Annotated in this window: 45 protein-coding genes and 1 pseudogene (2 of these 46 cut by a window edge); 19 read left to right on the forward strand and 27 right to left on the reverse strand. The window is 67.0% G+C overall.

Going from position 1 to position 57671, the window contains the following annotated elements:
- Positions 1–612: the 3' portion of a NapC/NirT family cytochrome c gene (locus tag CAER_RS0114725; RefSeq protein WP_027236082.1), read on the forward strand. 57 nt of this gene lie to the left of the window's left edge; 612 of the gene's 669 nt are visible here — the last part of the coding sequence; its start codon lies off the left edge, out of view; it ends in the stop codon at positions 610–612.
- Between the two features lie 220 nt (positions 613–832).
- On the opposite strand, the gene trhO is transcribed toward CAER_RS0114725, so the two are convergent.
- Positions 833–1744 (reverse strand): oxygen-dependent tRNA uridine(34) hydroxylase TrhO, encoded by a 912-nt coding sequence (gene trhO / locus CAER_RS0114730; protein ID WP_027236083.1) that lies wholly within the window; start codon positions 1742–1744, stop codon positions 833–835.
- A gap of 179 nt (positions 1745–1923) precedes the next feature.
- On the opposite strand from trhO, the gene pncA reads away from it, so the two are divergent.
- The 3 genes from pncA (at position 1924) to pncB (ending at position 6205) form a co-directional block, all read left to right on the forward strand.
- Positions 1924–2520, forward strand: coding sequence for a bifunctional nicotinamidase/pyrazinamidase (gene pncA, locus CAER_RS0114735; protein WP_027236084.1), 597 nt, complete (start codon positions 1924–1926; stop codon positions 2518–2520).
- Between the two features lie 69 nt (positions 2521–2589).
- Positions 2590–4851 carry a PAS domain-containing hybrid sensor histidine kinase/response regulator gene (locus tag CAER_RS0114740; RefSeq protein ID WP_027236085.1) on the forward strand — a complete coding sequence of 754 codons (2262 nt, stop codon included), beginning with the start codon at positions 2590–2592 and terminating at the stop codon, positions 4849–4851.
- Positions 4852–4915: 64 nt separating this feature from the next.
- Positions 4916–6205, forward strand: a complete 1290-nt coding sequence (pncB, locus tag CAER_RS0114745) for a nicotinate phosphoribosyltransferase (RefSeq protein WP_027236086.1) — start codon at positions 4916–4918, stop codon at positions 6203–6205.
- 82 nt (positions 6206–6287) lie between these two features.
- Here pncB and CAER_RS0114750 read toward each other — a convergent pair whose 3' ends face one another.
- From CAER_RS0114750 to CAER_RS0114770, 5 genes are read right to left on the reverse strand one after another with little or no spacing between them, the layout of a single operon-like run.
- Complete coding sequence (locus CAER_RS0114750; RefSeq protein WP_027236087.1) at positions 6288–7745, reverse strand: aldehyde dehydrogenase family protein; 1458 nt, start codon at positions 7743–7745, stop codon at positions 6288–6290.
- The gene (locus CAER_RS0114755; RefSeq protein WP_027236088.1) at positions 7738–8211 is read right to left on the reverse strand and encodes a GNAT family N-acetyltransferase; all 474 of its coding nucleotides are present in this window, start codon (positions 8209–8211) and stop codon (positions 7738–7740) included. The genes CAER_RS0114750 and CAER_RS0114755 overlap by 8 nt, the downstream gene beginning before the upstream one ends.
- Positions 8208–9800: an ABC transporter ATP-binding protein gene (locus CAER_RS0114760; RefSeq protein ID WP_027236089.1), complete on the reverse strand. Its 1593-nt coding sequence runs from the start codon at positions 9798–9800 to the stop codon at positions 8208–8210. The genes CAER_RS0114755 and CAER_RS0114760 overlap by 4 nt, the downstream gene beginning before the upstream one ends.
- The gene (locus CAER_RS0114765) at positions 9797–10612 is read right to left on the reverse strand and encodes an ABC transporter permease (RefSeq protein WP_027236090.1); all 816 of its coding nucleotides are present in this window, start codon (positions 10610–10612) and stop codon (positions 9797–9799) included. Before CAER_RS0114765 ends, CAER_RS0114760 begins: the two co-directional genes overlap by 4 nt.
- Positions 10609–11556, reverse strand: coding sequence for an ABC transporter permease (locus tag CAER_RS0114770; RefSeq protein ID WP_027236091.1), 948 nt, complete (start codon positions 11554–11556; stop codon positions 10609–10611). The genes CAER_RS0114765 and CAER_RS0114770 overlap by 4 nt, the downstream gene beginning before the upstream one ends.
- Positions 11557–11730: 174 nt before the next feature.
- On the opposite strand from CAER_RS0114770, the pseudogene CAER_RS28025 reads away from it, so the two are divergent.
- Positions 11731–12854, forward strand: a pseudogene (locus tag CAER_RS28025) (acetoin utilization protein AcuC).
- 109 nt (positions 12855–12963) lie between these two features.
- On the opposite strand, the gene CAER_RS0114780 reads toward CAER_RS28025, so the two are convergent.
- Entirely contained in the window at positions 12964–14442 is a 1479-nt protein-coding gene (locus CAER_RS0114780) for an ABC transporter substrate-binding protein (RefSeq protein WP_027236092.1), read from the reverse strand.
- Positions 14443–14606: 164 nt separating this feature from the next.
- Here CAER_RS0114780 and panB point away from each other — a divergent pair, with 164 nt between their 5' ends.
- The 3 genes from panB to glpK all read left to right on the forward strand — a co-directional run bounded on the left by panB (position 14607) and on the right by glpK (position 17864).
- Positions 14607–15437 (forward strand): 3-methyl-2-oxobutanoate hydroxymethyltransferase, encoded by an 831-nt coding sequence (gene panB, locus CAER_RS0114785; RefSeq protein WP_027236093.1) that lies wholly within the window; start codon positions 14607–14609, stop codon positions 15435–15437.
- Positions 15438–15445: 8 nt separating this feature from the next.
- Positions 15446–16306, forward strand: coding sequence for a pantoate--beta-alanine ligase (panC, locus tag CAER_RS0114790; protein ID WP_027236094.1), 861 nt, complete (start codon positions 15446–15448; stop codon positions 16304–16306).
- A gap of 67 nt (positions 16307–16373) precedes the next feature.
- Positions 16374–17864 carry a glycerol kinase GlpK gene (gene glpK / locus CAER_RS0114795; RefSeq protein ID WP_027236095.1) on the forward strand — a complete coding sequence of 497 codons (1491 nt, stop codon included), beginning with the start codon at positions 16374–16376 and terminating at the stop codon, positions 17862–17864.
- Positions 17865–18103: 239 nt separating this feature from the next.
- Here glpK and CAER_RS0114800 read toward each other — a convergent pair whose 3' ends face one another.
- The 11 genes from CAER_RS0114800 to CAER_RS0114850 all read right to left on the reverse strand — a co-directional run bounded on the left by CAER_RS0114800 (position 18104) and on the right by CAER_RS0114850 (position 27859).
- Positions 18104–19360 (reverse strand): flavin-dependent oxidoreductase, encoded by a 1257-nt coding sequence (locus CAER_RS0114800; protein WP_027236096.1) that lies wholly within the window; start codon positions 19358–19360, stop codon positions 18104–18106.
- A gap of 79 nt (positions 19361–19439) precedes the next feature.
- Positions 19440–19982, reverse strand: a complete 543-nt coding sequence (gene idi, locus CAER_RS0114805) for an isopentenyl-diphosphate Delta-isomerase (RefSeq protein ID WP_027236097.1) — start codon at positions 19980–19982, stop codon at positions 19440–19442.
- A gap of 153 nt (positions 19983–20135) precedes the next feature.
- Positions 20136–20597 carry a c-type cytochrome gene (locus CAER_RS0114810; protein WP_027236098.1) on the reverse strand — a complete coding sequence of 154 codons (462 nt, stop codon included), beginning with the start codon at positions 20595–20597 and terminating at the stop codon, positions 20136–20138.
- A 109-nt stretch (positions 20598–20706) separates the two neighbouring features.
- Positions 20707–21729, reverse strand: a complete 1023-nt coding sequence (locus tag CAER_RS0114815; protein WP_027236099.1) for a P1 family peptidase — start codon at positions 21727–21729, stop codon at positions 20707–20709.
- A gap of 84 nt (positions 21730–21813) precedes the next feature.
- Positions 21814–22560: an SDR family oxidoreductase gene (locus tag CAER_RS0114820; RefSeq protein ID WP_027236100.1), complete on the reverse strand. Its 747-nt coding sequence runs from the start codon at positions 22558–22560 to the stop codon at positions 21814–21816.
- A 63-nt stretch (positions 22561–22623) separates the two neighbouring features.
- Entirely contained in the window at positions 22624–23043 is a 420-nt protein-coding gene (arfB, locus tag CAER_RS0114825; RefSeq protein WP_027236101.1) for an alternative ribosome rescue aminoacyl-tRNA hydrolase ArfB, read from the reverse strand.
- A gap of 258 nt (positions 23044–23301) precedes the next feature.
- Entirely contained in the window at positions 23302–23937 is a 636-nt protein-coding gene (locus CAER_RS0114830) for a queuosine precursor transporter (RefSeq protein ID WP_027236102.1), read from the reverse strand.
- Between the two features lie 205 nt (positions 23938–24142).
- Positions 24143–25057 (reverse strand): esterase-like activity of phytase family protein, encoded by a 915-nt coding sequence (locus CAER_RS0114835; protein ID WP_027236103.1) that lies wholly within the window; start codon positions 25055–25057, stop codon positions 24143–24145.
- The gene (gene mepA / locus CAER_RS0114840) at positions 25030–25899 is read right to left on the reverse strand and encodes a penicillin-insensitive murein endopeptidase (protein WP_027236104.1); all 870 of its coding nucleotides are present in this window, start codon (positions 25897–25899) and stop codon (positions 25030–25032) included. The genes CAER_RS0114835 and mepA overlap by 28 nt, the downstream gene beginning before the upstream one ends.
- Positions 25896–27293, reverse strand: coding sequence for an MFS transporter (locus CAER_RS0114845; protein WP_409359727.1), 1398 nt, complete (start codon positions 27291–27293; stop codon positions 25896–25898). The genes mepA and CAER_RS0114845 overlap by 4 nt, the downstream gene beginning before the upstream one ends.
- Positions 27294–27310: 17 nt before the next feature.
- Positions 27311–27859, reverse strand: a complete 549-nt coding sequence (locus CAER_RS0114850; RefSeq protein WP_027236106.1) for an acyl-CoA thioesterase — start codon at positions 27857–27859, stop codon at positions 27311–27313.
- Between the two features lie 135 nt (positions 27860–27994).
- On the opposite strand from CAER_RS0114850, the gene CAER_RS0114855 reads away from it, so the two are divergent.
- The 3 genes from CAER_RS0114855 (at position 27995) to yaaA (ending at position 31340) form a co-directional block, all read left to right on the forward strand.
- Entirely contained in the window at positions 27995–28282 is a 288-nt protein-coding gene (locus CAER_RS0114855) for a YggT family protein (protein ID WP_027236107.1), read from the forward strand.
- A 193-nt stretch (positions 28283–28475) separates the two neighbouring features.
- Positions 28476–30533 (forward strand): DNA helicase RecQ, encoded by a 2058-nt coding sequence (gene recQ / locus CAER_RS0114860; protein ID WP_027236108.1) that lies wholly within the window; start codon positions 28476–28478, stop codon positions 30531–30533.
- Between the two features lie 42 nt (positions 30534–30575).
- The gene (gene yaaA / locus CAER_RS0114865) at positions 30576–31340 is read left to right on the forward strand and encodes a peroxide stress protein YaaA (protein WP_027236109.1); all 765 of its coding nucleotides are present in this window, start codon (positions 30576–30578) and stop codon (positions 31338–31340) included.
- Positions 31341–31659: 319 nt separating this feature from the next.
- On the opposite strand, the gene CAER_RS0114870 is transcribed toward yaaA, so the two are convergent.
- On the reverse strand, positions 31660–33930 hold the full coding sequence (locus CAER_RS0114870; RefSeq protein WP_027236110.1) for a response regulator: 2271 nt from the start codon (positions 33928–33930) through the stop codon (positions 31660–31662).
- Positions 33931–34078: 148 nt separating this feature from the next.
- Here CAER_RS0114870 and CAER_RS0114875 point away from each other — a divergent pair, with 148 nt between their 5' ends.
- Complete coding sequence (locus tag CAER_RS0114875) at positions 34079–39526, forward strand: alpha-2-macroglobulin family protein (RefSeq protein ID WP_027236111.1); 5448 nt, start codon at positions 34079–34081, stop codon at positions 39524–39526.
- 62 nt (positions 39527–39588) lie between these two features.
- Positions 39589–41670 carry a penicillin-binding protein 1C gene (pbpC, locus tag CAER_RS0114880; protein ID WP_409359725.1) on the forward strand — a complete coding sequence of 694 codons (2082 nt, stop codon included), beginning with the start codon at positions 39589–39591 and terminating at the stop codon, positions 41668–41670.
- Positions 41671–41784: 114 nt separating this feature from the next.
- On the opposite strand, the gene CAER_RS0114885 is transcribed toward pbpC, so the two are convergent.
- From CAER_RS0114885 to CAER_RS0114900, 4 genes are read right to left on the reverse strand one after another with little or no spacing between them, the layout of a single operon-like run.
- Positions 41785–43827, reverse strand: coding sequence for a membrane protein (locus tag CAER_RS0114885; protein WP_027236113.1), 2043 nt, complete (start codon positions 43825–43827; stop codon positions 41785–41787).
- A 10-nt stretch (positions 43828–43837) separates the two neighbouring features.
- Positions 43838–46633: a DUF4159 domain-containing protein gene (locus CAER_RS0114890; RefSeq protein WP_027236114.1), complete on the reverse strand. Its 2796-nt coding sequence runs from the start codon at positions 46631–46633 to the stop codon at positions 43838–43840.
- Positions 46630–47523 (reverse strand): DUF58 domain-containing protein, encoded by an 894-nt coding sequence (locus CAER_RS0114895; protein ID WP_027236115.1) that lies wholly within the window; start codon positions 47521–47523, stop codon positions 46630–46632. The genes CAER_RS0114890 and CAER_RS0114895 overlap by 4 nt, the downstream gene beginning before the upstream one ends.
- Positions 47520–48527, reverse strand: coding sequence for an AAA family ATPase (locus CAER_RS0114900; RefSeq protein ID WP_027236116.1), 1008 nt, complete (start codon positions 48525–48527; stop codon positions 47520–47522). Before CAER_RS0114900 ends, CAER_RS0114895 begins: the two co-directional genes overlap by 4 nt.
- 64 nt (positions 48528–48591) lie before the next feature.
- On the opposite strand from CAER_RS0114900, the gene CAER_RS0114905 reads away from it, so the two are divergent.
- The 3 genes from CAER_RS0114905 to CAER_RS0114915 all read left to right on the forward strand — a co-directional run bounded on the left by CAER_RS0114905 (position 48592) and on the right by CAER_RS0114915 (position 50466).
- The gene (locus tag CAER_RS0114905; protein WP_027236117.1) at positions 48592–49176 is read left to right on the forward strand and encodes a DUF1285 domain-containing protein; all 585 of its coding nucleotides are present in this window, start codon (positions 48592–48594) and stop codon (positions 49174–49176) included.
- A 211-nt stretch (positions 49177–49387) separates the two neighbouring features.
- A complete protein-coding gene (locus CAER_RS0114910) occupies positions 49388–50140 on the forward strand; it encodes a hydroxypyruvate isomerase family protein (protein WP_027236118.1) in 753 nt (250 codons plus the stop codon).
- An 89-nt stretch (positions 50141–50229) separates the two neighbouring features.
- Complete coding sequence (locus tag CAER_RS0114915; RefSeq protein ID WP_027236119.1) at positions 50230–50466, forward strand: DUF2798 domain-containing protein; 237 nt, start codon at positions 50230–50232, stop codon at positions 50464–50466.
- Between the two features lie 327 nt (positions 50467–50793).
- On the opposite strand, the gene polA is transcribed toward CAER_RS0114915, so the two are convergent.
- On the reverse strand, positions 50794–53604 hold the full coding sequence (gene polA / locus CAER_RS0114920) for a DNA polymerase I (protein ID WP_027236120.1): 2811 nt from the start codon (positions 53602–53604) through the stop codon (positions 50794–50796).
- A gap of 206 nt (positions 53605–53810) precedes the next feature.
- Between polA and CAER_RS0114925 the strand changes: the two genes are divergently transcribed.
- Entirely contained in the window at positions 53811–54518 is a 708-nt protein-coding gene (locus CAER_RS0114925; protein ID WP_027236121.1) for an SDR family NAD(P)-dependent oxidoreductase, read from the forward strand.
- A gap of 28 nt (positions 54519–54546) precedes the next feature.
- On the opposite strand, the gene CAER_RS0114930 is transcribed toward CAER_RS0114925, so the two are convergent.
- Positions 54547–55032, reverse strand: coding sequence for a flavodoxin family protein (locus CAER_RS0114930; RefSeq protein ID WP_027236122.1), 486 nt, complete (start codon positions 55030–55032; stop codon positions 54547–54549).
- Positions 55033–55163: 131 nt separating this feature from the next.
- A complete protein-coding gene (locus CAER_RS0114935; protein ID WP_008553918.1) occupies positions 55164–55346 on the reverse strand; it encodes a zinc-finger domain-containing protein in 183 nt (60 codons plus the stop codon).
- A 71-nt stretch (positions 55347–55417) separates the two neighbouring features.
- Between CAER_RS0114935 and CAER_RS0114940 the strand changes: the two genes are divergently transcribed.
- Positions 55418–56347, forward strand: coding sequence for an ABC transporter ATP-binding protein (locus CAER_RS0114940; RefSeq protein WP_027236123.1), 930 nt, complete (start codon positions 55418–55420; stop codon positions 56345–56347).
- 169 nt (positions 56348–56516) lie between these two features.
- Here CAER_RS0114940 and CAER_RS0114945 read toward each other — a convergent pair whose 3' ends face one another.
- Positions 56517–56981 carry a DUF1203 domain-containing protein gene (locus tag CAER_RS0114945; protein WP_027236124.1) on the reverse strand — a complete coding sequence of 155 codons (465 nt, stop codon included), beginning with the start codon at positions 56979–56981 and terminating at the stop codon, positions 56517–56519.
- A 231-nt stretch (positions 56982–57212) separates the two neighbouring features.
- On the opposite strand from CAER_RS0114945, the gene CAER_RS0114950 reads away from it, so the two are divergent.
- A protein-coding gene (locus CAER_RS0114950; protein ID WP_027236125.1) for an error-prone DNA polymerase crosses the window boundary here: on the forward strand, positions 57213–57671 show its 5' portion. It continues 2469 nt past the right edge of the window; 459 of the gene's 2928 nt are visible here — the first part of the coding sequence; it begins with the start codon at positions 57213–57215; the stop codon falls past the right edge of the window.

Genomic DNA, 57671 nt, shown 5'->3' on the forward strand with positions numbered 1-57671 from the left:
TCGCTCGGTTTCCTGACCATGGGCGGCTTTGTGATGGGCATCATCTTCTGGGGCGGCTTCAACACCGCACTTGAGGTCACCAACACTGAGGCCTTCTGCACCAGCTGCCACGAAATGCGCGACAACGTGTTCGAGGAGCTGAAGCCAACGATCCACTATTCCAACCGCTCCGGTGTGCGGGCCTCCTGCCCGGACTGCCACGTGCCGCACAACTGGACCAACAAGATCGCCCGCAAGATGCAGGCCTCCAAGGAGGTCTGGGGCAAGATCTTCGGCACCATCAACACGCGGGAGAAGTTCCTGGAGCACCGCCTGGAACTGGCGCAGCACGAATGGGCGCGGCTTGAGGCCAACGACTCGCTGGAATGCCGCAACTGCCACTCCGACGAGTCGATGGACATCACCCGCCAGTCCAAGCGGGCGGCGGACGCGCATGAGCGCTTCCTGTTCACCGGCGAAAAGACCTGCATCAGCTGCCACAAGGGCATCGCCCACCAGCTGCCCGATATGGCCGCAGCCGAAGGCGAAGACCACGCGGGCCTGCTGGCCCCGGCCCACGGAGCGGGCCTCCTGGCCAGCACCCGCAGTTATCTGGGCCTGAGCAGCGACTGACGCTGCAGTACCGGAAGACAAAAAGGCCGCTGTCCCGACGGGCAGCGGCCTTTTTCATGCCTTGCAATTGTAGTCACTGGCCCGTCGCGCCAGCGGCGGGCACGCGCCTGCCCGCCCCACGGCGGGCGCGTTCCGCCCCCGCCCGGGCAGACGCTCACCGCAATACGGTAAGGTGGCCGAACAGGTGCAGCACCCTTGCCTGTCTGTTTCCGCGCACGGCTTACAGCGGGATGCTGCCCAGGTGATCCTCGCCGCGCTCGCGCGCCAGCTTCATCTGCTTCTGCCGCTCGCGGAACCGCGCCTTGTCCTCTTCCGAGGTTTCATCAATGCACAGGTGGCAGCTGACGCCCTGCTCAAACTCGGGACGCGCCTTGTCCTCCGGCAGGATCGGGCGGCGGCAGCCGTGGCACAGCTCATGCGGGCCTTCCACCAGCCCGTGGCCGACCGACACCCGGTTGTCGAACACAAAGCATTCGCCTTCCCAGGTGCTGTTCTCGGCGGGCATTTCCTCCAGATACCGCAGGATGCCGCCCTTCAGGTGATAGACGTCCTCCACCCCCTGGCCCAGCAGGTAGTTGGTCGATTTCTCGCAGCGGATGCCGCCGGTGCAGAACATCGCAACCCGCTTGTTGTGAAAGCGGTCCTTGTTCTCCTCCCACCAGGCGGGGAAGTCGCGGAAACTTTCGGTCTTGGGGTCAATCGCGCCCTCAAAGGTGCCGATTGCTACTTCGTAATCGTTGCGGGTGTCGATCAGCACCACATCGTCCTGCCGGATCAGATCGTTCCATTCCTCCGGCTCGACGTAATGCCCGACAGACGCCAGCGGATCCACGTCCGGCTGGCCCATGGTGACGATCTCTTTCTTCAGCCGCACCTTCATCTTGCCAAAGGGCGGCTCGGCCGCGGTGGCTTCCTTCCAGTCCAGCCCCGCACAGCCCGGCAGGGATTTGATGTGGGCCAGCACCGCATCAATGCCTGCGCGCGGGCCGGCGATGGTGCCATTGATCCCCTCCTGCGCCAGCAGCAGCGAGCCTTTGACGCCTTGCGCCTGGCACAGCTCCAGCAGCGCCGGGCGGATGGCGGCGGGATCGGGGAAACGGGTGAAGTGATAGAGGGCAGCAATCGTGTACATGCCCCGGCCTTAGAACCATGGCGCGCGGTTTTCAAGACCAAGAACCGCCAGCGCGCGGCCAATAAAACAAGGGCTTTGCATGTATGTTTTCACCTGCGCCGCCCCGCCGCCCGCCAGCGGGAGTTCCCAAGCGGCACTTGTCCCGCTACAAATTGTGCAAGCCAGCAAAGGAGTTGCCGATGACCCAGGCCCTGATCGTTGTGGATGTGCAGAATGACTTCTGCCCGGGCGGCGCACTGGCCGTGCCTGGCGGGGATGAGGTGGTGGCCCCCATCAACGCGATGATGGACCGGTTTGACGCCGTGATCCTGACCCAGGACTGGCACCCGGCGGGGCATTCCTCTTTCGCCTCTGCGCATCCGGGCAAGGCCCCGTACGAGACCGTGGAGATGCCCTATGGGACCCAGGTATTATGGCCCGATCACTGCGTGCGGGGCACCGAGGGGGCGGCCTTCCACAAGGATCTGCGCACCGATGGCGACCTGATCATCCGCAAGGGCTTCCGCCCCGCAATCGACAGCTATTCCGGCTTCTATGAAAACGACAAGGCCACGCCCACCGGGCTGGAGGGCTACCTGCGCAGCCGGGGCATAACCCGGCTGACTCTGGCCGGACTGGCCACCGATTTTTGCGTTGCCTTCACGGCGCTGGACGCCGCCCGGCTTGGGTTTGAGGTGACGGTTGACCTGGCCGCCTGCCGGGCGATTGATCTGGACGGCTCGCTGCAGGCGGCCCTGGACCAGATGAAAGAGGCAGGCATTGCGCTTCAATCCTGAGTTGACTTGCCGGAAAATTAACAAAAGCCGGCCTATGCTGTGCGGACTCACCGACGGCAAGGCGTTTTGATGGATATTACGGACGGGGCCGCCACCGGCCCGCTGGCCAGCTACTACAAGCGGTACGGCTCGCTCGAGCTGCTGCTGCGCTACGCCCGCGGCCGCGTGCGGATGTTCTGGGGCCGCCAGCTCTACGTGGGAATGGCGTTTCTAGTTCTGGGGCTGATCGTCCCGTTTCATTATGCGCTGCTGGCCTATGCCGTGACCTGTGCCGGGGATGCGGCGGATTGCTTGCTGCTGCGCCGGGCCGGACACCTGGCCAGCCGCGGGATGAGCGAGGGCGTCTTGCGGCTGCTGACAGCGCTGACCGCCCTCCTGCACGGGCTGGCGCTCAGCGCGGCTGCGTCGCTTCCGTTCTGGGTTGAGTTACAGTCCCTTCAGCCGGAGGCCCATGCAGAGCCGCTGTTCACGGTCGGCCTGCTTCTGGGCTCGGCAATCAATGCCGGGCTGGTGCTGCCCTACCATCCGCAGGCCGTCATCGCCAAACTGGTCACCTACGCGGCCCTGCCGGTTGCCTTCCTCATGTTCCCGATCCTTGAGGCCCCGGAAATGGCGGCATCTTACCAGCTGCATCTGGCCGGTCTGCTGGTGTTTTACACGTCCTATTTATGGTTCCTCGGCTTTGTCAGGCGCAACTTCAGCCGGACGCGCGCCAACATGCTGGCGCAGGCCCAGCAGCAGCAGGAACTGGAAGCCGCCTATGCCGAACTCTCCGCTCAGCAGATGCAGGCCAAACGCCTGGCGCTGGTCGCGGAAAACGCCAATGACAGCGTGATGCTGATGGACCGGGAGGGGCGGATCACCTGGGTCAACGAGAGCTTCACCCGCATCACCGGCTACTCCTTTGACGAGGCGCTGGGCCGGCTGCCCGGCGACCTGCTGAACAGCGGCAAGACCGATTCTGCCACCATCAGGCTGCTGCAGGACAGCGTCCGCAAGGCCCGTCCGGTGCGGGTGGAAATCTGCAACCGGCGCAAGGACGGGCAGCACGTCTGGATCGAGACCAGCCAGGTGGCAATGCGAAACAGCGACGGGGAACTGGAAACCCTGATCGCGGTGGAACGTGATATATCTGCCGCCAAGGAAAACGCCCGGCAGCTGGAAGAGGCGCGGATCGCGGCTGAGGAAGGCGCCCGCGCCAAGGCGGAGTTCCTGGCGACGATGAGCCATGAGATCCGCACCCCGATGAACGGGGTGATCGGCATGGCGCAACTGTTGCGCGACAGCGGCCTGAACGAAGAACAGGACCTTTATGCCGGCGCCATTCTCAGCTCGGCGGATACCCTGCTGATGCTGATCAACGATGTCCTGGATTTCTCCAAAATGGATGCCGAGGGGGTCGCCCTCAGCCGCACTGATTTTGACCCGCGCGCCTGTTTCGAGCAAACCATGCGCCTGCTGAAGGCAGGGGCGGAAGCCAAGGGGCTGGATCTTCTGCTGGACATCAAGGAGCGCGTGCCGGCACAGCTGCACGGCGATGACCGGCGGATCCGCCAGATCCTGCTGAACCTTGCCGGAAACGCGATCAAGTTCACCGAACACGGCCGCGTGCTGGTGACGCTGGATGCCGAACCGGCAGAGCAGGGCTTCGATCTGGTGTTTTCCGTTGCTGACACCGGGATCGGTATCCCCAAGGATATGCTCTCCAAGGTGTTCGAACGCTTCTCCCAGGCGGATGCCGCCATCAGCCGCCGCTTTGGCGGCACTGGTCTCGGGCTCGCCATTTCACGCCGTCTGGCAGAGGCGATGGGCGGCAGCATCACGGTGAATTCCGAAGTGGGGCTGGGGTCCTGTTTTACCGTGCGGCTTCAATTGGATACGCCCCGGGCAGAGCTGGCAGCAGTCCCCGCCGCAGCGCCGCAAGCGGGCGGCATGGCCGCGCTGGAAGGGCTGCGGGTACTGGTGGCGGAAGATAACGCAGTGAACCGGGTGCTGATGGAGAAATTTCTGCAGCCCACCCCGGCGGAGGTGGTCTTCGCCGAAAACGGGCGCGAAGCGGTTACGCAGTTCGAGGCGTTTGCCCCGGATATCATCCTGATGGACATGTCGATGCCGGAGATGGACGGGCTGGAAGCCACCCGCGCGATCCGCGCCTTGGCGCGGCCGCAGCCCGCAATTGTGGCGCTGACAGCAAACGCCTTCGACTCCGACCGCGAGGCCTGCCTGGCTGCCGGCATGGACGAATTCATGAGCAAACCCGTCAACCGCGGCAAGCTTCTGGACCTGCTGGTGCAATTGGCGCCGCAGGCGCAGTCCCGCCGCGCGGGCTGATTTCCTTTGCCCCCGCAGGCGCGCTATCCTATCAAACAATGACTCCCTAAGCACGAGGCCGCCGGTGGATATTGCAACCCGCGTCTATAATCACAAATGGAAGATCGACCCGATCATCCGGTCGCTGATCGACACTGATTTCTACAAGCTGCTGATGTGCCAGTCGGTGTTCCGCAACAAGCCGGACACCACGGTGACGTTCTCGCTGATCAACCGCTCCACCCATGTGCCGCTTGCCCGGCTGATCGACGAGGGCGAGCTGCGCGAACAGCTGGACCACATCCGCTCGCTGTCGCTCAGCCGCGGCGAAAGCACCTGGCTGCGCGGCAATACCTTCTATGGCAAACGCCAGATGTTCCGCCCGGACTTCATGGAGTGGTTCGAGGGCCTGCGCCTGCCGCCCTACCACCTGGAGCGCAAGGGCGATCAGTATGAGCTGACGTTCGAGGGCAAATGGCACGAGGTCATGCTGTGGGAAATCCCGGCGCTTGCGGTGCTGATGGAGCTGCGCTCGCGCGCGGTTCTGGACAAGATGGGCCGGTTTGAGCTGCAGGTGCTCTATGCCCGCGCCATGACCCGCGTCTGGGAAAAGATTGAGCGCCTGCGCGAGATTGACGGCTTGACGATTGCCGATTTCGGCACCCGCCGCCGCCACTCCTTTTTGTGGCAGGACTGGTGCGTGCAGGCCATGATCGAGGGGCTGGGAGAGAAGTTCACCGGCACCTCCAACTGCCTCATCGCCATGCGCCGCGAGGTGGAGGCGATCGGCACCAATGCCCATGAGCTGCCGATGGTTTATTCGGCGCTGGCGGACAGCGACGCGGACCTGGCGCAGGCCCCCTATGACGTGCTGTCCGACTGGCATGATGAGCACGAGGGCAACCTGCGCATCATCCTGCCCGATACCTATGGCACCCAAGGCTTCCTGGACCGCGCTCCGGACTGGCTGGCGGGCTGGACCGGCATCCGCATCGACAGCGGCGACCCGGCCAAGGGCGCCGAGGTGGCGATCAACTGGTGGAAGGAGCGCGGCGAGGATCCGGCGGAAAAGCGGGTGATCTTCTCCGACGGCCTCGACGTGCCGCAGATCCAGGACCTGCACGCGCAGTTTTCGGGCCGCACCAAGGTCTCTTTCGGCTGGGGCACGTTGCTGACGAACGACTTCCGCGGCCTGGTTCCGGACGATGCGCTGGCGCCTTTCTCGCTGGTCTGCAAGGCGGTTGCCGCCAATGGCCGGCCGACGGTGAAACTGTCCGACAACCCGGAAAAGGCGATGGGCCCGCCGGAGGAAATCGCGCGCTACAAGCGCGTGTTCGGTGTCGGAGAGCAGGAGCGGCAGGACGTTATCGTCTGAGGGCACAGGAGGGGGCGCTGCCCCCTCGGCCTGGCGGCCTCACCCCCGGAGTACTTGGGAAAGATGAAAGAGGCGCGTGTCCTCAGCCGTGATGCGCCGCCACGGTCTTGAGCTGCGAAAACCCGTAGAGCGCCTCAAAGCCTTTCTCGCGCCCGTGTCCGGACTTCCCGACCCCGCCAAAGGGCAGCTCCACCCCGCCGCCGGCCCCGTAGTTGTTGAGGAAGACCTGGCCCGCCCGCAATTTCTTCGCCAGCCGCATCTGCCGCGCCCCGTCGCGGGTCCAGACGCTGGCGACCAGCCCGTAGTCAGTGGCATTGGCAACCCGCAGCGCGTCCTCTTCTGTGTCGAACGGGATCAGCACCTGCACCGGGCCAAAGATCTCCTCCCGCGCCAGCGCATGATCCTCCGGCACGTCCGCAAACAGGGTAGGGCGCACATAGGCGCCGCTTTCCGGCGCCTGGCTCACAATTTGCCCCTGTGCCGCCACGGGCAGGTCTGCCCCCTGTTTCAGATACCCTTCGACAATCTGCTTCTGCCGGGCAGAGATCAGCGGCCCGACCCGCAGATCCTCTGCCGCCGGACCCACGGTCAGCGCGCCATAGGCCTCCGCCATGCGCGTCTTCACCTCCTCATACACCCCGCGCTGGACCAGAATGCGCGAGGAGGCCGAACAGGTCTGGCCCGCGTTCTGGATGCCTGCATTGACCAGGAACGGCAGCGCAGCGTCCAGATCGGCGTCGTCAAACACGAGCTGCGGGGATTTACCGCCCAGCTCCAGCGTGACCGGCACCACATTGGCCCCCGCCGCCTGCTGCACCAGCGCCCCTGTGCGCACCGACCCGGTGAATGAGATGTGATGCACGCCGGGATGCCCGGCCAGCGCCGCCCCGGCCTCAGCCCCCAATCCCGGCACCACGTTCAGAGCACCCGCGGGCAGCCCGGCCTCCATGGCGATATGGGCGAATGCCAAGGCGGTCAGGCAGGCTTCCTCTGCCGGTTTCAGCACGCAGGCATTGCCCATCGCCAGGGCCGCGCCGACGGACCGGCCGATGATCTGCATCGGATAGTTCCAGGGCACGATATGGCCTGTGACCCCATGCGGCTCGCGCAGGGTATAGACGGTGTAGCCGTCCAGATAGGGGATGGTCTCCCCCATCACCTTGTCCGCCGCGCCGCCGTAGAACTCGCAGTAGCGCGCCAGCGCCACCGCATCGGCGCGGGCCTGGGTCAGCGGCTTGCCCACATCCATTGCCTCCAGCGCAGCCAGCAGCTCCACCCGCTCCAGCACGAACTGGCCGATCCGGTTCAGGATGCGGCCCCGCTCCAGCGCGGTCATGCGGCCCCATCCGCCGTCCAGCGCCGCCTGTGCCTCCTGCACCGCGGCCTCGATATCCGCCGCGCCGCCGCGGGCGATGTGGCAGATTTCGCTGCCGTCCGAAGGGTTCACCAGCGGCAGGGTGCCGCCGCTGGCCGCGGGCATCCACTTGCCGCCAATCAGGCAGAGTGCGGGGTCGAACCATAGCGGGGAAGTGTCAGTCATCATGCGCTCCTGCGATGTCGAAGCTGTAGCTTTTAATCTGATGTTCGGTGAAGGGTGCGCCTTCGCGCAAGTCCCGGATGCCGGGCATGGCGCTGAGGCTGGTGCCCCAGAAGGCCACCGCCTCACGCGAGTGTTTCGAAAGCCCCATGCGCCAGCGGCCCGGAAACTCGCGCAGGATGATCCGGGCAGCCTGCTGGCCCCAGCCCAGGCGGCGGTGCTGCGGCAGGATGCAGAATTCCGACAGCTCGCGCCGGTCGTCGGGCAGGTTCAGCACGATGGCAAAGCCGATGCGCTGGGTGTCCTTGCGGATCCAGAAGGCGGTCACGTCCTTGCGGTTCAGCATCTGGCCTGCGCGGACCGTCGGGTCGATGGCGGCATCGGGCGCCACCTCTGCAAAATAGGGCGCCAGCGCCGCTGCCAGCAGCGCCTGCTCCCGCGGCACGATCAGCGACAACGCCAGGCTCATGCGGCCCCCTGATCCAGATCCGGCAGCACCGGCGCGGCGGCGATCAATTGGCGCGTGTAGGGGTGCTGGGGATTGGAAAACACCTCTTCAGTCCCGCCCTGTTCGACGATTTCGCCCTTTTGCATCACCAGGCAGCGGTCTGTGATCGTGCGCACCACGCTCAGGTCGTGGCTGATGAACAGATAGGTGAGGCTGTAGGCCGCGCACAGCTCTGCCAGCAGGTCGAGGATGCGGGCGCGCACCGAGACGTCCAGTGCCGAGACCGCCTCGTCAAAGATGATCAGCTCCGGCCTTGTGATCAGGGCGCGGGCAATGGCGATGCGCTGGCGCTGCCCGCCGGAGAACTGATGGATGTATTTGCCGGCATCCTCCGGTTTCATCCCGACGGCAGTCAGGGTTTCGGCGATCAGATCCCTGCGCGCGGCGCCAGAGGGCGGATCGGGCAGCATATGGAAGGGTTCGGTGATCAGCCGGTCCACCCGGTGGCGCGGGTTGAAGCTGCCGTAAGGATCCTGAAACACCACCTGCATCTTGCGCCGGATCGCGGGATCCAGCTGAGTCGTCACAGGTGCGCCATCCAGCCGGATCTCCCCGTCCTGCAGCGGCTCCAGACCCAGAATTGCCCGTGTTAGTGTCGACTTGCCGCAGCCGGACTCACCCACCAGTCCCAGCCGTTCACCGCGGTTCAGGGTAAAGGAGACATCATTCACCGCCCGGAACGTGCCGGGTTTGGCAAACAGCGACGGGCGCGGGGTTTTGTAGTCGCGGACAGCCCCTTTGACCTCCAGCAGCGGGGCCGGGGCGGGCGGATCGGGCAAGGCCACCTTGTGGTTCGAGGCCGCGAACAGCATCCGCGTGTAGGGGTGGCGCATATTGCGCAGCAGCCAGCCGGTGTGGCCGGTCTCCACCACCTCGCCATGGCGCATGACGACGATCCGGTCGGCCAGATCCGCGACCACCGCCAGATCGTGGGTGATAATCAACAGCCCCATGCCATAGTCCTGCACCAGATCCTTCAACAGGCCGAGGATCTGCGCCTGTGTGGTCACGTCCAGCGCCGTCGTCGGCTCATCCGCGATCAGCAGCTTGGGGCGCAGGGCGATAGCCATGGCGATCACCACCCGCTGGCGCTGGCCGCCCGACAGCTCATGCGGATAACGGCTGAGCGGGAAGCGGTCCTCCGGCAGCCCGACCCGCTCCAGCACTTCGCGGGCGCGGGCCTCGGCTTGCTCGCGCGGCATCGCCTTGTGGATCAGGATGGTTTCCATCACCTGCGCACCGATGGTCTTGACCGGATTGAGCGCCGTCATCGGCTCCTGAAACACCATGCCGATGGACTGGCCGCGCAGGACGCACATCTGCGTCTCGGACTGGTCCAGCAACTGCGTGCCGTTCAGCGTGACATAGCCCTTGGCCCGGGCCCGCTCAGGCAGCAGTTGCATCACCGCCAGCGCGGTCATCGACTTGCCAGAGCCGCTTTCGCCGGTGACAGCGACGATTTCGCCCGGCTCGATGTGGAATGAGACATCCTTCAGCACCGGATAGCAGCCGATGTCGAGTGACAGATGGGTTACATCCAGCAGGGTCATGTCCGCGCCACCCGCAGTTTCGGGTCCAAATGGTCGCGCAGCCCGTCGCCCAGCAGGTTCAGCCCCATCACCGTCAAGATGATCGCGGTGCCCGGCACCAGCGCCAGATGCGGCGCAAAGCTGACCATGGTCTGCGCATCGGCCAGCATCCGCCCCCAGCTGGGGGTTGGCGGCTGCGCGCCCAAGCCGACATAGGACAGGCCCGCCTCGGCCAGAATGCCAAGCGAGAACTGAATTGTGCCCTGCACGATCAGCAGATTAGTGACGTTGGGCAGGATATGCTCCGCTGAGATCCGCGCCGCGCTTTTCCCGGCAACGCGGGCGGCCAGGATGAATTCCCGCTCCCAAAGGCTTAGTGCCGCGCCGCGGGTGATGCGGGCAAAGACGGGGATGTTGAAGATCCCGATGGCGATAATTGCGTTGATGGCGCCAGCCCCCAAAACAGCAGTGATCAGGATCGCAATCACCAGCGAGGGGAAGGCAAAGACCAAGTCATTGCCGCGCATGATCATCTCATCCAGCCAGGAGCCTTTGCGCGCCGCCGCTGTCAGCCCCAGCGGCACGCCAGCGCCCATGCCGATGCCAACCGCGACCAGGGCGACGGCGATGGAGGTGCGCGCGCCCACCATGATCATCGACATCAGGTCCCGCCCGAAATGATCGGTGCCCAGCCAGTGCTGCGCGTTTGGGGTTTGCAGCTTGGCCGGGATGTTCATCGCAGTGTGGTCAAACGGCGTCCAGACAAACGACACCAGCGCCGCCAGCAGCACCAGCGAGGAGAGAACAGCGCCAAGGATCAGGTTGCGGGTCATGCCCGGCTCCTCAGCCGCGGGTCCACCAGCGCATAGGCGAGATCGACCAGGAAGTTCACCGTGATGACGGCAAAAACCAGCAGCATCACAACCGATTCCACCACGATCAGATCGCGCGCGGAAATCGCCTGGAACACCAGCCGTCCAAGGCCGGGCAGAAAGAACACCTGCTCGATGATGATGGCGCCCGCCAGCAGGAAGGAGAATTGCAGGCCGATGATCGTCAGCACCGGGATCAGGGCGTTGCGCACCCCGTGCCGCCACAGCGCTTGGCGCCGGGTCAGACCCTTGGCGCGGGCGGTGCGCATGAAATCCTCACCCAGGATATCCAGCAGCGCCGAGCGCATGACGCGGGTGAGAATCGCCGCCTGCGGCAGGGCCAGCGCAATGGCGGGCAGGGTAAGGGCATGCAGCCCGGCCCAAATCCCCGCCTCCCAGCCCGGAAACCCGCCGGCCCCGAACCAGCGCAGGTTGATGGCAAAGATCAGCACCAGCATCATCGCAAACCAGAAGTTCGGGACTGCCACCCCCAGCTGGGTCGCGCCCATCACCGCCATGTCGCCCGGCTTGCCGCGGCGGGCGGCGGCGTAAATGCCCGCGGGAAAGGCGATCAGCGTCGACAGCGTCAGCGCAAAAAGCGCCAGCGGCAGCGACACCCACAGCCGGTCGGCGATCATCCCCGCAACCGGCGTCCGGTAGGTGTAAGAGGTGCCGAAATCGCCGCCCAGCATCCCTGCCACCCAACTGAGGTAACGGGCGGCTTTGCTTTGATCCAGACCCAGCTCCGCCCTCAGGGCCGCCACCGTGTCCGCCTGCGCATTGACGCCCAGCATGAACGATGCGGGGTCGCCGGGCGCCACCTCCACCACAAGGAAAATCACCAGCGAGGCAACAGCCAGGCTGAGGATCAGCGATAACAGGCGTTTCAGGGCGTAACGCAGCATAGCCGCCACGTTAGGAGCGCGCGGCGGTGCGGTCTAGAGGGGCGCGGCGGCAAAACAGCCGCGGAGTGTAATAAAGGCGCAGCGTCAAAGGGTTGGGGCGGAACTGCCGGTGCGGGGCGGTATGGCGGCAAGCAGGGCTTCCGCATGCAGGCAGGAGCAGGCTATCACTGTGCCATGCTGTCCCGCCCCCTGTTCATCGGTTCGGAAATCTACCGCACCTCGTCCTATGGCCGTACCCATCCCTTGCGGGTGCCTCGGGTGTCTACCGTGATGGACCTCTCGCGTGCGCTGGGCTGGCTGCCGGATGCGGTCTATGTGAACTCACCCCGCGCCAAGCCCGCGGCGCTGACGGTCTGGCATACGCCGGACTACGTCGCAGCACTGCAGGCAGCAGAAGCGGCGCAGGCGGTGAGCGAAGCGGTGCGCGCGCGGCATCATCTTGGCACCATCTCCAACCCGGTGTTCCCGGAAATCTTCCGCCGCCCGGCCACGGCTGCGGGCGGGTCGATCCTGGCGGGGGAGCTGCTGGCGCAGGGCGGCATCGTCTATAACCCCGCGGGCGGCACCCATCATGGGATGCCGGACCGGGCCAACGGCTTTTGCTATCTGAACGACCCGGTTCTGGCGATGCTGTCGCTGCGCCATCACGGCGCGCAGCGGATCGCCTATGTGGACATCGACGCGCACCATTCCGACGGGGTGGAGCACGGCTTTGCCGGCGACGCGGATGTGCTGATGATCTCGGTGCATGAGGAAAACCTCTGGCCGAAGACCGGCACGCTGGAGGAGGACGCGGGCGGTTCCGCCCTGAACCTGCCAGTGCCGCGCGGTTTCAATGACGACGAGATGGCCCATATCCGCGATGCACTGATCCTGCCGGCGGTAGAGGCGTTCCGGCCGGATGCCATCGTGCTGCAATGCGGGGCGGATGCCGTTACCGAAGATCCGCTGCCGCATCTGGACCTCTCGAACAACGCCCATTGGGCGGTGGTGCGGGCGCTGATGGGCTGGCGCCGCGCTATCTGGTGCTGGGCGGCGGCGGCTATAACCCGTGGTCGGTCGGGCGGCTCTGGGCCGGGGTCTGGGCCGCGCTGAACGGCTTCGAGGTGCCCAAAAGGCTGCCGGCGGCGGGCGAGGCGATCCTGCGCGGGCTGGAGTTCAACGGCAACCGCCTGGGCCGCAACCCGCCGGAGCATTGGTTTACTACATTGCGCGATCAGCCGCGGGGTGGAGAGGTGCGGCAGGAAATCCGGGAACGCGTGCAGTTCTTGCGAACAAGACGCAGGCTTCAAAGTTAGCACCGCCTGGCCGCAGGCCGGGCAGCGCCCGTCCCGCCCCCCACGGGGCGGGCGCTTCGCTTCCCACCCCGCCGGGACGGGCGCTGCCCTTCGTGAACAGGGGCGATCGCTACTCCGCCCAGCTGATCGCCGTCAGGTCAATGGCCGCTGTCGGCGCGTTCTCCCACAGCCCCTGCAGTCCGGCTTTGGCCACGCCCAGTTTCGCCAGCTGGAACAGGTAGCCGTTCACATAATCCGCCGCGATCATCTCCTGCGCCTCCTGCAGCAGCGCGGTGCGGCTGTCCGGGTCGGTGGTCGCGTTCAGCTTGGCCATCAGTTCCTGAACCGCCTTGCTGTCATACTGAAAGTAATACTCGGGCCGGGCATAGATCCCGATGTCCATCGGCTCGGTATGGCTAACGATGGTGAGGCCAAAGGTCTTGCCGCGGAACACGGTCTCCAGCCATTGCGCCCATTCGACGTTGATGATCTCGGCCTTGATCCCCACCGCAGCCAGCTGTGCTGCGATGATCTCTCCGCCGCGCCGCGCATAGGAGGGCGGCGGCAGGTGCAGGGTGGTCTCGAACCCCTCCGTGAAACCGGCCTCCGCCAGCAGCGCCTTGGCCTGCTCCGGGTCATAGGCGGACATGCCGGTCAAATCCTTGTAGGCCGGATGGTGCGGCGCAAAATGGGTGCCGATCGGGGTGCCGTAACCAAACATGGCGCCGTCGATGATCGCCTGCCGGTCGATGGCATGGGCCAGCGCCTGGCGCACCCGGATGTCGTCAAACGGCGGCTGCTTGTTGTTGGTCGACAGGATCGTCTCACCCTCGGTCGAGCCGACCAGCACCTGGAACCGCGGATCGGCCTCGAACTGCGGCAGATTCTCCGGCGCCGGGAAGTTGTCGAAGGCGTCGATATCCTCCGCCATCATTGCGGCGAACGCAGCGGTCGGGTCCGAGATGAACTTGAACTTGGCCGAGGCCAGCGCGGGCTGCTCCCCCCAATAGTCCGGGTTGCGCGCCAGCGTGATACGGTCGCCCTGCACCCATTCCTGGAACGTAAAGGCGCCGGTGCCGACCGGATTGGTCTTGATGTCCTCAACGCTTTCGGGTGCCACGATCACCGCGTCGCCCCAGGCAAGGTTGAAGAGCAGGCTGCCGTTCGGCGCCTCCAGCGTGATCCGCACCGTCTGCGGGTCTACCGCCTCGACCGCTGTAATCCCCTCAAACAGCGCCTTCTGCGCATTGGTGCTGTCCTCGGCCCGGGCGCGGTCGAGCGAGAATTTCACGTCTTCCGCATCCATCGCGCTGCCGTCGTGGAAGGTCACCCCCTCCCGCAAGCGGAACGTATAGACGGTGCCGTCCCCGGAAATTTCCCAGCTTTCCGCCAGCCCCGGCACCACGGAGCCATCGCCCATGAACCGGGTCAGCCCCTCGAAAATGTTGCTGTAGACAACCGAGTCGATGGCCTGCGCGGCAGCACTGGTCGGGTCCAGATGCGGCGGCTCCAGCTGCATGGCGATGGTGACGCTGTCCTTGGCCCAGGCGCCGCCCGCCGCCAGGGCCAATGCGGAACCGGCCGCAAAAACAAGTGATTTCAATGCCATTGGAAAACTCCCCGTGTACAATCTGCGGGCCGTGTTCGGCGCCTATTGGAAACGAGTTTCCCTGTTTCCCAAGCGTAATCAAGGGTGGGGGACATTTCGCCCACTGGAAGCACGCGGCGTAAATTGATAATCCGTGCCCACTCTTGAACCGCGGACAGGAAGCCATGAGCGCAACAGCCAAGAAACAGGCGCCCAACGCCGAAGACATCCGGGCCCGCAAGGGCGGAACCCCTTTGGTGAGCCTGACGGCCTACACCACGCCGATGGCGCGGCTGATGGACAAGCACTGCGACTTCGTGCTGGTCGGCGACAGCGTCGGCATGGTGCTGCATGGGCTCACCTCCACTCTGGGCGTGACGATGGAGATGATGATCCTGCACGGCCAGGCGGTCGCGCGGGGGCTCAGCCAGGCGATGCTGGTGATCGACATGCCCTTCGGCAGTTACGAGGAAGGCCCGCAGCAGGCGTTCCGCAACGCTGCCCGGCTGATGGCGGAAACCGGCTGCGCCGCGGTCAAGCTGGAAGGCGGCGTGGAGATGGCCGAAACCATCCGCTTCCTGGTCAAACGCGGCATCCCGGTGATGGCCCACATCGGCCTGACGCCGCAGTCGATCAACACCCTGGGCGGCTACAAGGTGCAGGGCCGTGACGCGCAGGCAGAGGCAGTGCTGGCCGATGCCCGCGCGGTCGCCGACGCCGGGGCCTTCTCAGTTGTGCTGGAAAAGGTGCCGCAGAAACTGGCCGACAAGATCACCGCAGAGGTCGCGATCCCCACCATTGGTATCGGCGCCAGCGCCGGCTGCGACGGGCAGATCCTGGTGGTTGATGACATGCTGGGCTTCTTCACCGCCTTCAAGCCGAAGTTCGTGAAACGCTACGCCGACCTTGGCCCGCTGGCAGAGGCCGGCATCTCCGAATACGCCGCCGAAGTGCGGGCGCGGACCTTCCCCGCGGCAGAGCACGTCTTTGCCGATCAGGCGCCCTCCAAAGGATGACTGCTGACATGACTGCCCCGATCCTGCGCCGCCTGGCTGATCTGCGCGCCAAGACGGCGGACTGGCGCCGCGCTGGTGAAACCATCGGCCTGGTGCCGACGATGGGGGCGCTGCACGCAGGCCACCTGTCGCTGGTGGAGGCCGCCAAACAGGCCTGCGACCGGGTGATCGTGACCATCTTTGTGAACCCCAAGCAGTTCAACAACGCCGAGGATCTGGCGAATTACCCGCGCACCGAAAACGAAGATGCGGAAAAGCTCGCGCCCTATGGCGTTGATCTGATCTATGTGCCGGACCCGGATCAGATCTACCCCGATGGCTATGCCACCAATGTCTCCGTCGGCGGCAGCATCACCGCGGTGATGGAGGGCCCCTTCCGCCCCGGCCATTTCGACGGGGTTGCGACGGTAGTGGCCAAGCTGTTCCTGCAGACCAGCGCGGACAAGGCGTTTTTCGGCCAGAAGGACTATCAGCAGCTGATGGTGGTGACCCGCATGGCCCGCGATCTGGATATCCCGATCGAGGTGATCGGCTGCGAGACCGTGCGCGAGCCGTCGGGCCTTGCCATGTCCTCGCGCAACCTGCTGCTGCCGGAAGAGGCGCTGGCCAAGGCCGCGGCCCTGAACGCGGCCATGCGCGAGGCGGCCGCCAAGGCCACCGCCGGCGAACCCTGGGAACCGCTGGAAGCCGCCGCGCGCCAAGCGCTGGCTGAGGCAGGGTTCGGCGACGTGGAATACTTCGACCTGCGCTGCGCCGAAACGCTGGAGGCACTGGAGACCCCCTCCCGTCCTGCCCGTCTTCTGGCCGCCGCCTGGCTGGATGGCATCCGTCTCATCGACAATATCGCGGTTCCTCAACTAAATTCTTAGTAGGGGCTGGCAGCGGTAACACTTTTACGTTTATGCTCTCCGGTCAGAGGAGACTGGAGGGCAGCCGATGACCTATATTCTGGCAATTGATCAGGGCACCACGTCGACCCGGGCAATCCTGTTTGATGCGGGAATGCAGGTCGCGGGCACCGCACAGCAGGAATTCACCCAGCATTACCCGCAGGCGGGCTGGGTGGAGCATGACCCGGAGGAGATCTGGGAGACCACCGTCGCGGTCTGCCGCAAGGTGATGGCGGACCTGGATGTTTCGGCCAAGGAGATTGCCGGCATCGGCATCACCAACCAGCGCGAAACCACCGTGGTCTGGGACAAATCCAGCGGCAAGGCCATCCACAACGCCATCGTCTGGCAGGACCGCCGCACCGCCGCCATCTGCGAGGAACTGCGCGCAGCGGGCCATGCTGACATGGTGGCTGACCGCACCGGTCTGCTGCTGGACCCTTATTTCTCCGGCACCAAGGTGAAATGGATCCTCGACACGGTTCCGGGCGCGCGGGACCGGGCCTCGGCGGGGGATCTGCTGTTCGGCACCGTCGACAGCTTTCTGATCTGGCGCCTGACCGGCGGCGCCTCCCACGTGACAGACGCCACCAATGCCGCGCGCACGCTGATGTATGACATCCGCAAGGGTCGCTGGAGCCGCACCATCAGCGATCTTCTGGACGTGCCGCAGCAGATGCTGCCGGAGGTGAAGGACAGCGCCGCGGACTTCGGCACCACCGACCCGGAAATCCTGGGCGGCGCTGTGCCGATCCTTGGCGTGGCGGGCGACCAGCAGGCGGCCACCATCGGCCAGGCCTGTTTCCAGCCGGGAATGATGAAATCCACCTATGGCACGGGCTGCTTTGCCCTGTTGAATACCGGCGATCAGCCGGTTGTGTCCAAGAACCGGATGCTGACCACCATCGCCTATCAGCTGGACGGCAAGCCCACCTATGCGCTGGAAGGCTCGATCTTCATCGCCGGCGCTGCGGTGCAATGGCTGCGCGACGGGCTGGGCATCATCGAACAGGCTGCTGAGTCCGGCGAACTGGCCCTGCGCGCCGACCCGGGCCAGGACGTGATCCTGGTGCCCGCCTTCACCGGCCTCGGCGCACCCTATTGGGAGCCGGAATGCCGCGGCGGCATGTTCGGCCTCACCCGCAACTCCGGCCCCGCGGAATTCGCCCGCGCCGCGCTGCAAAGCGTTGCCTACCAGACCCGCGATCTGTACGAGGCGATGCGCTCCGACTGGGAGGACGACAGCCACCACACCGTGACCCTGCGCGTCGACGGCGGCATGAGCGCCAGCGACTGGACGATGCAAAGCCTGTCGGACCTGCTGGGCGCAGCCGTCGACCGCCCGGTGATGCAGGAAACCACCGCGCTGGGCGCCGCCTGGCTGGCGGGGATGCGGGCCGGGATCTATCCGGATCAAACCGGCTTTGCCGACACCTGGAAGCTCGACCGCCAGTTCGCGCCGCTGATGCAGCCCGCTGCGCGCGAGGCAGCATATGCCCGCTGGCAGCGCGCGGTGCAGGCGGTGATCGGGGTATAAAGCAGCAGGCGGGGCGCTCCCGCCTGTTCTGCCGCATTCAAAGAATGCGCCTCACAGTTGGGCGTGGCGCCGCGCTTTGCGCGGCGCTTTTTTGTCTGCCGAGACGCGGTTCAAGGGCAGGGCTGCCCTTAAACGCGCCTTGCCGGGGGTCTGTGCCTCCATCCGTGCCTCAAGGGTGAACTGTGCCTGCAGCAAGGCGGCGGTGCCGCCCTTGACCCGCGGCTGGCCGCAGGCAGGCCTCAGCTGACGCGCGCGCCTGCCGGGAGGGTCGGGGGGCGGGCGTTCAGCTCTTCGATGGAGAAGCCCGCAATGGATTTGTACTTGGCGGCATGGGAGGCCAGGTCCGCCTGCGGGATCACCTCGCTGATGTCCCCGAAGTCGCCGCCGCAGAGGTCCTCAACCCGCTGCAGCACCCCGTCCGGCCCGCCGCCTGCGCGGTTGGCGAGGCCCACGGCCGTGGTCACCGGGCGCACGTCTGCCTCATAGGCCTGCAGCGCCGCGGCGCTGATGCCGTGCTGCAGCAGCTTGGCGCCGATCACCCGCGCGTCGACGATGGCCTGGCTGGCCCCGTTCGACCCCACCGGATAGGTCGGATGCGCCGCATCTCCCATCAGCGTGACGTTGCCGTCCGTCCAGCGCGCCAGCGGGTCGCGGTCCACCATCGGGTATTCATAAACCACCTCTGCCTCACGGATCAGGCCGGGCACGTCGATCCAATCAAATTGCCAGCCCTCGAAGTCCGGCAGGAATTCAGTGATATCCGCGGGCCGGTTCCAGTCCTCCCGGCGCCAGGGCGCTGAGGGGTCAGAGCTCTTTTCCGCAATCCAGTTCATCGTGACGCGGCCGTCTGCGTCCGGCTGGGAGATCGGATAGGCCACCAGCCGCAAATGGTCGTGGCCGATCATCGCCATCGCTGCGCCGCCCTTGAATCCGGGCGCCCGCGTAGTGGCCCGCCACAGGATGCGGCCGTTCCAGATGGGCGCGCCTTCCTCCGGCACCATCTGCGCGCGCAGGGCGGAGTGGATGCCGTCGGCGGCGACCACCAGCGCGCCGTCGATCCGCCGCCCGCCTTCCAGCAGCAGCGCGGCGCCATCCGCGGTGTTTTCAAACCCTGCCGCCCGGGCGCCGGTCTTGAAACAGTCCGCCCCGGCACGCTCTACCAGCGCGCGGTAGAGCATCATCTGCAACTCGCCCCGGTGCACCGAATACTGCGGCCAGGCATAGCCCGCGCCGGTGCCGCGCGGCTCCTCCCAGATCGTCTTGCCCAGCTTGCTGTAAAACCCCAGCTGCCGGGTCCGGACGCCAATCGCGTCCAGCTCCGCCTCCAGCCCCAGGTCGAACAGCTCCCGCACCGCGTTGGGCTGCAGGTTGATGCCAACCCCCATCGGCTTCAGCGCCAGCGCCGCCTCAAAGATCCGGAACGGCACCCCTATCTGGTGCAGGGTCAGCCCCAGGGTGAGCCCGGCAATGCCGCCGCCGGCGATGAGGATGGACATGATAAGTATGCTCCCTAATTCTGCGGGCAGATAACCACGGCGCAGGCAGCAGGGCAAGCGGACAGAGGGGGGAAAGTGTTCAGCGCCGTCCGGCGATGATCAGGTCGGGGCCGAAAATCACATCGGCATAGTTGTGCAGGTAGATCTTCAGCCAGGGGGTGAAGCGTTCGGGATGGCGGCTCACCTCCGCCAGCAGGTCGTGGTAGTCGACCCACCGGGTCTCCATTACCTCATCCGGGTTCGGGGTGACCTTCAGCGGGCGGTGGGCATGAGCCAGGAACACATCGACCGCTTCATGCTCGACCAGCCCGTTGCCGACATCGGCGCGGTATTCCAGGTGGTGGCGGAATTCGGGGTACAGCCCGGTGATCCCCAGCTCCTCCTGCATCCGCCGCACCGCGCAGGCCGAGGCCTGCTCCTCCCACATCGGATGGGTGCAGCAGGTGTTCGCCCACAGGCCCGGCGTGTGGTATTTGCCCATCGCCCGGCGCTGCATCAGGATTTCGACGCCTTTCACCACAAAGACGGAAACCGCCTTGTGTTTCAGCCCGCGCTCATGCGCGGCAAGCTTGTCAACAGGTGTCAAATCGCCGTTCACCCAGGCGGGGATCATGTGGCTCATGCTGTGTCCGTGACGTGTTTCCCTGGCCGGCCTGCCGCAATTGCGATGGCCTGGCTCCTACCGCTAACGCCTGCCGGCGCCGAAAGCAATTACGCGAAAAGCCGCGGCGAAAATGCCGCGGCTTTGATGCAGTGCTTGCCGGAAATCCGGGCGTTATTCGGTGGCCGCTTCCTGGCCTTCCTCAGCTTCGGCACCCTCTGCCGGGGCCGGGCCGTGGCTGGCCAGGAAGGCATAGATGTCTTCGCCGCCCTTTTTCAGGCGGAATGACATTTTCGACTTGGCCTTTTCATTGCCGGTTTCGGCCCGCAGGAATTTCTTGGGGTCGGTGGTGAAGGCAACAAATTTCTCTTCATCCCAGACCAGGCCGGCCTCGCCTGCGGCGGTCAAGTCATCGCTGTATTTAAAGCCTTCCACGGCGCCTGCAGTGCGGCCGGCAACACCCCACAGGTTGGGGCCGGTCTTGCCGCCCTTGACGATCACGTCGCCGTCATCCGACACGACCATGTGGCAGGATTTGCATTTGTTGAACCCCTTTTCGCCCTTGGCCGGGTCGCCTTCGGCGAAGGCGGGGGCGGCAAGGAGGCCGAAAATGGCGGCTGTTACGAGAGGTTTCATATTGCTTGCTCCGGTTATGAGTTGGCACGTGTGACTCATGATCCAATAGCCCGCAGTGTCAACCGGCAGTTTGACGCGCATCAAAGTTCCGGCAGGAAACTGCGGCAATTCAGGGGGCTGACCAGCAGGGCAGCAGATCGCCGGGTTCCGGGCGGGCGTGAAAGACCGCGCGGGCGATGGCCCGGCTGAGGCACAGCGCAGCGGCATGGCACAGCGTTTCAAGCTCCGCGTCCGCAGCCTCCAGCGCCCGCGTGCCGGTGCTGGCGGCAAACACCAGATCACCGTCGCCGGGGGTGTGCGCGGGCACGATGGCGCGGCCGATGCCGTCATGCGCCGCCGTGGCCAGCCGCTGGCACTGCGCCTTGCTGAGCGCCGCATCGGTGGCGACGATGGCAATGGTGGTATTGGCGCGCTCCGGCGGCAGCGGGGCACCGCCCGGTTTCTGGATCGCCTCGATCTTGCGGCTGCGCAGATTGCGGCCCAGTCCGGCGGCCGTGTCCGGGCCAAGCCCGCCAAACTCATCCCCGATTTCAAACGGCGCGGCCCAGAAATGCCGCTCGCCCGGGGTGGTGACGGCGCCCAGCGGATTGGCCGCCACCAGCGCGCCCACGGTGACGCCGCTGTCCAGCACCAGGGAGGCGGACCCCAGCCCGCCCTTCAGCATCGCTGTCAGCGCGCCGGCTCCGGCCCCGGCAGTACCAAGGCTGAAGTCCTCCGCCGCCGCCTCGAACGCCGCCCGCCCCAGGGCGCGGTAGGGATTCTGATCCCACGCCTTGTCCCCGCCGTTCAGCAGATCAAAAAGGATCGCGCCGGGCACCAGCGGCACCCGCGCGGGGCCAACCGGAAATCCGCGGCCCGCCTCGTGCAGCGCGTCCATCACGCCGGAACAGGCGTCGAGCCCGAAGGCAGAGCCGCCCGACAGCACCAGCGCGTCGATCCTGGCGACCGATTTATCGGGGGCCAGGAGGTCCGTCTCCCGCGTGCCCGGCGCGCCGCCCATCACATGGACCGAGGCGGTAAAGGGGGCATCCGCGGTCAGCACCGTGGTGCCGGATTTCAGCGCGGCATCCTGAGCGTTGCCGACAAGAATGCCGGGGACGTCCGTTATCAGGTTCCTGGGGCCGGGGAGCATGGCAGGCGGTCCTTTTTCTGAATGAAGCGCGCTGGCGCGCGCTGCCTCCTGCGGGAGTATGTGCCGCAAAGAAGAATACGGAGGCTAGATGCAGCGCCCGCCGTCCACCTCCATCGCGACACCGGTCACCATGCTGGCCTCGTCCGAGCACAGGAAGCAGGCGGCGTTGCCCATGTCCTCAGGCGTTGAAAACCGGCCGATCGGGATGGTCGACAGGAACTTGGCGCGCACTTCCGGGGTGTCCTCGCCCATGAAGGATTTGAGCAGCGGCGTTTCCCCCGCCACCGGGTTGATCGCGTTCACCCGCACCCCATGCGGCGCCAGTTCCACTGCCATCGTCTTGGTGGCGGTGATCATCCAGCCCTTGGAGGCGTTGTACCAGTTGAGGTTGGGGCGCGGCGACACGCCGGCGGTGGAGGCCACATTCAGGATCGCCCCCGCCTTGTTCGCCTTCATATGCGGCACCAGCGCACGGGCGGTCAGGTAGACGGACTTCATGTTCACACCCATGACCCGGTCAAAGTCGTCCTCGCTGATCTCCTCCAGCGGGGCGGGCAGATGGGTGACGCCGGCATTGTTGACCAGAATGTCCACCCGGCCAAAGGCCGCCAGCGCCGCCTCTGCCATCTCAGCGACCGAAGCTCCGTCCGAGACATCCACGGCCTGCGCAATCGCATTGCCGCCCAGTTCCGCCGCCATGCCCTCTGCCGCGGCACCGTTGATGTCGGCAATCATTACCCGGGCGCCTTCGCTCAGAAACTTGCGCACAATGCCTGCGCCAAAACCCGAGGCGCCGCCGGTCACGATGGCGGTTTTTCCTGCCAGCCGCATGATTTCCCTCCCAAACTGTTTCGCGACAGAATGCGGGGAGCGGGCGGCGGACGCAATCCCATGTCAATCCGGGTCGATCTTACCGCGCGTCTCTTTCAGCGCCCCGCGCTGCTTCTTGGCGTCCAGCCGCCGCTTGATGGAGCCGCGGGTGGGTTTGGTGGCAATCCGCCGCTTCGGCGCCACCAGCGCCTTGCGCACAAGCTCTGCCAGCCGCTCCCGCACGATCTCGCGGTTCCTTTGCTGCGAGCGGGTCTCGTCGCATTGCAGGATGATGGCGCCGTCCTTGGTCCAGCGGCGGCCTGCCAGCCGCTTCAGCCGGGATTTGACCGCGGGCGCCAGCGCCGGTGAGCGCGCGGCCTCGAACCGAAGTTCAACGGCGGTCGCCACCTTGTTCACATTCTGCCCGCCCGGGCCCGAGGCGCGCACAAAGCTCTCGGTCATTTCCCAATCCTGCAGGGAGATTTCATCGTTGATGCGGATCATGGCTCTTTATGAAACGGCGGCCCGAAAATCGAAAGGGCTGTTCCCACACGCGGGAACAGCCCTTCGAGATGATAGGAGGTGCACCGGTTAGGTCGGCACCAATTCAGGGGTCTATACGTACCAAGGGCTGCCTCGGCCGCACACCTTCTGAACTGTTCCGGCACTGCTCTCCATAGCTTCTCTAGACAATGGGCACCTCCTTTCTGATGTTTCGTGTGATCTCAGCCTGCCACAGATTCGGTTAATGTCAAAACAAAATCATGTGGTCTTTGCGGTAAGCTTACGCACGATGATGCGGAAGGGCACAAGCGCCAGCAGCGCCAGCGACAATTTCACCAGCCAATCGGCCACAGCCAGCGAGACCCACAAGGGAGTTTCAGGGCCGGTGCCCAGCAGCGGCAGGACCTCGCCAGCCCAGGACACGTCATTGACCGGTTCCAGCCAGCTGAGCGCGGCCGAAAACGCCACGGTAAAGAAAATCGCGGTGTCCACGGAGGAGCCGATCAGGGTGGAAGCCAGCGGCGCCCGCCACCACTTTCCTTCGCGCAGGGCAGAGAACACGGCCACATCCAGCATCTGCGCGGTGAGGAAGGCAAGGCCGGAGCCAAGCGCGATGCGCAGCGTGACTGCCGGGTAGGTGAAGCCATCGCCCTGCAGCATGATCCGGGTGCCGATGAGCGAGCAGATCACCCCGGCAACAAAGCCGGCAGCCACCACTTTGCGCGCGGCGGCGGCGCCGTAGACGCGGTTCATCACGTCGGTGACAAGAAAGGCGATCGGGTAGGTGAAGGCGCCCCATGTCAGCCACTGGCCGAACAGGAATTGCACCAGGATGTTGGAGGCCACCACCACGGCGGCCATGGCAAGAATGCCGGGGATATGCGAGCGGGTCATGGATCGGATCCGTTTGTTTCGGGGCGCGCGGGACGCGGTGCGCGGCAGCAAAAGACCGGCCCCTTTAAAATGCTCCGGCCCTTGGTGCAAGCCTGTGGTGCAAGCCTTCCGGCTGCAAGGGGGGCTTCCGCCCGTGCGCGGTGCATTCGGGGAATGCCCCCCTCCCGGTTGGGCCGGGCGCCGCTGGCGCGGCGCGGGGCGCTGATCAGCGGGGCAGGGCGTATTCCACCAGTTCCGTCCGCTGCAGCGGCAGGAAGTTGTCGTCGGATACCATGGTGGCGCGCAGCCGCCCGGTGTCATCGGTCCAGACCGACAGCCCCTCAAGATTGTCGTGGGTGCCGGGGCCGGTCTGCAGCAGGACTGTCTCGTTCACCGGGCCGGCGGCTGTCATGTCCCAGCGGCGCAGGCGGCTGCGGAAGCCCAGAAAGGTCAGGTCCCGCTCCAGCAGGTAAAAGCGCCCGTCAGGCCCGAAATCGGCATCCACCGGCAGGAAGCTGCCCGAGGGCGGCAGGCTGAAGGGGCGCGACCAGCGCCGCCCGTTCCAGCGCCAGACCGGGATCTGCCCGTTCTGGTCATAGGCCTGTTCCGGCAGCGTGTAGAGATGGCCGCGGGAATCGATGGCCAGGGTTTCCAGCGACTTGTTGGGCGGCAGCTTGCGGAAGGCCTTGGGGCGCGGCAGCACCTTGGCGCGGCCCTCGGGGCGGCGGTAGCGGACCACCCGCGCGGGCCCCTCAAAGGAGATGTAGCGGCTGCCGTCCGGCGACACCGCCAGGCCTTCGCTGTCTCCAGCAAAACCGCGCAGCACCTTGCCGGTGGAGGCCCGCAGCCCGTGGGCGCGCTGCGCGGTCACCCCGGAAATGGCGCCGTGGCTGCGCTGGATGCGGGTCGTCACCAGGGTGGCGCGGTCGCTCAGCACCGTCATCACCGTGCCGCCCTCGCTGAGCTTGAGCGCGGAAAAACCGCCGAACCACGGCTGCTTCAGCTTCCAGGTGTAGCTGCCCAGATACTGCGCCTTGGGCGCCACGGCAGCGGCGGGCCGGCTGACGGCAAAGGCCGCCGCCGTCAGACCGGCAGCGGCGGCCAGGGCCAGGGTCAGTTTGAGTGCAGAACGGCGGCGCATTGCTGGGGCAGGTCCGATAGGGTGTAGTCCCGCCGAGGTTTAGGCTTTGGCGCGTTGGGGTCAACCGGTTTCGGCGGCGGCGGGTTCAGGATGTTGTTCACCCACTGCTGCGCATCGGCGCAGCCGTCGCCCTTGGGCGGGGCCGCCTGGTCCACACAGCCGCGGGCGCCGCGGGGACAGGCCAGCCGCACGTGGAAGTGGTAGTGGTGCCCCCACCAGGGCCGGATCTTGCGCAGCCAGCGGCGGTCGCCCTTCTCGTCGTTGCACATCTGCACCTTGGCGCCGGGGAACACGAAAATCCGCGCCACCCGCCTGTCCTTGGCAGCGGCCTTGAGGATCTCGTGATGCGCCCGGGTCCAGCTGGAGTTCACATAGGCGCCCTTGGCCCGGCGCATGGAGATCGAGGAGATGTTCTCGCGCGCGCTGCGGCTGAGGTTCAGCCGGTCCGGCGGGCGCATCCAGATGTCGATGTCCAGGCCGATCTGATGGCTGCGGTGGCCCGACAGCATCGGCCCCCCGCGCGGCTGGCTGATGTCGCCGATATACAGCCCCTTCCAGCCGCGCTGTTTCGCCGCCACGCGGCTCAGGTCCTTGACGAAGTCAATCGCCGCCGGGTGCCCCCAGTTGCGGTTGCGGCTCAGCCGCATCGCCTGCCAGGTGGGGCCGGTTTCCGGCAGCTGCTCGGCGCCGGCAACACAGCCCTTGGCGTATGAGCCGAAGGGGGCCGGACGATGCGGGGAGGCGACCGGTTTGGCCCCGAACAGGGCCTTGGCGGGGGTCTGTGCGCTTGCCGGACTTAGTAAACCAGCAACCGCTAAACATGTGGCAAATAACAGTCTCAACCCTGATCTCCTTCTCCTTGAACCCAGAATAACAGTATCAATCCGATCAGAAACAGCCCGATGACGGGCGTGATCCCCAGCCGGGCGCTGCCGGTCAGCGTGGTCGCCAGGCCGATCAGCGCCGGCGCCAGAAACGCGGTGGCGCGGCCCGACAGGCCGTAAAGGCCAAAGCTTTCGGTCGCGTCCCTGGGGCTGGTGTGGCGCACCATCAGGCTGCGGCTGGCCGCCTGCAGGATGCCGCCGAAGCCGCCGATCAGCACGCCGCAGCCAAAGAACACCATATCCGGCAGCGTTGAGCCTTCGGCCAGTGCGAAGCCGAAGACCTGGGTGCGTGACATGCTGACGATGATCAGGCAGACGAATGACAGCACCAGGATCGCGGCGATGATCACCGGCTTGGGGCCGAACCGCCGGTCCGCCTTGCCGCCCAGCCAGCTGAACAGGGTGGCGGCAAAGGCTGCGACAATGCCGAAGATACCGATCTGGGTGATCTCCCAGCCCAGCACCAGCTTGGCGTAGACGCCGCCAAAGCCGTAAAGCCCGTTCAGCGCATCGCGGTACAGCATTGAGGACCCCAGGTAGCTCGCCAGGCTCAACCGGCGGCGCAGGCCGGCGACCAGCTTGACCACCATCTGCCAGGCCTTGCCCAACGTCGCCTTGCGGCCGGTCGCGCCTTGGTCCTTCACCCACAGGAAATAGGGGATCATGAAGATGGCAAACCAGATCGCGGTAAAGGGGCCTACGGCGCGGGTGCCTTCCTTGGCCTCCGCGTTCAGGCCCAGGGCCGGGGTAAGGCCGATCAGGGTTTTGCCGCTGCTTTGCTCGACAAACAACAGCAGCATGATGAACAGCGCAACCACCCCGCCCAGATAGCCAAAAGCAAAGCCCGAGCCGGAAATGGCGCCCACATCCTCGCGGCTGGCCAGCGTCGGCAGCTGCGCGTTGACAAAGATCAGGGCAAATTCGGCACCGATAAAGCCAAAGCCGAAGCTGACCAGCATCCACCACAGGTTGCTGCCCGCCGGGTCCATGTACCACAGGCCCCAGGCGCCGATCAGATACATCAGCGAAAACACCATGATCCAGGGCAGGCGCCGCCCGGTGATATCCGCCAGCGCGCCCAGAAACGGCGCCCCGAAGCCAATGATCAGCCCGGTCACGGTCAGGCACATCGACCAGACGGTCTGCGCCTGCGCCTTGGCGGCTTCGCCCTCCATCCCCAGGCCCATGAAATGCTCGGCGGCGACGGCGGCAAAGAACGGGCTGAAGACAAAGGTGACCAGCAGGGTCTGATACGGCTGGCTGGCCCAATCGAAAAACCACCATCCCCAGATCCGCTTGCGCGTGGACACCTGCTGCATACCCGGCCTCTTATTATTGTTGCCTTCAGGTATGGCAGGCGGGCAGGGGCCTAGGCAAGCCCGTCCTGCATCGGCGGCCAGGGGCGGCCCGCATCCGCCTGGCACCAGTCCTTGATCCAATCCGGCAGCTCGGGCGAGGCTTCCGCACCCTGTCCCAGCGCCTCCAGCACCTTGGCGGGCGGCACGATGCCGTTCTTGTCCGTCACCGCGGTGCGCAGCATCACATGGCTGGCGCAGTCGCCGTTTTTCTTCCACATGGATTGCTCGACATAGATGAATTTCTCATCCCAGCCAGCCGCGCGGCTGCGCATTTCAAAGCGCTCGAACCCCCGGATACGGCGGCGGTAACGCACCGAGGACCCCGCCACTGTCAGACCCCAGCGGTTCCTCTTCAATGCGCCGATCAGCCCGGCCCGCTGTGCCAGCATGGTGCGGCCCAAATCGTAAAGGGTCATGGTGCGGCCGTTGTTCAGCTCCATCCACATATCCAGATCCCAGGGCCAGCAGATGTGGCTGGAGACATGCAGGCCGGTGATCGGCAGCCGCTCCATCCGGCTGGCCAGAACGGTATCCTTGATCAGGCGGAAAATCGGGTACATCGCACGGCGCTCCTGTTTCGCATGTGCCCGTGATGCCACCCGTTTACAGCGCGTCAACCGCAACCTCGCGGAAGCCTTGCGTATTTCCTGCCGGCTGCTTACCTGTGTGGCTGTTCGAAAGAGGAAAGATAACAGATGGTCTCGCTGTTCCAAATCCTGATGCTGATTCTGGACATTGTCTGGTTCTTCATCATTGCCCATGTGATCATGAGCTGGCTGATCAACTTCCAGGTGCTGAACCTGCACCAGCAGCTGGTGGCCCAGATCTGGTACGGGCTGAACCGGATCCTGGAACCGCTTTACGCTCCGGTGCGCCGCGTGATCCCGAACATGGGCGGGATCGACCTGGCGCCGCTGGTGGTGCTGGTCGCGGTCTATGCGCTGCGCATCATCCTGGTGAACAACATGGCGGCGTTCTACTGATGGATCTTCCGCCCGGCCGATAGGCCGGGCAGCGCCCGACCCTCCACACGGGAGGGCGCTTCACGCCCACCCAGGGTCAGGCGCTGCCCTTGTGGCAGGAACGCAGCCTCATCGCCCCTTGCCGCCCCATGCCTCCTGTGGGATTGTGCCTGCCAAGTAAGAGCAGACCACCATTTTGAGGCCCTTCGCCCCCATGACAGCCCCGGCAGCCCTGACAGGCGCGTCCCCGATCCTGCGCGAGATCTTCGGCTTTGACGCCTTCCGCCCCGGCCAGGAAGAAATCGTCGACGCCGTGACCGCCGGGGAGAACGTGCTGGCGATCATGCCCACCGGCGGCGGCAAGTCGCTGTGCTACCAGTTGCCCGCGCTGCTGCGCGACGGCATCACCGTGGTGATCTCCCCCCTCATCGCCCTGATGCGCGACCAGGTCCGCGCCCTGCAGGAGGCCGGCGTCACCGCAGGCGCGCTCACCTCCGGCAACACCGACGAAGAGACCGAGGCCGTTTGGGAGGCGATTGAGGCCGGGCGGCTGAAGCTTCTGTACATGGCCCCCGAACGCCTCGCCTCCGGCGCCGCCATGGGGATGCTGCGCCGCATCGGCGTCAGCCTGATCGCGGTGGACGAGGCGCATTGCGTCAGCCAATGGGGCCATGACTTCCGCCCTGACTACCTGCGCATCGGCGAGCTGCGCCGCGCCCTGGACGTGCCGCTGGCCGCCTTCACCGCGACAGCCGACCAGGAAACCCGGGAAGAGATCGTCCAGAAACTGTTCGACGGCGAGCCCCCCCGCAGCTTCCTGCGCGGCTTCGACCGGCCCAACATCCACCTGGCCTTCGGCGCCAAGGACAGCCCGCGCCGCCAGATCCTGGAATTCGCCGCCGCCCGCAAGGGCCAGTCCGGCATCGTCTACTGCGGCACCCGCGCCAAGACAGAGGCGCTGTCGGCCGCCCTGCGCGAAGCGGGCCACAGCGCCTGTTTCTACCATGGCGGGATGGAGGCCGAGGACCGCCGCATCGTCGAGACCCGCTTTGCCCGCGAGGACGGTCTGATCGTGGTCGCCACCGTCGCCTTTGGCATGGGCATCGACAAACCCGACATCCGCTGGGTCGCCCACGCCGACCTGCCGAAGTCCATCGAGGCTTATTACCAGGAAATCGGCCGGGCGGGGCGCGATGGCGCGCCAGCCGAAACCCTGACGCTTTTCGGCCCCGATGACATCCGCCTGCGCCGCAGCCAGATCGACGAGGGCCTCGCCCCGCCCGAACGCCGCGCCGCCGACCACGCCCGCCTGAACGCGCTCTTGGGCCTGGCCGAGGCACTGCACTGCCGCCGCCAGAAACTGCTGGGGTATTTTGGCGAGGAAGCAGAGCCTTGCGGTAATTGCGACCTTTGCGACAGCCCGGCTGATGTGTTCGACGGCACCACCGTGGTGCGAAAGGCGCTGTCAGCGGTGCTGCGGACAGAGGAATGGTTCGGCTCCGGCCATCTGATCGACATCCTTTTGGGCGCCGATAACGAGCGGATCCGCGCCAAGCGACATGACGAACTGTCGGTCTACGGCTGCGGCAAGGAGTTCGGCAAGCGCCAGTGGCAGGCGGTGTTCCGGCAGATGATGGGCCACGACCTCTTGCGCCCCGACCCGGACCGCCACGGCGCTCTGCGCTTTACCGAGGCAGCGCTGCCGATCCTGCGCGGCGAACAATCCATCGAGCTGCGCCGCGACACCATCAAATCCGCGGACCGCCGCCCGGCAGTCAAGGCGCTGGTCTCCGAGGAGGACGCGCCGCTGCTGTCCGCGCTCAAGGCCAAGCGCCGGGCGCTGGCCGAGGCGCAGAAAGTGCCGGCCTATGTGATTTTTCCGGACCGCACCCTGATTGAGATGACAGAGATGCGCCCGGAAACGCTGGACCAGATGGCGCGCGTCAGCGGTGTCGGCGCCAAGAAGCTTGAACGCTACGGCGATGACTTCCTGAGCGTGATTACCGGCGCCACGGAGCAGCTGCACCCGGCGCGGCGCAAGCTGGCAGGGCGCAACTCCGGATCCGTCTATGACGGGCTGCTGGAAGTGCAGGCGCAGCTGGCGCGCGGCGAATGCGGCACGCTGAAACCGCTCACCTGCTCGGCATCGCTGCTCGCCAAGGTGGCGCAGATGCGCAGCGATGACGAGGCCGGCATCACAAGGCTGTTAGGGGAGCGCCGCGCCGAACGTTTCGCTGCGGCGTTTCTGGACGTCCTGCGCGGCGCGGGCTAGGGTCGCGCCAAGAATCCGGGCTAGGAAAATTTGGGGGCAGATATGCTGGTAGTGACCTCTCCGGCCAAGAAGCTGGACTGGGCGGAACGGGATCAGGACATGACCTGGCCCGCGCTGCACGACGACGCGGTGGACCTGGCCGGGGTGGCCCGCGAACAGTCGGTGGCGGATCTGATGAAGCTGATGCACATCAGCGAAGATCTGGCCAAGCTGAACTACGACCGTTTCCAGGACTTCGCCGCCGATCCGAAAACCGAGGCCACCCGTCCGGCGGCGCTGGCCTTTGCCGGCGACACCTACCAGGGGTTGGAAGCGTCCTCTCTGGACGCGGAGGAAATGGCCTGGGCGCAGGAGCATTTCCGCATCCTGTCCGGCCTTTACGGCGTGCTGCGGCCCTTGGATGCGATGCAGCCCTACCGGCTGGAAATGGGATCGCGCCTGAAAAATCCGCGCGGCAAAAACCTCTATGAGTTCTGGGGCAGCCGGATTTCCGAGGCCCTGAATGCGCAGGCCGAAGCCGTGGGGGCAGAGGTGCTGGTCAACTGCGCCAGCCAGGAATACTTCGGCGCGGTGGATCTGGCGGCGCTGAAGCTGCGGGTGGTGACGCCGGTCTTCATGGAAGACAAAAACGGCACTCCCAAGGTGGTGAGCTTCTACGCCAAACGCGCCCGCGGCGCGATGACACGGTTCATCATCCAGCACCGGCTGGCAGAGGCGAATGCCTTGAAGGACTTCGATGCCGGCGGCTATGCCTACCAGCCGCAAATGTCAGAGCCGGACAAGCCGGTCTTCCTGCGCAAAGCTTGACCTGAAGGGGGGCGGCTCCCGCCCGCTCCGGCACAGTCAAAGACTGCACCGTCCAGGTTGGGCCCGGCAGCGCGCGTGCCGCGCGCTGCCGGGCCCAAGGCCGCACAAAGGGCGTTCCGGCGCAGCCGGTGCGTCCGCGGGCGCGGGAGAGCCTGGCTGCGGAACTTCTCCCGGGCGCAGAAAAAAGCCAGGACAGAGCGGCTTGCGGCTGACCGGCTGGTCCGCACGGCAAGGCCAGGGCAGGATACAGGCGCCGCTTCCGCGGTGGCGTGTTTTCTCTGCTGAGCGCAGCCCGGGCCACCCGCATTCCAGCCGCGCGTTACCCTCCGGCTGCCTGGGCCGCAGGGGGGCTGCCGGGGTCCAGCGGCCTGGTGCCGGGAGGGGCAGAATCGCGGATCTTTTCGTGGATCAGGGCCTTGCGCAGCGGCTTGGTCAGGTAATGATCCAGACCGGCTGCCAGTATGCCCTCGGAATCGCCCGCCATAGCGTGCGCGGTCAGCGCCACCACCGGCACGTGACGGCCGGTTCCGGCCTCGATCTTGCGGATCTCCGCGGTGGCTACCTTGCCGTCCATCTTGGGCATCGAGATGTCCATGAAAATCAGATCCGGCGCAAAGCTCCGGTAGGCGTCGACCGCCTCCAGGCCGTTGCTGGCGAACTTCAGCTCGATGTCCAGCTCCTTGACCATCTTGCGGAACACCAGCTGGTTGGTCTTGTTGTCCTCTGCCGCCAGCACCCGCATCCGCCGGGCTTCGGGGGCCGCCGGCGGCGCGGGCTGTTCCGGCGGCGCGGTCAGGGGGATGGCTGCGGCGGCAGGCGCCGTGTCCGGGCCGGGGGCCGTCGGGGCAGCGGCGGGCTTGCCGGCGCCGGCCAGTTTGGAGAGCTGACTGAACAGCTCATCGCGCGGCACCGGGTTCTGCAGCACACCGTTCACCAGCCTGCGGATTTCCGGATCGTTGGCAGCCTGCGGGCTGGAGTTCAGCAGCAGCACCGGCACGTCGCTCCAGCGCCCGGACTTAAGATCCCTGGCCAGTTGCACGCCATCCAGCACCGGCAGGTTGTGGCCGCTGATGACCAGGTCGATGCTTTCCTGCATTGCCCCCAGCGCGGCAGCGGCAGTGCCGGCGGCGGTGACCTGGATCCCCAGCATCAGCAGATGCTTTTGCAGGATCTCGCGGTTCAGCGGCAGGTCGTCCACCAGCAGCACATGGCGCAGGGTGCTGGGCAGCGCCGGAACCGCCGCCTCCGGGCCGGCCTCGACCGGCAGCGGCAGGCGGAAGCCAAAGCAGGAGCCCTTGCCCTCCTCGCTGTCGACCCAGATCTCGCCGCCCATCATCTCAATCAGCCGTTTGGAGATCGCCAGCCCCAGGCCGGTGCCCTCGAACTGGCGGTTGCGCTCGTCCTCGACCTGGTTGAACTCGCCGAAGATGTGGCCGATCTTCTCCTCCGGGATGCCGATGCCGGTGTCCTCGATGTTGACATGCACCGCGCATTGCTTGTCGTCAGGCGAGGTGATGCCGGTCACCCGCAGGGTCACGTGCCCCTCCTTGGTGAACTTCACCGCGTTGCCTGCCAGGTTGGTCAGCACCTGCCGGATGCGGCCCGGGTCGCCGGTGAACCGGGTCGGCAGGAACAGGTCGTAATCGACCAGCAGGGCCAGCCCCTTGTCCCGGGCAGTGGGCTGCAGCAGCATCACCACCTCATGCAGGCTGCGCTCCAGGTCAAAGGGCTCCGGATGCAGCTCCAGCTTGTCGGCCTCGATCTTGGAGTAGTCGAGCACGTCGTTGATGATGACCAGCAGCGCCTCGCCGGAATTCTTGATGGTGCTGGCATACAGCCGCTGCTCTTCGTCCAGCACGGTGTCGCACAGCAGTTCCGCCATGCCCACCACCCCGTTCATCGGAGTGCGGATCTCATGGCTCATATTGGCGAGAAAGGCGGATTTGGCGCGGTTGGCGGCTTCCGCACGGGCGCGGGCGGCGCGCAGCTCCTCCTCATAGCGCACGGTCGATGTGATATCGAGCGCCAGCGTCACCATATCGCCGTCATGGCCGCGCTGGTCGATCAGCCGCAGGTAGCGCTCGTCCCACAGCTGGATCACCACCGGTTCGGGCGCGGGCGAGAGCCAGCGCTCGTTCATCATCGCCCGCCAGGAATCCGCAGCCATGTCGCCGGTGTTGATCAGCCCCTCGTCGGTCAGCAGCTGCAGAATGCGCATGTAGGAAATGCCGGGCGCAACCTCCTCCAGGCCGTCGAAGATGTTGAGATAGGCGGTGTTGGCGCCGATCAGGTTGCTGTCGGTGTCGAAAAAGGCAAAGCCGTCCTGAAACGCCTGGATCGAATGCCACAGCCGCCGCTCCGCGGTTTCGATTTTTTCGTTGGCGGTGTGAAGGTCGGATTTCACCTTGGCGTTTTCGACGCGGACGGTGGCCACTTCGGCCTGGGTCTGGCCGATCTGCTTGGTCAGCGCCAGCGCATGGCGGCCCAGTTTGCGGTTGGCGGCAGACAGCTCCGCCTGCTTGAGCTCAAGCAGGCGTTCGGCGGCCAGCCGGGCCCGCCTCTCTTCCGCTAATTTGTCGGCAAGGCTCATCCCTGCGAACTCCGGCAATGCATCAACACAAACAACGCGCGGCCATTTCCGCACGGGCGGCAGCATGGCTGCCCTTCACGTGTTACGCGGTGGAATCTTGCTATGACGTTAAGCCCGTGCCAGCCTGTCGCCAGTATTGGAGGGTGCCATGCCGCGTCTGTTTGCTTCTGCCTTATTGTATTTTATTGCTTTTATTACGTTTTCACCGGCTGTCTGGGCCGGTCCGGAGGTTCCTGACTACCGCTACCGCTCTTACGCGGACACGGATTTCTACGGCGCCGACTTGCAGCCGCTGTTTGACACGGACCTTGAATCCTGCGCCCGTGCCTGCTCCGCCCAGGCGGACTGCGCAGGCTTTGTTTTCAATCAGCGGGCAAACGCCTGCTTCCCCAAATCGGTGCTGGCGCAATCCAGCCCCTACGCCGGCGCCATGTCGGCGGTGAAACAGCCCGCCGCACCCGCGCTGGCTGCGGCAGCGGCATCACGCGCGGCGCGGCTTGATTTCCTGCCACAGCAGGACCTGCAGCGCGCGGCCGCCTTCGCCCGCACCCTGGGGCTGGATTACCCGCTCACCGCCAATGACCCGGCTGAGGCCCGCGCCGCCGCCCGCACTCAGCTGCGCGAGGGCGATCCCCTTGCGGCCCTGCGCTGGATGGCGCAGGCGGTGGTGCTGGGCGATGAGGCCGCGGATTGGACGCAATTTTCCGCACATTTGCTGCGCGCCGCCAAAGACAGCCGCAGCCGCAGCCAGCAGCGCCGTTACTTCGCGCAGGCGTATGCCGCGGCGCTGAACGGCTATCTGCGGGCCGCCGCGCCCGCAGCCCAGGCAGAGGCGCTGGCAGCCGCCGCTGACGCGCAGCAGGTGCGCAGCCAGGGCCGCGCCATGCTGCCGCTGTTGCGGCTGGCACAAGACATCGCGCCCGATGCCGCCCGCGCCGCGCAGCTGGAGGATGCGATTGCCAAACACGGCTTCCGGGTGCTCACCAGCACCGTCGAAAGCGACAGCGCCGCACCGCGCATCTGCGCCGAGTTCTCCGAGGATCTGGAGCAGGCCGGCACCGATTACGAAAACTACGTCCGCCTGCCGGAGGGCAGCCTGGCCGTCACCGCCCAGGGCCGCCAGCTGTGCCTCGACGGGGCAGAGCACGGCAAGCGCTACCGCATCACCCTGCGCCGCGGCCTGCCCGCGGCCGGCGGCGAGCAGCTTTATAAGGACGTGGAGCTGACCCACTACGTGCGCGACCGCGCCCCTGAGGTGCGCTTCCCGGGCCGTGCCTATGTGCTGCCGGCCGGCGGCTTGGCGGCGCTGCCAGTGGAAACCGTGAACCTCACGGAACTCGACCTGCGCCTGCGCCGGGTCAGCAGCCGCAACGTGCTGCGCACCCTGCAGGAGGGCTACTTTGCCAAGCCGCTCTCACAGTGGGAGGACAAGCATTTCGCCGCGGACATTGCCGAGGAAATCTGGACCGGCAGCGCCGAAGTGGACACCGCGCTCAATCAAGCGATGACCAGCCGCCTGCCGCTGGATGAGGCTCTAACGGGCGCGAAACCGGGCCTTTATGCCCTCACCGCGCGGCTGCCGGGCGCTGATCCTTACGAGGACGCCGGCGCCACCCAGTGGTTCGTGCTGACCTCCCTGGGTCTGTCCACCATGTCCGGCAGCGACGGCCTGCATGTGCAGGTGCAGGGCCTGGCGGATGCCAAGCCGCAAGCCGGCGCCGAGGTCAGCCTGATCTCCTCCGCCAACGAGGTGCTGGCAACCCGGACCAGCGACGCCAGCGGCTATGTGCATTTCGCCCCCGGCCTCACCCGCGGCGCCGGCGGCGCCGCGCCCGCGCTGATCACCGCGCGGGCAGGGGAGGGCGATTTCACCTTCCTGCCCCTGAACGATGCGGCCTTTGACCTGTCCGACCGCGGCGTGGCCGGCCGCCCCGCGCCGGGACCGGTGGATGTGTTCCTGGCGACCACCCGCAGCGCCTTCCGCGCCGGCGAAACCGTGCATGTGACCGCGCTGGCCCGCGACAGCAAGGCACAGGCGATCGACGGCCTGCCGCTCACCGCGATCCTGCTGCGCCCCGACGGCGTGGAATACACCCGCCAGACCTCTGCCAGCGGCCATCAGGGCGGCCATGTCTTTGCGCTGGCCACCGGTCCCGCCGCCCCGCGCGGCACCTGGCGGATCGAGATCAAGAGCGACCTCGAGGCCCCCGCGCTCGCCAGCCGCCAGATCCTGGTCGAGGACTTCCTGCCGGAACGCATCGACTTCACGCAGCAGGTCGCCAATGCCCATAGCCTGCAGCCCGGCGGTGCCGCTCAGATCGCGCTGCAAGCCGACTACCTGTTCGGCGCGCCGGGTGCCGGGCTGAAGGTGGAGGGCGATATCCGCCTCACCGCCGCCAGCACGCTGGACCAATGGCCGGGCTTCCGCTTTGGCCGCTATGACGAGGCCTCCTCCGCCCAGACCGAATATTTCGGCGGCCAGGAAACCGGCCCTGACGGCGCCGCAGCTTTCACGGCAAACCTCCCCGCCGCCACCCCGGCGGAAGGCAAGCCGCTGCTGGCCACCCTGACCACCCGCGTCGCTGACGGTTCCGCCCGCCCGGTGGAGCGCACGCTGGAGCTGCCCGTCCGCCCCGCTGGCCCTGTCCTCGGCATCAAACCGCAGTTTGACGAGGTCGCAGCCGAAGGCTCTGAGGCAGGTTTCGAACTCATCGCCCTGGCCCCGGACCTCACTCCCATGCCGATGCGTGTGAAATGGACCCTGAACCGGGTCGAGACGCGCTATCAGTGGTATCAGCTCTACGGCAACTGGAACTGGGAGCCCATTACCCGCCGCACCCGCATCGCGACGGGCGAGGCGCAGCTGGGCAGCGACCCCCTGCCGCTCTCACAGCCTGTCGACTGGGGCCGTTACGAGCTGGTGGTTGAACGCCTCGACGGCGAATATGCCTCAGCCGCCTATGATTTCTACGCCGGCTGGTACGCCCCCGAAGGCAGCACCGAAACACCCGCCCGGCTGGAGCTGTCACTGGACCGCGAAAACTACGCCCCCGGCGACACTGCCCGCCTGCGCATCGTGCCGCAGGCCGCGGGCACCGCGCTGGTCTCTGTAGCCTCCAACCATCTGATCCACCGGATGGCGGTAGAGGTCCCCGCTGGCGAAACCGTGATCCCGCTGGAGGTGACACAGGACTGGGGCAGCGGCGCCTATGTGACCGCCACCGTGATCCAGCCCGTTGAAGGCGACCGCGGCCGCACGCCGTTGCGCGCCCTGGGCCTCGCCCACGCCAGCGTCACCCAGCCCGGCCAGCAGCTGCAGGTCGCGATTGACGTCCCCGAAGTGGCCCGCCCGCGCGGCACCCAGGTGGCGAAACTCCGTGTCGATGGCGCGGCAGAGGGCGAGGAGGTCTGGCTCACCGTGGCTGCAGTGGACCTCGGCATCCTCAACCTCACCGGCTTCACCAGCCCCGATCCCAGCGCCCATTACTACGGCCAGCGCCGCTTAGGCGTGGAACTGCGCGACGTCTACGGCCGCCTGATTGATCCCGGCAACGGCGCGATGGGCCGCATCCGCTCCGGCGGCGATGCGGACAGCGGCATGAAGATGCAATCGCCGCCCCCCACCCAGGACCTCGCGGCGCTGTTCTCCGGTCCCCTGAAAGTGGACGCAAACGGAGAGGCCGAATTCCCGATGACGCTCCCCGCCTTCAACGGCACCGTGCGGCTGATGGCGGTCGCCTGGTCAGGCAAGGCCGTGGGCCAGGCCGAGGCCGACATGCTGGTGCGCGACCCGGTGGTGGTCACCGCCGCCCTGCCGCGCTTCCTGGCGCCGGGGGATCAAAGCCGCGCAAGGATCGAGATCGTCCATGCCGATGGCCCGGCAGGTGAGATGGCGCTGACCGCAACCACCGCAGGCGGCCTGACGCTCGGAAGCCTGCCTGCCGCTCTCACCCTGACGGAGCAGGCCAAGACAGTGCTGGAATTGCCAGTGACAGCAGAAACCGTGGGCGACCACGAGTTGACCCTCACCCTCACCACCCCGGACGGGCAGGCGCTGCGGCAGGACCTGCGCCTGCCGGCCCGTGCCAATGACCCGGTGACCTCTGAAACCCGCCGCTTCACCCTCGCGGGCGGCGACACCTTCCTGTTCAGCCAGGACGTCTTTGCGGGCCTGCGCCCCGGCACCGCCCGCGCCACCATCTCCTCTGGCCCGCTGGCGAAATTCGACGTGCCGGGCCTGCTGGCAGAACTGGACCAGTACCCCTACGGCTGCACTGAGCAGGTGACCTCCAAGGCGCTGCCGCTCCTCTACCTCAGCTCTGTCGCCCAAGCCGCAGGGCTGGGCAGCGGCCCGGCGGTGGACGCCCGCATCAACGCGGCAATCCGCCAGGTGCTGACCCGCCAGGCCCCATCGGGCGCCTTCGGCATGTGGCGCGCCGACAGCGGCGAGTTCTGGCTGGACGCCTATGCCAGCGACTTCCTCAGCCGCGCCCGCGCCCAAGGGTATGAGGTACCGCAGCAAGCCTTTGCCCAGGCGATGGACAACCTGCGCAACCGCATCAACTACGCCGCCGATTTCGACACCGGCGGCGAGGAGATCGCCTATGCCCTCCTCGTGCTGGCCCGCGAAGGTGCGGCCCAGATGGGCGACCTGCGCTACTACGCGGATGTAAAGGGAGAGGCCTTTGCCACGCCCCTTGCCGCCGCCCAGCTGGGCGCCGCGCTTGCGGCCTATGGCGACCAGCGCCGCGCCGACCGGATGTTCGCCCGCGCCGCGCAGATGATCGGCAATGATACGCAGAACGAGGCCCGCCTCTGGCGCGCCGACTTCGGCACCCGTCTCCGCGACACTGCCGGCGTCCTGGCGCTGGCGGCAGAGGCCGGATCAGAGGCCGTGGACCGTGACAGACTGTCGGCGCGTCTTGCGAACGCCAGCGGCGCCCGCTCCACGCAAGAGGCCGCCTGGACGCTGATGGCAGCCCGCGCGCTGGCGCAGAACCCTGAGGCATCTGGCCTCCTGGTCAACGGCCAGCCCGTCGAGGGTCCCTTTGTCCAGGCCGCAGACGCGCAGGACATGTCGGAGCTCGCCCTGACCGCCGCCAATGGCCGCACCGCGGACATCACCCTCACCACCCTCGGCGTGCCAGAGGTCCCGCCCGCTGCGGGCGGTTTCGGCTACACCATCGAACGCAGCTACTTCACGCTGGAAGGCCAGCCTCTGGACGCTGGGTCCGTGCAGGCTGGCGCACGCTTCGTGGCGGTCCTGCGGGTGAAGCCGCATGAAAAAACCGGCGCCCGGCTGATGATCAACGATCCGCTGCCCGCGGGGTTTGAGATCGACAACCCCAACCTCCTGCGTTCCGGCGATCTGCGCGATCTCGACTGGCTGAACCCGGCTGAGGCTGAACACGCCGAATTCCGCAGCGACCGCTTCCTGGCGGCGGTGAATGTGCGCGATGCTGCGCCGGTGACGCTGGCCTATGTGGTCCGCGCGGTGACGCCCGGGACGTTCCACCACCCTGCGGCCTCGGTCGAGGACATGTACCGCCCCGCCTACCGCGCCCGCACTGGCACGGGGCGCGTGGTCGTGAAGTGAAACGCTGGCTGACCAAAGCGAAGGGCAGCGCCCGAGCCTGGGTGGGTGCGAAGCGCCCTCCCATGGGGAGGGTCGGGCGCTGCCCGGCGGTGCCGCCGGGCGGGAGGTGGAAACGGAGCGCTTTGGCCTTAGCGCTTCTGATTGCGGTAACGGTCACCGCCTACCGCAGCTTCGACACTTGGATCGAGAACACGAACCTCCCCCTCACCCTGACAGAAACCTCCACCGAGGTCCTCGACCGCAACGGCAAGCTCCTGCGCGCCTACCCCGTGGGCGACGGCCTCTGGCGCCTCGCCGTCCAGCCCCAGGACGTCGACCCGCATTTCCTGAACATGCTCCTGCGCTACGAGGACAAGCGCTTCCGCTCCCACGCCGGCGTCGATCCCATCGCCCTGATCCGCGCCGCAGGCCAGGCGCTGCGGAACGGGCGCGCGGTCTCCGGCGGCTCCACCCTCACCATGCAGGTCGCGCGCCTCTTGGAGGACGGCACCACCGGCCGCTGGGCGGGCAAGCTGCGCCAGATGCGCGTCGCGCTGGCGCTCGAACGCCGGCTCAGCAAGGATCAGATCCTCACCCTCTACCTGACCCACGCCCCCTATGGCGGCGCGGCAGAGGGCATCCGCGCGGCAACCTACAGCTGGTTCGGCAAGGAGCCGAACCGCCTGACGCCCGCAGAGGCCGCGCTGCTGGTGGCCCTGCCGCAATCCCCCGGGCGCCGCCGCCCCGACCGCTTCCCCGACGCCGCCAGCGAGGCCCGCAACCGCGTGCTGGCCCGGATGCAGCGCCAAGGCATCGTCACCGCAGAACAGGCCGAGGCCGCCCGCCGCACCCCGCTGCCGCACCGCATGGCCGCCTTCCCGCGCCTCGCCCCGCATCTGGCGGACCGGGTGACCGCCCAGCACCCCGGCAAACGCCAGCTGCGCCTGACCCTCGACGGCGCGGTGCAATCCCGGATGCAGCAGCTGCTGGCAGAGGCCGCCCGCAGCACCGGCCCGCGCCTCTCCGCCGCCCTCATCGCCGCCGATCACCAGACCGGCGAAGTGCTGGCGCTGGTTGGCTCGCCCGGTTATTCGGATGCGCAGCGGCGCGGCTTTGTCGATATGACCCAGGCGATCCGCTCCCCCGGCTCCACCCTGAAACCGCTGATCTACGGCCTCGCCTTCGACCAGGGCCTGGCGCACCCGGAAACCCTGATCCACGACGGCCCGGTCAACTTCGCAGGCTACGCGCCGCAGAATTTCGACGGTGAATTCCGCGGCGACATCAAGCTGCGCGAGGCGCTGCAGCTGTCCCTCAACATCCCCGTGGTGAAGCTGACGCAGGAACTGGGACCGGCGCGGGTGATGGCGTCCTTGCGCGCAGGCGGCGCCAAACCGGAACTCCCCGGCGGCGCGCCGGGCCTGGCGCTGTCGCTCGGGGGCCTCGGCATCAGCCTGCAGGATATGGTGCAGCTCTACGCCGGGCTGGCGGCAGGCGGGCAGGGGCCTGCCTTGCGCGTGCTGCAGGGTGAGGCGCCCGCACCCGCAGGCCGCCTCACCTCGCCCGAGGCCGCCTGGCAGGTTGCCGACATCCTGCGCGGCCTGCCGGTGCCCGCTGGCGCGCGCGCAGGCACGATCGCATACAAGACCGGCACCTCCTACGGCCACCGCGACGCCTGGGCGATCGGCTGGGACGGGCGCCACGTGATCGGCGTCTGGATGGGCCGCGCCGACGGCACACCTGTTCCCGGCATCTTCGGCGGCGATCTGGCCGCGCCGGTACTGTTTGAGGCCTTCGGGCGGCTTAAGCCCGCGCTCGATCCTCTACCGCCGCCGCCCCCCGCCACGCTGATCGTCAGCTCCGCAGACCTGCCGCAGCCGCTGCAGCGCTTCCGCCCCCGCGACGCCGCCTTCTCCCGGCCTGCCGGTGCGCCGGAGCTGATTTTCCCGCCCGAAGGCGCCCGGCTGGCACTGGACGACGCAGACCTGACGCTCAAACTGCGCGGCGGCACCGCGCCGTTTCTGGTGCTGGCGAACGGCCGGCCGGTGCTGTCAGGCCAGCGCCGGCGCGAATTCTCCGTCCCCAGCCCCGGCCCCGGCTTCTCCTCGCTGGTGATTGTGGATGGCGCAGGCCGCTCGGACCGGGTCAATCTGCGGATCGACTAAGGTGCGGATCAGCCGGGGCGGGGCTGTTTTCCAGAAACCGGGCCGGGCCCAACGTTCGCGGGATTCGCAAGAAAACCTGCGAAGGGCGGGAGAGCCCCGGGGTGCGAAAGCCGCCTACCTCCGCCCCTCGCGCAGCCAGCCGGCCACCAGAAAAAACGCCGCCATCACCAGCGCCAGCCAGGCCGGCAGCAGCGGCCCCTGGGACACCGACAGCGTCTCATAAGCCTCCCGCGGCGTCAGCCCGATCCAGCCGCGCCCCGAGGCCGGGCGCCCGGCGCGCACGCTGCGCAAGGACGGCATCCCGTCCTCCAGCCGCAGAACGCCGCCGCGCAGAGGCTCCAGCACCGGCGCCAGCACGGAGCCTGTGGCAATGGTTTCCTCAAACTCCTTGGGGGCGGCAGGGCCAAGCCCGACCACAGTGCTCTCTTCACCTTCCTGCAGCCGGTACAGACCCGGCTCCGGCCCCTCATAGCGGGTTTCCCACTGGCCCGGCGCGGTTTGGCGCAGATCCAGCTCCACCGCGGAGCCATCCGGATTGGTCACCGTGACCGGCCCGGCCTGCCCGGCCAGCGTGCGGCGCAGGATACGCATCCGCTGGCCAGAGGTCTCGGCCCACAGCGCCTCTTCCTCCAGCTCCGGCTCCTTCATCATCCAATGCGCCAGCCGCCGCAGCAGCTCCAGCTGCGGCCCGCCGCCCTCGTACCCGCGGCTCCACAGCCAGGCGTGGTCCGAGGCCAGCAAGGCGACCCGGCCCTCGCCGACCCGGTTCAGCACCAGCAACGGACGCTCCCCCGCGCCGCTCATCAGCACATGTCCTTCCGGCGTCCTCAGCTCAATCTGGCGCAGCCAGCGGCCCCAGTCCGCAGCCCCCTCCAGGCCCGAGGTCACCGGGTGCTGCCTGCCCAGATCCGTCACCGCGGGCCGGTACGCCTCCTCCAGCACCCGGGCCGAGGGTTCGGCAGGCAGGATCAGCGACAGCGGCGAGCGGTAGATGCTGTCGGCGCTGGCAAAATCCGGGCCGGCCGCCACCAGCACCGCGCCGCCGCCCATCGCGTAATTGGCCACGTTGTCCAGATAGACCGCAGGCAGGATGCCGCGCCGCTTGTAGCGGTCAAAGATGATCAGGTCGAAATCGTCGATTTTCTCCAGGAACAGCTCGCGGGTGGGGAAGGCAATCAGCGACAGCTCCTCCACCGGCACCCCGTCCTGCTTTTCCGGCGGGCGCAGGATGGTGAAATGCACCAGGTCCACCGCGCTGTCGGATTTCAGAAGGTTGCGCCAGGTGCGCCCGCCCGCGTGCGGCTCGCCCGACACCAGCAGCACCCTCAGCCGGTCGCGCACCCCGTTGATCTGCACCAGCGCGGCGTTGTTGCGCGCGGTCAGCTCGCCCGGCTCTTCCGGCACGCTGAACTGGATCACGTTGCGCCCGCCGTGCTGCAGCACCATCGGCAGCTCGAAATCCACGCCCACGGGCAGGGTAAAGCGCTGCGGTTCATCGCCCCCGACCGAGATGTCCAGATCGGCAAAGCTGCCCTCAGCCGGCGCCGCGCCCTGATCCTCGATCCTGAGCGTCAGCGTGACCGGCTCGCCGATGATGGCAAAGCCGGGGGCGTTCTTGACGATCAGGCGGCGGTCCCAGTCGTCTTCGCGCCCGGTCAGCAGCAGGTGCATCGGCGCAGGCAGGCTGACCGCCTGGTCCGCGTCATGCACCTGGCCGTCGGACAGGGCGATGATGCCTGCGACCCGCGCCCGCGGCTCGTCCGCCAGCGCCTGCGCAATGGCCGCCATCAGCCGGGTGCCCTCGTCGCCCTCGCCATCCGGCACGGTGACCCAGCGCACATCGGTGCCGGGCCGGTTTTCCAGCGCTGCCCTCAGCTGGCTGCGGGCACGCTCCATCTGCTCCGGCCGGCCGCGCAGCTGCTGGCTGGCGGTCTGGTCCTCCGCCACGATCACGATGTCATCCAGCGGCGCGCGGTCCTCGCTCTGATGCACCGGCCCGGACAGCGCGGCCAGCAGCACCAGTGCCGCCAAGGCCCGCAAGGCCCAGCCCGACAGCCCGTTCCACAGCCCCAGCAGCAGCGCCGCCAGGGTCACGCCGCCCGCGGCCCAGATCACGGGCCAGGGCACCAGAGGGTCAAACAGGATCGTCTGTGTCATGAAACCACCCCTATTGCCCCAGCCGGTCCAGGAGCGCCGGCACATGCACCTGGTCGGATTTGTAATTGCCGGTCAGCACATGCATCACCAGGTTGACGCCGAACCGGTAAGCCAGCTCCCGCTGCCGCTCGCCGGCATAGCCGCGCCCGACCGGCAGCAAGGGCCGCCCGTTTTCATCCACCGCCCAGGCTGCGGCCCAGTCGTTGCCGCCGATCACCACCGGCGTCACCCCGTCGTTCAGATTGCGGAAGGGGATGCCCTCGGCCTGCTCCGCATCCGGCGACGCGGCCTCGACCCAGACCGGGCCGCGGCTGTGGCGGCCGGGGAAATCCTGCAGCAGGTAGAAGGCGCGGGTCAGCACATGGTCTTCCGGCACCACCTCCAGCGGCGGGATGTCCAGCGGCAGCGCAATCTGCTGCAGCCGCCGCGCCGCCGGGCTGCTGGCGCCGGCAGAGGCGAGATCGGCGTCGCGGGTATCGAACAGGATCATCCCGCCCGCCCGCAGATAGGTGTTCAGCTTCGAGTAAGCCTCGGAGGAGGGCAGCGGCTGGTCCCGCGTGACCGGCCAGTACAGCAGCGGGAAAAACGCCAGCTCATCCCGCTCCAGGTCGACGCCTGCCGGGTTGGCCGGCTCCACCGAGGTGCGGAAGAACAGCGTGTCCGACAGCCCGCGCAGGCCGGCCTCGGCGAGGCGGTCGATCTCCGCGTCGCCGGTCAGAACATGCGCCAGCACCAGTTCCGAGGCCAGCTCTGCCGCCCGGAAATCCGCCTGCGCCTGCTGCTGCGGCGGACCCTCCTGCGCGCGTGCATCCTGGGGCGCCGCCAGCGCCGCCAGCCCAACCGCCGCCGCCAGCGCGGCGGTGCGGGCCCGGCCCAAGAGACCGGACACCAAGAGCGTGCCCAGCACATCCAGCGCCAAAAGCATCAGCGCCAGCGTCAGCAAGGCCCCGCCCAGCGGCATCTCCTGCGGCGCGTCATAGCCGCTAACCTCCACCGAGGCAGGCCAGCGCGCCGCCAGCAGCTCATCTTCGGGGCGCAGCACGTTGCGTGCCAGCATCCGCCGCCCGCCGTCGTAGACACCGGGGCGCAGTTCCGGCCCCGCGGGCGCCGCCACCAGATCCGGCCCCTTGACCCCCGGCAGCGTTTCCGCCGCCTCCAGCCGGCCGAACCCGTCCAGCACCTCCACCGGGGTCCAGGTGGTGCCTTCCAGATCCTCGGCCTTGGGCGCAGCGGCAGAGGAGGACACCGCCAGCCGCTCCAGCATTGCCACGAACAGGCCCGACAGCGGCAGGCTGCTCCACTCCGCATTCGCCGTCACGTGAAACAATACCACCTGGCCCTGGCCCAGCGTCTTGCGGGTGACCAGCGGGGTGCCGTCGGCCAGTTCCGCAATGACGCGGTCCGCCAGCTGCGGATCGGGCTGCGCCACCACTTGCGAGCTGATCGCCACCTCCCGCGGCACCTCCAGCCCGTAAAAGGGCGAGTCTTCGGCAAACGGCGCCAGCGTCTTCGGCTCGCCCCAGCTCATCGCGCCGCCGATGCTGCGCCCGCCAATGCGCAGGCGCACCGGCATCAGGGGCTCCTCGCCGCTGCGCGCGGTGTCGCTGGCCGCCAGCCGCGGCCCGGCAAAGCGCAACAGCAGGCCGCCGTTTTCCACCCATTCGATCACCGCCTCTTCCTGCGCGGGCGCCAGCCGCGCCACGTCGGCCAGCACGATCACATCCGGGTTCGCAGGCAGCAGATCCCGCAGCGCGCCCTCCAGCAGCTCGGCCGAGGGCGCCAGCGCCTGGCGCAGGTAATGCAGCGGCGACAGCAGCGCCAGGCCTTCATCCGCGCTTTCGGAGGAGACCAGCGCCACCTCGCGCCGCCGCAGGCTGTCGTCGGTCAGCGCCACCGCGCCCGCCGATGTCTCGCCGCGGATTTCGAACCGCGACAGCCGCGCCCGCAGTTCGGCGGGCAGCGACAGCTCAGCCGAGGCCGCGCGGGCGCCATCCGCAAACCGCAGCGGCAGCGCAGCCAGACTGCGCTCGGTGCCGCCGGGATCCTTGCCCTGCGCCACCACCGCAACCTCCTGCGCGGGTCCGGCGCGGCTGCGCTGGACCGTCAGTTCAATCGCCCCGCCGGTATAGCGCGCGGGCAGCAGGCCCAGCACCGGCAAGGGCTGCTCAAAGACCTCAATCCCGCCGCGCCGGCTCAGCGCCTCGATCAGCCCCTCGCGGCCCGGATACTCCAGCCCGTCGCTGAACCAGACGGTGTCAAATCCGCCCTCCGCCCCGTCAATCGCCGCCAAAGCCTGCTCCAGCTGCTCCGGCCCCGGCTGCCAGGGCAGGGGCGCCAGCCCCGCCAGCTGCCGCTGCCAGTCGCTGGCGGCGCGGAATTGCAACACCTCCGGTGCGCTCAGGCGCAAGACCGCCACCGGGCGTTCCGCCCGGCCCGCTTCCTCCAGCTGCACCCCGGCCTGGGCGCTGGTCTGTTCCCAGCCCGCCGCGCCGCCCCAGCTGGCGTCCATCACAATCAGCAGCGGCCCGCTGCCGCCCGCGTCTTCGGTAGAGGGGTTCAGCACCGGCCCCGCCAGCCCGATTATCGCCGCCGCCACCGCCAGCAGCCGCAGCAGCAACAGCCACCAGGGCGTGCGGTCCGACAGGCTCTCGTCATCCTTCAGGCCCAGCAGCAGTGTCACCGCCGGGAACGGCTGGCGCTTGGGCGCGGGCGGGATCGCCCGCAACAGCAGCCACAGCACCGGCAGCGCCAAAAGCCCCAGCAGCAGCCAGGGCGCGGAAAAGCCGATGCCTGCAATCATTGTCATGGCGCGGTCCGTTCCAGTGCATGGTAAAGCCACATCAGCGCCGCCTGCGCCGGATCGCCCGTGTGATGCTGCCCGAACCGCCAGCCGGCCTCGCGGCAGAGGCGTTCCAGCGCGCCCCGCCGTTCTGCCAGCCTGTCCAGATAGCGCTCCTGCAGGGCAGAGGCCTTCAGTGTTTCATGTGTGACACCGCCGCCCATGCTTTCAAACAATGTGCGCCCGGAGAAGGGAAACGCCTCCTCCGCCGGGTCCAGCACCTGCAGCAGCACGCCGCGCACCCCGCGCGCGGCGGCCTTGGACAGGGCCTGCTCCACCGGTTCATACGGCCCCAGAAAGTCAGAGATGAACAGCGCCCGCGCATGCGGGATCAGCGCGCGGTGGCCGGGCGGGGCGTAATCTTGCGCATCATCCGCCGACAGTGCCTCCGCCAGCCGCAGGATCTGCACATTGCCGCGCCGGGGCGGCAGGCTGCCGCCGGTCAGGCCGACCCGCTCACCGCCTTGCACCATCAGAACAGCGGCGGCCAGGCCCAGCAGCCGGGCCTGATCCACCTTCTGCGGCAGCTTGGGAGAGGAGGCAAACCGCATCGACGCGCCGGTATCCACCCACAGATGCACCGTCTGCGAGATATGCCATTCCCGCTCGCGCACATATTGCACATCGCCCATTGCCGACCGCCGGTGGTCGATCATCCGGCGGCTGTCGCCGGCCTGCGCCGGGCGGTACTGCCAGAAATCATCGCCCGTGCCGGCCCGGCGGCGGCCATGCTCGCCCATCAGCACAGAGCCCGCCAGATGCCGCGCCTGCACCAGCAAGGGCGGCAGGGCGCTGGCCTCGGCCTCCGCCCGGTGCCGCAGTCCTGCTGCTGCCTGAGAGGCGGCGGGCCTGGTCACGCGGCGGCCCCGGTCCGGGCCAGTTCGCTCGCGGTTTCCCCGATCAGCGCCGCCAGGCTTTCACCCCGTGCCCGCGCGGCAAAGTTCAGCTGCATCCGGTGGCTCAGCACCGGTTTCGCCATGTCCAGCACGTCGTCTGCATTGGGCGCCAGCCGCCCCTGCAAGAGCGCCCGCGCCCGCACCGCCAGCATCAGCGCCTGCGCCGCCCGCGGGCCCGGCCCCCAGGCCACGGTCTGCGCCACATGGTCAGAGACGCCGGGTTCCTCAGGGCGGAAGGCGCGCACCAGGTCCAGGATCATCTCCACCACCGATTCGCCCACCGGCATCCGCCGCAGCAGGGCCTGGGCCTCAATCAGCTCGGCGGCGGTAAACACCTGATAGGCCTCCGCTTCCTCTGCCCCGGTGGTGGCCAGCAGAATATCCCGCTCGGTCGCGCGGTCGGGGTAATTCACGTCGATCTGCAGCAGGAACCGGTCCAGCTGCGCCTCCGGCAGCGGATAGGTGCCTTCCTGCTCAATCGGGTTCTGGGTCGCCAGCACATGGAACGGCGCCCCCAGGGAGCGGTCCTCGCCCGCCACCGTCACCACCCGCTCCTGCATCGCCTGCAACAGCGCCGATTGGGTGCGCGGGCTGGCGCGGTTGATCTCATCCGCCATCAACAGCTGGCAGAACACCGGCCCCGGCACAAACCGGAACGAGCGGTGGCCGTCGGCGGCGGTGTCCAGCACTTCGGAGCCCAGAATGTCGGCGGGCATCAGGTCCGGGGTGAACTGAATGCGGTTGCCATCCAGCCCCATCACCGTGCTGAGGGTTTCCACCAGCCGGGTCTTGCCCAGGCCGGGCAGGCCGATCAGCAGCCCGTGGCCGCCGCACAAAAGCACCGACAGGGTGAGGTCCACCACCCGCTCCTGGCCGATGAACCGTTTGGTGATCGACGCGCGCGCCTCTTGCAGCTTGGCTTCCAGCGCCTCGATGCCGGCCAGCAGATCGTCCGTTTCAGGCATGACATTCCTCGTTTCCCGGATGTATGCTGTTACTCTATCGTGCTGACAGGAAATGGCAAAAGCAATGAGCGGACAAAAACCTGTGACCCCCGATGCCGAAGGCATCGCCGCGGCGGCCAAAGCGGCCGGAAAAGGGAAGGGATTGCCGCCCGTGCACCTGTGGAATCCGCCGTTTTGCGGCGACCTGGACATCCGCATCGCCCGCGACGGCAGCTGGCATTACCTCGGCACCCCGTTCAACCGGTTTGAACTGGTCAAGCTGTTTGCCTCCATCCTTAAGCTGGAGGACGGCAGGTATTACCTTGTCACGCCTGTGGAAAAGGTCGGCATCACCGTCGATGACGCGCCCTTTGTGGCGGTGGATTTCGACGCGGCGGGGCAGGGGCGCGAGCAGGTGATCACCTTCACCACCAGCCTCGGCGACACCGCCGCAGCGGGCCCGGAGCACCCGATCCGGGTGGAGCGCGACGGCGAAAGCGGCGAGCCGTCTCCCTATGTCATGATCCGCGCAGGCCTTGAGGCGCTGATCGACCGTAAAAGCTTCTACCGGCTGGCGGAGCTGGGCGAACACCACGACGGCTGGTTCGGCGTCTGGTCCAACGGGGAGTTTTTTTCCCTGATCCCCTCAGCAGAGCTGGACGCGGAGTAGACCGCCCGCCGCCAGCGGCAGGCCCGGGCGCAAACCGGACCTGCCGCCCGGCAGCTATCCCTTGAAAATTTAGCGAAAACTTGCCGGTTTTGCCGCCGGCAGCCAAGGTTTGCGGCCGCTGCCTTGCGGGAAAGCGACAATGCGTCTTTTTCTGTGTCTTGGCCTCATGGATTCGCGCGAGATAAACCACCGTGAAGCCAGGAGGACCCGCATGCCCAGATTCGCAGCCAACATTTCGATGCTGTTTGCAGAGCTGCCCTATCTCGACCGGTTTCCGGCCGCCGCCGCCGCCGGGTTCGAGGCGGTGGAGATCCTTAACCCCTATGAGCTGGCCGCCAAGGAGACCCAGCGCGCGCTGCTGGCCAACGGGCTGGAACTGCTGCTGATCAACGCGCCGCCGCCGAATTACACCGGCGGCATGCCCGGCTACGCGGCGGTGCCGGACGGGGCGGACCGCTTCCAGCGCGACATCCGCCGGGTGCTGCGCTACGCCGAGGCGCTGAAGGCGGGCAAGATCCACGTGATGGCGGGCTATGCCAAGGGCGATGCCGCGCTGCAGACCTTTGTCGAAAACCTGCAATGGGCGGCCGACCGGGCGCCGGGCCAGCAGTTCACCATCGAGCCGTTGAACAGCGGCGACCAGCCCGGCTATTTCCTTGATGACTACACCCTGGCGGTAGAGGTGCTGGACGCGGTGGACCGGCCCAACGTCGGCCTCCAGTATGACGCCTACCACGCCCAGCTGATCCACGGCGACGCCGCCAAAGTGTGGGAGACCTTCGGCAGCCGCGCGGTGCATGTGCAGATCGGCGCCGCCCCCGGGCGCTGCGAGCCGGGTACCGGGCCGGTCGATTTCCAGCGGCTGTTCGCGGCCATCGACGCCAGCGGCTATGACGGCTGGGTCAGCGCCGAATACACCCCCTCGACCCGCCGGACCGAAGACAGCCTCACCTGGATGCGCTGAGCCGCCGCAGGGCGGAAACACATTCGTGAATTGAAATGTGATGCGGCGGACGCCATAAGGCGGGGGTGAGTTGACCAAGGAGGCCGCCGATGCTGCCCGCCCGTTTTGCGCCTGTGCTGTTCAGCCTGATCCTGTCGGGGCTGATGTCCTGCATCGTGACCTGCGTGGCGACCTGGAAGGCGCTGGGGCTTGGCGCGGGTTTTGCCCAGGACTGGATGCAGGCGTGGATGGCCAGCTGGCCGATTGCCTTTGCCGTCGCCTTCACCGCCGCGCCGCTGGTGCGGCGGCTGGTGGCGAAACTGGTCAAGCAGCCGCTGCAGGGCTGAGGACCGCAAGGGCGGCTCCCGCCCGCTGCACGCTGCATCGCAGATGCAGCAGCAGCCGTTGGGCCGGGCGCCGCTGGCGCGTCGCAGGTTTCTTGCTGAGAAGCCCCTAAGGGCAGGGCTGCCCTTGAGAGGCGTTTCCGATTGTTTTCAGGGCAGGCCGCGTCAAGGGCAAGCCGCGCTGAACGCGCGGAGGCTGGCGCCTCCCTTGACCCGGAGCCGAACCGCTGCGCGTCCCGTCACGCCGCGCCAGCGGCGCTGGGCCCAACGGGGTGAGACCGGCAGGCCGAAGCCGGGCGGGAGCGCCCCGCCGGCCTTGAGAAACCTGACTTAATGCGCCTCGGCCCAGTTCTGGCCGCGGCCCGCATCCACCACCAGTTTCACATCCAGATGCACCGCCGGATCGGCGGCGTTTTCCATCACCTCGCGGGCGGCAGCGATGGTGTCCTCCACCGCCGCTTCCGGCACTTCGAACAAGAGTTCATCGTGCACCTGCAACAGCATCCGCGCGGGCAGATGGGCAATCGCCTCCGGCATCCGGATCATCGCCCGGCGGATCACGTCGGCGGCCGTCCCCTGGATCGGCGCGTTGATCGCCGCGCGTTTGGCAAAGCCGGCCTTCGGCCCCTTGGCGTTGATCTCCGCAGTGTGGATCTTGCGCCCGAACAGGGTCTGCACATAGCCATGCTCCTTGGCGAACTCCACCGTCGAGTCCATGTATTTCCGGATGCCCGGGAAGCGCTCGAAATAGCGGTCGATGAAGCCCTGCGCGTCCTTGCGCGGGATGCGCAGGTTGCGCGCCAGGCCAAAGCCCGAGATGCCGTAGATCACACCAAAGTTGATCGCCTTGGCCTGACGGCGGATCTCCGGCGTCATCTCCTCCAGCGGCACCTCGAACATCTCCGAGGCGGTCAGCGCGTGAATGTCCTGCCCCTCGGCAAAGGCCTGTTTCAGCGTGTCGATTCCAGCCATATGCGCCAGAATGCGCAGCTCGATCTGGCTGTAGTCGAGCGACAAGAGCACATTGCCCTCTTCCGCCACAAAGGCTTCGCGGATGCGGCGGCCTTCCTCGGTGCGGACGGGAATGTTCTGCAGGTTCGGATCGGTCGAGGCCATGCGCCCCGTGCTGGCGCCGGTCTGGGCATACGAGGTATGCACCCGGCCCGTATCGGGGTTGATGTGGTCCTGCAAAGCGTCCGTATAGGTCGACTTCAGCTTGCTGAGCTGCCGCCAGTCCAGCACGCGGGCAGGCAGGTCGTGTTCTGTCGCCAGATCCTCCAGGATATCGGCGCCGGTGGAATACTTGCCGTTCTTGCCGCGCTTGCCGCCGGGCAGGGACATCTTGTCGAACAGGATCTCGCCCAGCTGCGCGGGCGAGCCGACGTTGAAACTTTCGCCCGCCAGCTCGTGGATCTCCGCCTCCAGCGCCGCCATCTTCTGGGCAAAGGCATTGGACATGCGGCTCAGCGTGTCGCGGTCCACCTTGATGCCGTTGCGCTCCATATCCGCCAAGACCGGCACCAGCGGCCGCTCCAGCGTTTCATAGACCGTCGTTACCCGCTCCTGATGCAGCTGCGGCTTGAACAGCTGCCACAGGCGCAGGGTGATGTCGGCATCCTCAGCCGCATAAGGCACCGCATCGTCAATCGGCACCCGGTCAAAGGTGATCGCCGATTTGCCGGTCCCCAACAGCGGCTTGATCGGGATCGGCGTGTGATCCAGATAGCGCTCCGACAGCGTGTCCATACCATGCCCGTGCATCCCCGCATGCAGCGCATAGGACATCAGCATGGTGTCGTCGACCGGCGCCACATCCACCCCGTAGCGGTGCAGGATCTTGGCGTCGTATTTCATGTTCTGGCCGATTTTCATGATGGCCGGGTCTTCCAGAACCGGCTTCAGCATTGCGACCGCCTCCTCCAGGGGCATCTGCCCCTCGGACAGGCCCTCGCCGCCAAACAGGTCATCGCCCCCGGCCTTATGCGCCAGCGGGATATAGCAGGCCTCGCCCGCCTCCACGCACAGCGAGATGCCGACCAGATCCACCACCATCTCATCCAGGCCCGTGGTCTCGGTGTCCACCGCCACCCAGCCGCGCTGGCGGATGCGGTCGACCCAGGCTTGCAGCGCTGCTGCATCGCGGACGCATTCGTATTTGTCCTTGTCAAACGGCACCGCCTCCGGCGCCTCTGCCGCCGCGGAGACCGGCGCTGCGGCGGGCGCGTCCGGGATCGCCGGCGCCTCAACGCCCAGCCGGTCGGCCATGCGCTTGGACAGGGTGCGGAACTCCATCTCGGTCAGGAAGCCCATCAGGGTCTCGGCGTCCGGCTCCATCACCTCCAGATCATCCAGGGTGAAGTCCAGCTCCATATTGCAGTCCAGCTGCACCAGCTTCTTCGACAGCTCGATCTGCTCCCGCATCTCGATCAGCGTCTGCCGGCGCTTGGGCTGCTTGATCTCCTCGGCGCGGTCCAGCAGCTCTTCCAGCGAGCCGAATTCGTTGATCAGCAGCGCGGCGGTCTTGATCCCGATCCCCGGCGCGCCCGGCACGTTGTCGACGCTATCACCGGCCAGCGCCTGCACATCCACCACACGCTCGGGGCCGACGCCGAACTTCTCCACCACGCCGTCGCTGTCGATGCGCTTGTTCTTCATCGCGTCCAGCATCTCAACCCCGCCGCCAACCAGCTGCATCAGGTCCTTGTCCGACGAGATGATGGTGACCCGCCCGCCCGCATCGCGCGCCTGATGCGCCAGCGTGGCGATGATGTCATCGGCCTCAAAGCCCTCGATCTCCTTGCAGGCGATGTTGAAGGCCTTGGTCGCCTCGCGGGTCAGCGGGAACTGCGGCACCAGATCCTCGGGCGCGGGCGGGCGGTTGGCCTTGTACAAATCGTACATCTCGTTGCGGAACGACATGCCGGAATGGTCAAAGATCACCGCCACATGAGTCGGCGCATCCGGGCCCTTGGCGTCCTCCACCTGCTTGAACAGCATGTTGCAGAAGCCCGCCACGGCCCCGATCGGCAGCCCGTCGGATTTGCGCGTGAGCGGCGGCAGCGCATGATAGGCGCGGAAGATGAAGGCCGAGCCGTCGATCAGATGCAGATGGCAGCCCTTGCCGAATGTTGTCCCGCTCATGTGCGCCGCGCTCCCGTTGGAAATCCGTTCGTGTTCTGTTTCCCGGTTATCGGTGATCCGGGCAGGAAGGGCAATTGCCGTTTGCCGCCGGCGGCAGGAACCGGCAGCGGCGGTCCGGCGCCGCCTCAGCCCGCCCCATGTTCCAGCCGCGGCCCGCCTGTGATAGACCTGCGGCTTCCCTTCATTGCACAGCAGGATCGAACCCCATGCAGCTCAACGGAAAAACGGTCATTGTCACGGGCGGCAGCGATGGCATCGGCAAGCATATCTGCCTGAAACTGGCCGCCGCGGGCTGCAAGCTGGCCATTCTGGGCCGCAACCGGGACCGGCTGGACCAGGTGGCAGAGGCGGCCCGCAGCCTCGGCGCGCCTGAGGCCCGCAGCTACGGGGCGGACATGACCGATCCGGCGGCAATTGCGGCTGCTGCGTCGGCTATTCTGCAGGACTTCGGCAGCGTGGATATCCTGATCAACAATGCGGGCATTTGGCACAAGGCGGGCCCGCTCGACAGCATTTCCGAGGAGATGCTGATGGCCACCGTGCAGACCAACCTGACCGGCCTGATGCAGCTGACCCGCCACCTGCTGCCTGCCCTGCGCACCCGCGATGAGGCCGCGATTGTGAACGTCGCCTCCAAATCCGGTGTCGTGGCGCAGGCGGGGCAGTCCGTTTACACCGCCACCAAATACGGCGTGCGCGGCTTCACTGATGTGCTGAAGGTCGATGAGGCAGAAACCGGCGTGCGCGTTGCGGGCCTGTATCAAAGCGGCACCAACACCGGCATGTTCGCCAAGGCGGGCGAAGACGTCCCCAACCATATCTTCACCGAGCCGGAAGACCTGGCGGATGTGGTGGTCTTCATGCTGTCGCGCCCGCCGAAGCTGTGGATGCACGAGGTGCGCGTCGAGCTCTGACCGCCGCCGCCCGCCGCGGGGCAGGGGCCTAGAACACCCCCATTGCCAGGCCCGCCCCCAAGGCCAGCCCCAGCTCGCGGCAGGCGTCCAGCTCCTCCTCCGGAATCACCTTTTCCGCCAGGATCGCTTCGGGTGTCTGCGCATGGGTGCAGACGATCAGCGGCGCCTGCACCTCTTTCAGGCGCCAGCCAGTGGCAATGCGGGCGGTCTGGCGGGCGGCGTTTTCGCCGTCCGATCCGGCGCAGACCATCTGCGCATAAGGCCGCCCCTCGATCTTTCCCAGTACCGGGTAATAGCAGCGGTCAAAGAACTCTTTCATCTGGCCGGACAAGGCTGCCAGATTCTCCGGCGCGCAGAAGATATAGCCATCCGCCGCCAGCAGATCCTCCGGCCCGGCGTCTTCGGCCCGTTTCAGAACGGTCTGGGTCTCATCCCGCGCCGCCGCTGCCGCGGCCTCCGCCATCTGGCGGCTGCCGCCGGTGCGTGTGTGGTAAACGATCAAGAGCTGTGCCATCGCTGCCGCCCGCCTGTTGCGCTCCCGCGGCAGCTTACCGGGCGCCTGCAAATTTCTTCAAAGAAATTTGGCCGGAAAATTCGAATTTTCCGGGACCCGGGCTCTGCCTGAACGGCGTCACGCCGCCCGGATCACTCCGCCGCCTTGGCCGCGTCCCGGTAGACGTATTTGCAGTCGCAATAGGGGCATTCCACAAAATTGTCGTCCTCGGGGATCAGCAGATAAACCCGCGGATGCCCCAGCGCGCCCTCGCTGCCGTCACAGGCCACCTTGCGGCTGTCCACGATCTTGGTTTCCGGCGCTTCGATGCTCATGGCTGGCAGTCCTTTCGGTTTTCGGCTAGGCGCATTTATGAGCCAAGCAAAAACCGGGGGCAAGAGCGGCGATGAGTGCAGATGCAATCCAACTCAAAGCTTTGCGCAAAATCTATGGCGGCTACAAAGGCCAGCCGGAGAAACACGCGCTCAAGGGCGTCGACCTGACGGTGCCGCGCGGCTCGGTCTTCGGGCTGTTGGGGCCGAACGGCGCGGGCAAGTCGACGATGATCAACATCCTGGCGGGGCTGGTGCGCAAGACCTCCGGCAAGGTGACGATCTGGGGCTTCGACCAGGACGAGAACCCGCGCCAGAGCCGTGCCGCCATCGGCGTCATGCCGCAGGAGCTGAACCTGGACCCGTTCTTCACCCCGCGCGGCGCGCTGGAGGTGCAGGCAGGCCTTTACGGCGTGCCGAAGAACGAGCGCCACAGCGATGAGATCCTGCGCATGGTGGGGCTGGAGGACAAGGCGGAGGCCTATGCACGGACGCTTAGCGGCGGTATGCGGCGGCGGCTGTTGCTGGGCAAGGCACTGGTCCACCGGCCGAGCGTGCTGGTGCTGGATGAACCCACCGCGGGCGTCGATATCGAACTGCGCCAGATGCTGTGGGAGAACATCCGCAAGCTGAACGCGCAGGGCATGACCATCATCCTCACCACCCATTACCTGGAGGAGGCTGAGGAGATGTGCGACGAGATCGCCATCATCAACCAGGGCGAGGTGGTCGCGCGCGACAGCAAGGCCAGCCTGCTGGGCCGTCTGGATGCCAAGACCATGGTGGTGCATCCGGCAGAGCCCGCCACGGCGCTGCCGCAGGGCGAGGGGATCGAGGCCAGCCTGCGCGAAGACGGCGCCGTGGTGCTGCGCTACCGCAGCCAGGCGACCAGCGCCGAGGACGTGCTGGCCGCGGTCCGCGCCGCCGGGATCAGCATCCGCGACGTGAAAACCGAGGAGGCGGACCTGGAGGATGTGTTCCTGTCGCTGACGAAATCCGCCTGAGTGATTAGAATGCCTGTTCCGTCCGGCCGCGAGGCCGGACTGAGCCTGCCTGCACGTCAATCCGAAGGTTTGCCTCTGGCAAAACGGACAGGCGCATTCGCGCCAGCCCAGGCAGACGCAGCCCTCAATGTTATGCGGCTACGTTGCCGGCTTTGTCCTTTACGCTAATTCACCCCCGGTCAATGCGCGCCTGATAGCAGTTGTTGCGCGACGACCGGATGTGGATGTAGTCCACCCGCTCATCCGCAAAGATCGCTTCGGCCCGCGCCATCATTTCCGCCTGCGGGATCACGATGCCGGTGCCATAGACGATCCGGTGACCGGCGCTGTAGCCCTTGATCAGATAGTCCGGCGCGCGTTCCAGTACCTCGGGCAGGTCCTCCCCCTGATGCCGCTGGCAGTGATCGGCACACAGGAAGATCGGCCCGGTCTCGGCATAGGGCTGCGCCGCAGGAAAGGGCCGGTGGGCCAGGATCAGCATTTCTGCGCCTGCGGGAATGTAGTTCAGGCAATGGCGGCAAGGGTTGGCGCCGCCGTCCGAGACCGCACGCTCCGGCGTCTGGCCGTGGGCATCGGGGCCGCCGTTTTGCAGCGCGCGGACAATATCAGTGGGCAGGGCGGTGATTCTGGTCATGGGTGTCTCCTTTTGCTGACGGAACCTTGGCGCATCCGCCGCGCGGCAATCGACCCGGATCCTGCGCATCCCGCAGACCGCCGGGGGCGCTCCCGCCCGCCGGGCGGGCATTGAAAATGCCCTGCGGCGGTTGGGCCGGGCGCCGCGCTGGCGCGCGGCGCGGGGGCACGTCGCGGCAGGCCCGTCCGGTGCGACTCCACATGAGAACAAAACGGGAATATCATGCGACTCATGTTTGCCGAATTCGCCTGCCTGTCCAACTTCACCTTCCTCACCGGGGCCTCCCACCCCGAGGAGTATGCGGCCCGCGCGCTGGAGCTGGGCATCGCGGCGGTGGCCATTGCCGACGAAAACTCGGTGGCAGGCATTGTGCGCGCCCATGCGGAATGCCGCGACATCAGCCGCCGGGTACAGGAGCGGCAGGCCTGGGACCGCCGCAACACCCCCATCGGCCCGCCGCGCCCCGCAGATATTGCGCAGCCTCCCTCGTTCCCGGTCTATGAAACCGTGCGGCTGATCCCGGCAGCGCGGCTGGTCTTCACCGACGCGCCAGAGGTGATTGCCCTGCCCGTGAACCGCACCGGCTGGGGCAGCCTGACCCGGCTGATCTCCGCCGGGCGGCTCAGGGCGGAGAAAGGCAGTTGCATCCTGCACCTTGCCGACCTCTTGGAATTCGCGGACGGCCTGCAT

It is taken from the genome of Leisingera caerulea DSM 24564 (assembly GCF_000473325.1).
Lineage (GTDB): Bacteria > Pseudomonadota > Alphaproteobacteria > Rhodobacterales > Rhodobacteraceae > Leisingera > Leisingera caerulea.

Bases quoted from the DNA above. Each gene is read 5' to 3' on its own strand.
- trhO (WP_027236083.1), bottom strand. From the start codon at position 1,744: ATGTACACGATTGCTGCCCTCTATCACTTCACCCGTTTCCCCGATCCC.
- pncA (WP_027236084.1), top strand. From the start codon at position 1,924: ATGACCCAGGCCCTGATCGTTGTGGATGTGCAGAATGACTTCTGCCCG.
- CAER_RS0114740 (WP_027236085.1), top strand. From the start codon at position 2,590: ATGGATATTACGGACGGGGCCGCCACCGGCCCGCTGGCCAGCTACTAC.
- CAER_RS0114750 (WP_027236087.1), bottom strand. From the start codon at position 7,745: ATGACTGACACTTCCCCGCTATGGTTCGACCCCGCACTCTGCCTGATT.
- CAER_RS0114755 (WP_027236088.1), bottom strand. From the start codon at position 8,211: ATGAGCCTGGCGTTGTCGCTGATCGTGCCGCGGGAGCAGGCGCTGCTG.
- CAER_RS0114760 (WP_027236089.1), bottom strand. From the start codon at position 9,800: ATGACCCTGCTGGATGTAACCCATCTGTCACTCGACATCGGCTGCTAT.
- CAER_RS0114765 (WP_027236090.1), bottom strand. From the start codon at position 10,612: ATGACCCGCAACCTGATCCTTGGCGCTGTTCTCTCCTCGCTGGTGCTG.
- CAER_RS0114770 (WP_027236091.1), bottom strand. From the start codon at position 11,556: ATGCTGCGTTACGCCCTGAAACGCCTGTTATCGCTGATCCTCAGCCTG.
- CAER_RS0114780 (WP_027236092.1), bottom strand. From the start codon at position 14,442: ATGGCATTGAAATCACTTGTTTTTGCGGCCGGTTCCGCATTGGCCCTG.
- panB (WP_027236093.1), top strand. From the start codon at position 14,607: ATGAGCGCAACAGCCAAGAAACAGGCGCCCAACGCCGAAGACATCCGG.
- panC (WP_027236094.1), top strand. From the start codon at position 15,446: ATGACTGCCCCGATCCTGCGCCGCCTGGCTGATCTGCGCGCCAAGACG.
- glpK (WP_027236095.1), top strand. From the start codon at position 16,374: ATGACCTATATTCTGGCAATTGATCAGGGCACCACGTCGACCCGGGCA.
- CAER_RS0114800 (WP_027236096.1), bottom strand. From the start codon at position 19,360: ATGTCCATCCTCATCGCCGGCGGCGGCATTGCCGGGCTCACCCTGGGG.
- idi (WP_027236097.1), bottom strand. From the start codon at position 19,982: ATGAGCCACATGATCCCCGCCTGGGTGAACGGCGATTTGACACCTGTT.
- CAER_RS0114810 (WP_027236098.1), bottom strand. From the start codon at position 20,597: ATGAAACCTCTCGTAACAGCCGCCATTTTCGGCCTCCTTGCCGCCCCC.
- CAER_RS0114815 (WP_027236099.1), bottom strand. From the start codon at position 21,729: ATGCTCCCCGGCCCCAGGAACCTGATAACGGACGTCCCCGGCATTCTT.
- CAER_RS0114820 (WP_027236100.1), bottom strand. From the start codon at position 22,560: ATGCGGCTGGCAGGAAAAACCGCCATCGTGACCGGCGGCGCCTCGGGT.
- arfB (WP_027236101.1), bottom strand. From the start codon at position 23,043: ATGATCCGCATCAACGATGAAATCTCCCTGCAGGATTGGGAAATGACC.
- CAER_RS0114830 (WP_027236102.1), bottom strand. From the start codon at position 23,937: ATGACCCGCTCGCATATCCCCGGCATTCTTGCCATGGCCGCCGTGGTG.
- CAER_RS0114835 (WP_027236103.1), bottom strand. From the start codon at position 25,057: ATGCGCCGCCGTTCTGCACTCAAACTGACCCTGGCCCTGGCCGCCGCT.
- CAER_RS0114850 (WP_027236106.1), bottom strand. From the start codon at position 27,859: ATGTACCCGATTTTCCGCCTGATCAAGGATACCGTTCTGGCCAGCCGG.
- CAER_RS0114855 (WP_027236107.1), top strand. From the start codon at position 27,995: ATGGTCTCGCTGTTCCAAATCCTGATGCTGATTCTGGACATTGTCTGG.
- recQ (WP_027236108.1), top strand. From the start codon at position 28,476: ATGACAGCCCCGGCAGCCCTGACAGGCGCGTCCCCGATCCTGCGCGAG.
- yaaA (WP_027236109.1), top strand. From the start codon at position 30,576: ATGCTGGTAGTGACCTCTCCGGCCAAGAAGCTGGACTGGGCGGAACGG.
- CAER_RS0114870 (WP_027236110.1), bottom strand. From the start codon at position 33,930: ATGAGCCTTGCCGACAAATTAGCGGAAGAGAGGCGGGCCCGGCTGGCC.
- CAER_RS0114875 (WP_027236111.1), top strand. From the start codon at position 34,079: ATGCCGCGTCTGTTTGCTTCTGCCTTATTGTATTTTATTGCTTTTATT.
- pbpC (WP_409359725.1), top strand. From the start codon at position 39,589: ATGGGGAGGGTCGGGCGCTGCCCGGCGGTGCCGCCGGGCGGGAGGTGG.
- CAER_RS0114885 (WP_027236113.1), bottom strand. From the start codon at position 43,827: ATGACACAGACGATCCTGTTTGACCCTCTGGTGCCCTGGCCCGTGATC.
- CAER_RS0114890 (WP_027236114.1), bottom strand. From the start codon at position 46,633: ATGACAATGATTGCAGGCATCGGCTTTTCCGCGCCCTGGCTGCTGCTG.
- CAER_RS0114900 (WP_027236116.1), bottom strand. From the start codon at position 48,527: ATGCCTGAAACGGACGATCTGCTGGCCGGCATCGAGGCGCTGGAAGCC.
- CAER_RS0114905 (WP_027236117.1), top strand. From the start codon at position 48,592: ATGAGCGGACAAAAACCTGTGACCCCCGATGCCGAAGGCATCGCCGCG.
- CAER_RS0114910 (WP_027236118.1), top strand. From the start codon at position 49,388: ATGCCCAGATTCGCAGCCAACATTTCGATGCTGTTTGCAGAGCTGCCC.
- CAER_RS0114915 (WP_027236119.1), top strand. From the start codon at position 50,230: ATGCTGCCCGCCCGTTTTGCGCCTGTGCTGTTCAGCCTGATCCTGTCG.
- polA (WP_027236120.1), bottom strand. From the start codon at position 53,604: ATGAGCGGGACAACATTCGGCAAGGGCTGCCATCTGCATCTGATCGAC.
- CAER_RS0114925 (WP_027236121.1), top strand. From the start codon at position 53,811: ATGCAGCTCAACGGAAAAACGGTCATTGTCACGGGCGGCAGCGATGGC.
- CAER_RS0114930 (WP_027236122.1), bottom strand. From the start codon at position 55,032: ATGGCACAGCTCTTGATCGTTTACCACACACGCACCGGCGGCAGCCGC.
- CAER_RS0114935 (WP_008553918.1), bottom strand. From the start codon at position 55,346: ATGAGCATCGAAGCGCCGGAAACCAAGATCGTGGACAGCCGCAAGGTG.
- CAER_RS0114940 (WP_027236123.1), top strand. From the start codon at position 55,418: ATGAGTGCAGATGCAATCCAACTCAAAGCTTTGCGCAAAATCTATGGC.
- CAER_RS0114945 (WP_027236124.1), bottom strand. From the start codon at position 56,981: ATGACCAGAATCACCGCCCTGCCCACTGATATTGTCCGCGCGCTGCAA.